The sequence below is a fragment of the Leifsonia sp. KNZ13-11D genome (assembly GCF_056754895.1).
In genome coordinates, this window is sequence record NZ_JBPGWU010000001.1 from 110,127 (window position 1) to 167,797 (window position 57,671).

Annotated in this window: 48 protein-coding genes and 1 pseudogene (2 of these 49 cut by a window edge); 27 read left to right on the top strand and 22 right to left on the bottom strand. The window is 72.6% G+C overall.

Annotated features, from left to right (window positions below):
• The 3 genes from ACR9Y5_RS00610 to ACR9Y5_RS00620 all read right to left on the bottom strand — a co-directional run.
• Positions 1-61, bottom strand: the 5' end (the start) of a protein-coding gene (locus ACR9Y5_RS00610; protein ID WP_481296120.1) for a hypothetical protein. 287 nt of this gene lie to the left of the window's left edge; 61 of the gene's 348 nt are visible here — the first part of the coding sequence; it begins with the start codon at positions 59-61; its stop codon lies off the left edge, out of view.
• Positions 58-357 (bottom strand): hypothetical protein, encoded by a 300-nt coding sequence (locus tag ACR9Y5_RS00615; RefSeq protein ID WP_310132447.1) that lies wholly within the window; start codon positions 355-357, stop codon positions 58-60. The genes ACR9Y5_RS00610 and ACR9Y5_RS00615 overlap by 4 nt, the downstream gene beginning before the upstream one ends.
• 79 nt (positions 358-436) lie before the next feature.
• The gene (locus ACR9Y5_RS00620) at positions 437-1,105 is read right to left on the bottom strand and encodes an HAD family hydrolase (RefSeq protein WP_481296121.1); all 669 of its coding nucleotides are present in this window, start codon (positions 1,103-1,105) and stop codon (positions 437-439) included.
• Between the two features lie 56 nt (positions 1,106-1,161).
• Between ACR9Y5_RS00620 and ACR9Y5_RS00625 the strand changes: the two genes are divergently transcribed.
• From ACR9Y5_RS00625 to ACR9Y5_RS00635, 3 genes are all read left to right on the top strand, one after another.
• Positions 1,162-1,980: an SDR family oxidoreductase gene (locus ACR9Y5_RS00625; protein WP_481296122.1), complete on the top strand. Its 819-nt coding sequence runs from the start codon at positions 1,162-1,164 to the stop codon at positions 1,978-1,980.
• A gap of 249 nt (positions 1,981-2,229) precedes the next feature.
• A complete protein-coding gene (gene lepB, locus ACR9Y5_RS00630; RefSeq protein WP_481296123.1) occupies positions 2,230-3,573 on the top strand; it encodes a signal peptidase I in 1,344 nt (447 codons plus the stop codon).
• Positions 3,570-3,974, top strand: coding sequence for a hypothetical protein (locus ACR9Y5_RS00635; protein ID WP_481296124.1), 405 nt, complete (start codon positions 3,570-3,572; stop codon positions 3,972-3,974). Before lepB ends, ACR9Y5_RS00635 begins: the two co-directional genes overlap by 4 nt.
• Before the next feature lie 24 nt (positions 3,975-3,998).
• Here ACR9Y5_RS00635 and ACR9Y5_RS00640 read toward each other — a convergent pair whose 3' ends face one another.
• The 4 genes from ACR9Y5_RS00640 to ACR9Y5_RS00655 all read right to left on the bottom strand — a co-directional run bounded on the left by ACR9Y5_RS00640 (position 3,999) and on the right by ACR9Y5_RS00655 (position 7,131).
• Complete coding sequence (locus tag ACR9Y5_RS00640; protein ID WP_481296125.1) at positions 3,999-4,700, bottom strand: hypothetical protein; 702 nt, start codon at positions 4,698-4,700, stop codon at positions 3,999-4,001.
• 25 nt (positions 4,701-4,725) lie between these two features.
• Positions 4,726-4,974 (bottom strand): hypothetical protein, encoded by a 249-nt coding sequence (locus ACR9Y5_RS00645; protein ID WP_310132439.1) that lies wholly within the window; start codon positions 4,972-4,974, stop codon positions 4,726-4,728.
• Positions 4,975-5,045: 71 nt separating this feature from the next.
• A complete protein-coding gene (locus tag ACR9Y5_RS00650) occupies positions 5,046-6,083 on the bottom strand; it encodes a Gfo/Idh/MocA family protein (protein ID WP_481296126.1) in 1,038 nt (345 codons plus the stop codon).
• A gap of 43 nt (positions 6,084-6,126) precedes the next feature.
• Complete coding sequence (locus ACR9Y5_RS00655; protein ID WP_481296127.1) at positions 6,127-7,131, bottom strand: Gfo/Idh/MocA family protein; 1,005 nt, start codon at positions 7,129-7,131, stop codon at positions 6,127-6,129.
• 130 nt (positions 7,132-7,261) lie between these two features.
• Here ACR9Y5_RS00655 and ACR9Y5_RS00660 point away from each other — a divergent pair, with 130 nt between their 5' ends.
• Entirely contained in the window at positions 7,262-9,958 is a 2,697-nt protein-coding gene (locus tag ACR9Y5_RS00660; protein WP_481296128.1) for a glycosyl hydrolase 2 galactose-binding domain-containing protein, read from the top strand.
• 111 nt (positions 9,959-10,069) lie between these two features.
• Positions 10,070-10,993, top strand: a complete 924-nt coding sequence (locus ACR9Y5_RS00665) for a phosphodiesterase (protein ID WP_481296129.1) — start codon at positions 10,070-10,072, stop codon at positions 10,991-10,993.
• Positions 10,994-11,260: 267 nt separating this feature from the next.
• On the opposite strand, the gene ACR9Y5_RS00670 is transcribed toward ACR9Y5_RS00665, so the two are convergent.
• From ACR9Y5_RS00670 to ACR9Y5_RS00700, 7 genes are all read right to left on the bottom strand, one after another.
• Positions 11,261-12,853 carry a stealth family protein gene (locus ACR9Y5_RS00670; protein WP_481296130.1) on the bottom strand — a complete coding sequence of 531 codons (1,593 nt, stop codon included), beginning with the start codon at positions 12,851-12,853 and terminating at the stop codon, positions 11,261-11,263.
• A gap of 109 nt (positions 12,854-12,962) precedes the next feature.
• The gene (locus tag ACR9Y5_RS00675; RefSeq protein WP_481296131.1) at positions 12,963-14,855 is read right to left on the bottom strand and encodes a beta-N-acetylglucosaminidase domain-containing protein; all 1,893 of its coding nucleotides are present in this window, start codon (positions 14,853-14,855) and stop codon (positions 12,963-12,965) included.
• Positions 14,852-16,594: an ABC transporter ATP-binding protein gene (locus ACR9Y5_RS00680; RefSeq protein WP_481296132.1), complete on the bottom strand. Its 1,743-nt coding sequence runs from the start codon at positions 16,592-16,594 to the stop codon at positions 14,852-14,854. The genes ACR9Y5_RS00675 and ACR9Y5_RS00680 overlap by 4 nt, the downstream gene beginning before the upstream one ends.
• Positions 16,575-18,701 (bottom strand): ABC transporter ATP-binding protein, encoded by a 2,127-nt coding sequence (locus tag ACR9Y5_RS00685; RefSeq protein ID WP_481296133.1) that lies wholly within the window; start codon positions 18,699-18,701, stop codon positions 16,575-16,577. Before ACR9Y5_RS00685 ends, ACR9Y5_RS00680 begins: the two co-directional genes overlap by 20 nt.
• 58 nt (positions 18,702-18,759) lie before the next feature.
• Entirely contained in the window at positions 18,760-19,398 is a 639-nt protein-coding gene (locus ACR9Y5_RS00690; RefSeq protein WP_481296134.1) for a class II aldolase/adducin family protein, read from the bottom strand.
• Positions 19,395-20,672 (bottom strand): 3-oxo-tetronate kinase, encoded by a 1,278-nt coding sequence (gene otnK / locus ACR9Y5_RS00695; RefSeq protein ID WP_481299501.1) that lies wholly within the window; start codon positions 20,670-20,672, stop codon positions 19,395-19,397. The genes ACR9Y5_RS00690 and otnK overlap by 4 nt, the downstream gene beginning before the upstream one ends.
• Positions 20,672-21,493: a DeoR/GlpR family DNA-binding transcription regulator gene (locus tag ACR9Y5_RS00700; protein ID WP_481296135.1), complete on the bottom strand. Its 822-nt coding sequence runs from the start codon at positions 21,491-21,493 to the stop codon at positions 20,672-20,674. Before ACR9Y5_RS00700 ends, otnK begins: the two co-directional genes overlap by 1 nt.
• Positions 21,494-21,579: 86 nt before the next feature.
• On the opposite strand from ACR9Y5_RS00700, the gene ACR9Y5_RS00705 reads away from it, so the two are divergent.
• The 7 genes from ACR9Y5_RS00705 to ACR9Y5_RS00735 are packed head-to-tail and all read left to right on the top strand — an operon-like array spanning position 21,580 to position 30,825.
• Positions 21,580-23,058, top strand: a complete 1,479-nt coding sequence (locus tag ACR9Y5_RS00705) for an FGGY-family carbohydrate kinase (RefSeq protein ID WP_481296136.1) — start codon at positions 21,580-21,582, stop codon at positions 23,056-23,058.
• Positions 23,055-23,957, top strand: coding sequence for a hypothetical protein (locus ACR9Y5_RS00710; RefSeq protein WP_481296137.1), 903 nt, complete (start codon positions 23,055-23,057; stop codon positions 23,955-23,957). The genes ACR9Y5_RS00705 and ACR9Y5_RS00710 overlap by 4 nt, the downstream gene beginning before the upstream one ends.
• Complete coding sequence (locus ACR9Y5_RS00715; RefSeq protein WP_481296138.1) at positions 23,939-24,778, top strand: aspartate/glutamate racemase family protein; 840 nt, start codon at positions 23,939-23,941, stop codon at positions 24,776-24,778. Before ACR9Y5_RS00710 ends, ACR9Y5_RS00715 begins: the two co-directional genes overlap by 19 nt.
• A complete protein-coding gene (gene gtfA, locus ACR9Y5_RS00720) occupies positions 24,775-26,247 on the top strand; it encodes a sucrose phosphorylase (RefSeq protein ID WP_481296139.1) in 1,473 nt (490 codons plus the stop codon). The genes ACR9Y5_RS00715 and gtfA overlap by 4 nt, the downstream gene beginning before the upstream one ends.
• A 16-nt stretch (positions 26,248-26,263) precedes the next feature.
• Entirely contained in the window at positions 26,264-28,168 is a 1,905-nt protein-coding gene (locus ACR9Y5_RS00725; protein WP_481296140.1) for a hypothetical protein, read from the top strand.
• Complete coding sequence (locus ACR9Y5_RS00730) at positions 28,165-30,054, top strand: MBL fold metallo-hydrolase (protein ID WP_481296141.1); 1,890 nt, start codon at positions 28,165-28,167, stop codon at positions 30,052-30,054. Before ACR9Y5_RS00725 ends, ACR9Y5_RS00730 begins: the two co-directional genes overlap by 4 nt.
• Positions 30,055-30,063: 9 nt before the next feature.
• Positions 30,064-30,825: an alpha/beta fold hydrolase gene (locus ACR9Y5_RS00735; RefSeq protein WP_481296142.1), complete on the top strand. Its 762-nt coding sequence runs from the start codon at positions 30,064-30,066 to the stop codon at positions 30,823-30,825.
• 111 nt (positions 30,826-30,936) lie between these two features.
• Here the strand turns inward: ACR9Y5_RS00735 and ACR9Y5_RS00740 are convergent, their stop codons facing one another.
• Together ACR9Y5_RS00740 and ACR9Y5_RS00745 are read right to left on the bottom strand one after the other, a co-directional pair.
• Positions 30,937-31,419, bottom strand: coding sequence for an SRPBCC family protein (locus tag ACR9Y5_RS00740; RefSeq protein WP_481296143.1), 483 nt, complete (start codon positions 31,417-31,419; stop codon positions 30,937-30,939).
• A gap of 79 nt (positions 31,420-31,498) precedes the next feature.
• A complete protein-coding gene (locus tag ACR9Y5_RS00745; protein ID WP_481296144.1) occupies positions 31,499-31,837 on the bottom strand; it encodes an ArsR/SmtB family transcription factor in 339 nt (112 codons plus the stop codon).
• 140 nt (positions 31,838-31,977) lie between these two features.
• Here ACR9Y5_RS00745 and ACR9Y5_RS00750 point away from each other — a divergent pair, with 140 nt between their 5' ends.
• The 5 genes from ACR9Y5_RS00750 (at position 31,978) to ACR9Y5_RS00770 (ending at position 38,639) form a co-directional block, all read left to right on the top strand.
• Positions 31,978-32,979: an ROK family protein gene (locus ACR9Y5_RS00750; protein ID WP_481296145.1), complete on the top strand. Its 1,002-nt coding sequence runs from the start codon at positions 31,978-31,980 to the stop codon at positions 32,977-32,979.
• Complete coding sequence (locus ACR9Y5_RS00755; protein WP_481296146.1) at positions 32,972-33,556, top strand: D-sedoheptulose-7-phosphate isomerase; 585 nt, start codon at positions 32,972-32,974, stop codon at positions 33,554-33,556. Before ACR9Y5_RS00750 ends, ACR9Y5_RS00755 begins: the two co-directional genes overlap by 8 nt.
• On the top strand, positions 33,553-36,372 hold the full coding sequence (locus ACR9Y5_RS00760) for a glycoside hydrolase family 38 N-terminal domain-containing protein (RefSeq protein WP_481296147.1): 2,820 nt from the start codon (positions 33,553-33,555) through the stop codon (positions 36,370-36,372). The genes ACR9Y5_RS00755 and ACR9Y5_RS00760 overlap by 4 nt, the downstream gene beginning before the upstream one ends.
• Positions 36,369-38,222 carry a hypothetical protein gene (locus tag ACR9Y5_RS00765; protein WP_481296148.1) on the top strand — a complete coding sequence of 618 codons (1,854 nt, stop codon included), beginning with the start codon at positions 36,369-36,371 and terminating at the stop codon, positions 38,220-38,222. The genes ACR9Y5_RS00760 and ACR9Y5_RS00765 overlap by 4 nt, the downstream gene beginning before the upstream one ends.
• Positions 38,223-38,342: 120 nt before the next feature.
• Positions 38,343-38,639 carry a CGNR zinc finger domain-containing protein gene (locus ACR9Y5_RS00770; protein WP_481299502.1) on the top strand — a complete coding sequence of 99 codons (297 nt, stop codon included), beginning with the start codon at positions 38,343-38,345 and terminating at the stop codon, positions 38,637-38,639.
• Here the strand turns inward: ACR9Y5_RS00770 and ACR9Y5_RS00775 are convergent.
• The 3 genes and pseudogenes from ACR9Y5_RS00775 to ACR9Y5_RS00785 all read right to left on the bottom strand — a co-directional run bounded on the left by ACR9Y5_RS00775 (position 38,527) and on the right by ACR9Y5_RS00785 (position 43,457).
• Positions 38,527-40,101 carry a transporter gene (locus tag ACR9Y5_RS00775; RefSeq protein WP_481296149.1) on the bottom strand — a complete coding sequence of 525 codons (1,575 nt, stop codon included), beginning with the start codon at positions 40,099-40,101 and terminating at the stop codon, positions 38,527-38,529. The two genes, ACR9Y5_RS00770 and ACR9Y5_RS00775, sit on opposite strands and share 113 nt — an antisense overlap.
• Positions 40,083-40,857 (bottom strand): annotated as a pseudogene (locus ACR9Y5_RS00780) (ABC transporter ATP-binding protein). Before ACR9Y5_RS00780 ends, ACR9Y5_RS00775 begins: the two are co-directional and overlap by 19 nt.
• Positions 40,858-41,144: 287 nt before the next feature.
• Complete coding sequence (locus ACR9Y5_RS00785; protein ID WP_481296150.1) at positions 41,145-43,457, bottom strand: glycoside hydrolase family 38 N-terminal domain-containing protein; 2,313 nt, start codon at positions 43,455-43,457, stop codon at positions 41,145-41,147.
• 262 nt (positions 43,458-43,719) lie between these two features.
• Between ACR9Y5_RS00785 and ACR9Y5_RS00790 the strand changes: the two genes are divergently transcribed.
• Positions 43,720-45,090, top strand: a complete 1,371-nt coding sequence (locus ACR9Y5_RS00790; protein WP_481296151.1) for an ABC transporter substrate-binding protein — start codon at positions 43,720-43,722, stop codon at positions 45,088-45,090.
• Positions 45,091-45,931: 841 nt separating this feature from the next.
• Here ACR9Y5_RS00790 and ACR9Y5_RS00795 read toward each other — a convergent pair.
• On the bottom strand, positions 45,932-46,909 hold the full coding sequence (locus ACR9Y5_RS00795; protein ID WP_481296152.1) for a carbohydrate ABC transporter permease: 978 nt from the start codon (positions 46,907-46,909) through the stop codon (positions 45,932-45,934).
• On the bottom strand, positions 46,909-47,880 hold the full coding sequence (locus ACR9Y5_RS00800; protein WP_481296153.1) for a carbohydrate ABC transporter permease: 972 nt from the start codon (positions 47,878-47,880) through the stop codon (positions 46,909-46,911). Before ACR9Y5_RS00800 ends, ACR9Y5_RS00795 begins: the two co-directional genes overlap by 1 nt.
• A gap of 604 nt (positions 47,881-48,484) precedes the next feature.
• Between ACR9Y5_RS00800 and ACR9Y5_RS00805 the strand changes: the two genes are divergently transcribed.
• From ACR9Y5_RS00805 to ACR9Y5_RS00845, 9 genes are all read left to right on the top strand, one after another.
• Positions 48,485-49,519: a LacI family DNA-binding transcriptional regulator gene (locus tag ACR9Y5_RS00805; RefSeq protein WP_481296154.1), complete on the top strand. Its 1,035-nt coding sequence runs from the start codon at positions 48,485-48,487 to the stop codon at positions 49,517-49,519.
• A gap of 478 nt (positions 49,520-49,997) precedes the next feature.
• On the top strand, positions 49,998-51,014 hold the full coding sequence (locus ACR9Y5_RS00810) for a BadF/BadG/BcrA/BcrD ATPase family protein (RefSeq protein WP_481296155.1): 1,017 nt from the start codon (positions 49,998-50,000) through the stop codon (positions 51,012-51,014).
• Positions 51,011-52,285, top strand: coding sequence for a 6-phospho-beta-glucosidase (locus ACR9Y5_RS00815; protein WP_481296156.1), 1,275 nt, complete (start codon positions 51,011-51,013; stop codon positions 52,283-52,285). The genes ACR9Y5_RS00810 and ACR9Y5_RS00815 overlap by 4 nt, the downstream gene beginning before the upstream one ends.
• Positions 52,282-53,844 (top strand): FAD-dependent oxidoreductase, encoded by a 1,563-nt coding sequence (locus tag ACR9Y5_RS00820; RefSeq protein ID WP_481296157.1) that lies wholly within the window; start codon positions 52,282-52,284, stop codon positions 53,842-53,844. Before ACR9Y5_RS00815 ends, ACR9Y5_RS00820 begins: the two co-directional genes overlap by 4 nt.
• A 73-nt stretch (positions 53,845-53,917) precedes the next feature.
• Positions 53,918-54,232, top strand: coding sequence for a DUF7882 family protein (locus tag ACR9Y5_RS00825; RefSeq protein ID WP_481296158.1), 315 nt, complete (start codon positions 53,918-53,920; stop codon positions 54,230-54,232).
• 70 nt (positions 54,233-54,302) lie between these two features.
• Positions 54,303-54,794, top strand: a complete 492-nt coding sequence (locus ACR9Y5_RS00830; RefSeq protein ID WP_481296159.1) for a hypothetical protein — start codon at positions 54,303-54,305, stop codon at positions 54,792-54,794.
• Positions 54,775-55,224 (top strand): DUF6098 family protein, encoded by a 450-nt coding sequence (locus ACR9Y5_RS00835; protein WP_481296160.1) that lies wholly within the window; start codon positions 54,775-54,777, stop codon positions 55,222-55,224. Before ACR9Y5_RS00830 ends, ACR9Y5_RS00835 begins: the two co-directional genes overlap by 20 nt.
• 10 nt (positions 55,225-55,234) lie before the next feature.
• A complete protein-coding gene (locus ACR9Y5_RS00840) occupies positions 55,235-55,876 on the top strand; it encodes a hypothetical protein (protein WP_481296161.1) in 642 nt (213 codons plus the stop codon).
• Entirely contained in the window at positions 55,873-56,838 is a 966-nt protein-coding gene (locus tag ACR9Y5_RS00845) for a glycosyltransferase (protein WP_481296162.1), read from the top strand. The genes ACR9Y5_RS00840 and ACR9Y5_RS00845 overlap by 4 nt, the downstream gene beginning before the upstream one ends.
• 24 nt (positions 56,839-56,862) lie before the next feature.
• Here ACR9Y5_RS00845 and ACR9Y5_RS00850 read toward each other — a convergent pair whose 3' ends face one another.
• On the bottom strand, positions 56,863-57,671 hold the 3' portion of the coding sequence (locus ACR9Y5_RS00850; RefSeq protein ID WP_481296163.1) for a hypothetical protein. Its footprint extends 58 nt past the window's final position; only the last 809 of its 867 coding nucleotides appear in the window; the start codon falls outside the window, past its right edge; it ends in the stop codon at positions 56,863-56,865.

The window sequence follows — 57,671 nt, forward strand, 5'->3', positions numbered from 1 at the left end:
CCCCCTGCTCGACCAGCTTCCTGGCGTGCTCGAGGGCCTTCTTGTTGAGGCGGACGCTCATGCCTCGCCCTGGTTCCCGGTGGCCGCGGTCTCCGCGTCGAGCGACTCGTTGATGAGGGAGGCGACCAGCATCCGCCAGTCGGACCCCTCGTGAAGCGTCTCGGCGTACCCGGGAGGCACGGCGCCGAACACCGGCTCATGCTCCTCACCCTCCACGGCGACGCGCACCAGCGTCCCGAGTTCGGCGTGCGACTCGTCCAGGACGACCCACACCCCCGGCGACTTCTTCTCCACGTGGAAGATGCGATCGCGGTAGGGGTACCGCACGCTGGACATCTCGAGCTCGCTCGCCGACATGGCGACTCCTCTCCCTGGGCCGTCGCCCCTATGGAACGCCACAGCGCGGAGCTTGGCAAGAGGGCGTGTCGCGCGGGCTTCAGGCCGAGCGGCGGCCGCCGAGCACGCCGTCGATGCGCTCCAGGAGGTCCGCCGGGTCGTCGAACACCGAGACGGCCCCGGCCTCGAGCAGCTCCGACGGCCCCACGCCGCCGGAGAGCACCGCGGCAGAGCGGACGTGCGCGCGAGCGGCGGCCATCATGTCCCACACCGAGTCGCCGACGAAGAGGGCGTCCGAAGGGTCCGACTCCGCGCGCTGCAGCGCGACCTCGATGATGCCCGGCTCCGGTTTCGCGGTCTCGACGTCGTCGGCGTCGGTGGTCGCGTGGATGGCGTCGCCGGCATCCAGCGCCTTCATCAGCAGTTCCAGCTCGTCCTCCGGCGCCGAGGTGGCGAGCACGACGCGGATCCCCCGGGACGCGAGCTCGCGCAACAGGTCCGCCGCTCGGTCGAACGCGCGCAGCCGGCCCGCCTGCTCGACGTAGTAGCGCGAATGCAGGTCCTTCGCGCGGGCGATCCCGTCCTCGTCCCGCTCGCCGACCAGCTGCTCCAGCAGCCGCGCCGAATCCTGGCCGATGGCCCGGTGGATGCGCCAGGAGTCCACCGGAGAGCCCATTCCGGCGAACGCGCGGCTCCAGGCGTCGACGTGCAGGAAGTTGGAGTCGACCAGGGTCCCGTCGACGTCGAAGAGCACTGCGGAGATCGTCATGGCTCCACGACTACCACCCCTTGCGCGCACCCGGCATGGGGTGCACCGTTCCGGGCATGGCTGATCACTCGTATCCGGAACTCACCGACCCCCGCACCGCCATCGTCACCGGCTCCGACTCCGGCATCGGCCGTGCCACCGCCGTCGCGCTCGCGCAGGCGGGCATGGACGTCGGCATCACCTGGCACTCCGACGAGGACGGCGCGGAGGAGACCGCGCGGCTCGTGCGCGAGGCCGGCCGCCGCGCGGTGGTCGCGCAGCTCGACACCACCGACGCCCCCGCGTGCGGCGACGTCGTCGACCGTATCGCCGACCAGCTCGGCGGCTGCGACGTCTTCGTCAACAACGCCGGCCTCAACGGCGGGACACCCTTCTTCGAGACCGACTGGGAGACGTGGCGCGCGACCGTCTGCGCCGACCTCGACGGCGCGTTCGTGTGCATCCAGCGGATGGCGCGGCGCATGGTGGATGCGGGACGCGGCGGCCGCATCATCGGCGTCACCAGCGTGCACGAGCACCAGCCGCGCGTCGGATCGGCCGCGTACGACGCCGCCAAGCACGGCCTCGGCGGACTGCTGAAGACGCTGGCCCTGGAGCTGGGCGAGTACGGCATCACCGCGAACGCGGTGGCGCCCGGCGAGATCTCGACGCCGATGAACGACGCCGAGGACGAGGATCCGCGCGAGGTGCACCGTCCGGGCGTGCCGCTCGGCCGCCCCGGGGATGCGCGCGAGATCGCCTCGGTGATCGCCTTCCTCGCGTCCCCCGCGGCGTCGTACGTGACGGGCGCCTCCTGGGCGGTGGACGGCGGGATGCTGCAGATGGGCCCGCAGGCGGGCTCGCACCTGACCTCCGACGGCTGGCGCCGCCTGTAGAGAGACGGGAGCCGCCTGTAGACGGGAGCCGCTGACTATCGCGTAGCGCGGGCGGGTGCTGGGATGGCAGCATCACCGCCCCCGCCGATTCCCCTCCGACGCTCCGGGGGCGGTGTGGAGCGTGCGGTTCGGGTTCGCGTCACCCTGCAAATACCTGTATAGGGGTCCCGTTCTCGTCATCTGCCCGCGCATCCGCCGTCTTATCCGGTGAGACCGTGTTCTCGGTGAGCGGACCTGGAGGGAGATGCGATGACGTCGCTGCCGCGCATCCCGCCCAGGACGGCGAAGTCGCGTCGCTCCTCCTTCGTCGCCCCGACGGCGCGCTCCGCCGTCGTTCCGGATGCGCTCGCATGGCGGGCGAGGGCGGACGGCGCCGTCGTCCCGAAGGGGTCCGAGGCCTGGACCGCCGCGACGGTGACGGCGTCCGGGAGGACGCACGTCGACGCCGGGCCGTACGGCCTCATCGACCTGGCAGCGCCATCGCCCGCGGACGAAGCAGCCTTCCGCAGCGAGCAGCTCGGCGTGGTGTGGTGGGACCGGCGCACGCTGCACGACGAGGACGATCGAACGGGAGCGGTCGACGGGGGTTTCGTCCCCACCCCGATCTCCGGTCACATCTCCCTCGCACCGCTTGCACCGCCCACGCGGGAGACCGGCGCGGCCGGCGCGGCCGGCGCGGCCGGCGCGGCCGGCGCGGCCGGCGCGGCGCCGCCCGCAGGGCCCTCGTCGGCCTTCGATCGACTGCTCGTCGACGACCCGCGAACCCCTTCCGTCGCGCCGCAACCGGACGCCCCCGCGTTCGCCTCCCCGCGTGCCGCGGCCGAAGCGTCCGCCCCCGACATCGACGACTCCTCGCGGCGGCAGCCGCGTCGATCCCGCCACGTCGGTCTCGTTCCCGGCGGCCGGCGGGCGCACCGGGAACGCGTCGACGGCCGTCACCCGCGGCGGGACCGGTTGCGCCGGCGCCGGGTCCGGCGGCGGCTGCTCCTCGGAGTGGTGGTCAGCGTCGTCGCGTTCGCCGTGACCGTGCTCGTGCAGACCCTGCTGATCTCCCCGTTCACGGTGCCCTCGGTGTCGATGGAGAACACGTTGCGTCCGGGCGACCACATCGCGGTCGATCGCACCGCCTACACGAACGCAGCTGTCGCCCGCGGCGATGTCGTCGTCTTCCGGGATCCCGGAGGCTGGCTCGAGCCGGACGCGCAGAGCGGAGGAGCGGACGACGACTTCGTCGTCAAACGGGTGATCGGTATCCCGGGCGACCATGTCGCGTGCTGCTCGACGAACGGCCGCGTGACCGTCAACGGGCTGGAGATCGACGAGCAGTACGCCGTGGTGCCGGACGGACGGCCGGCGACCGCCGTGGCGTTCGACGTGACCGTTCCGGGTGGAGACCTGTGGGTGCTCGGCGACAACCGCTATCGCTCCCGGGACTCCAGCCGGACGCAGCAGCTCGCCGGGCGCGGCTTCGTCCCGATCGCAGACGTCGTCGGACGGGCGGTGTTCCGGGTGTGGCCACTGGACAGACTGTCGCCGATCGACCACGCGAGAGCGGTGTTCGCGGCGGTTCCGGCGCAGAGATGTCCGATGTGACGGGTGGCTCCTCCCGGGCCGCCGACGGCGTCGAGCAGGTGCAACGGATCGATCGCGCGCGCCAGGCCGAGCAGGAGGCCGTCGAGTCCGATGGCCTCGACGAGTCGGCGGTCGGCGTTCCGGCGCCTCACACGGCCACCGGCTCCGCGGAGGAGTTCATGCTGCCGACGATGCTTCCGCAGGGCATCCATCCGCTGGCGGTGCTCTCCCTCGTGCTCGCCGTGCTCGTCCCGCCGGTGGCGATCCCGATAGCCTCCCGGGTCGGTCGCCGTCTGCGGCACGACGGCGTCCGCGGCGCAGCGCTCGCTCAGACCGCCGTCGTGATCGGTTACGTGATGTGCCTCGTTCTGGCCCTCCTCGTCCTCAATGTGGTCGTCGCCCTGGTGCTGCGTCACGGGTGACGGAGGTACGCGGATCGCGCCGGGTCAGCCGATGAGCGACACCGCGCGCGCGATCACGAGGGCCAGCAGGAGGAAGCCCGCGAACGACTCCAGCGCCATCAGCAGCTTCGCCCGGTGCGTGAGGGGCATCGTGTCCGTCGGGCTGAACGCCATCGAGTTCGACAGCGAGAAGTAGAAGTAGTCGATGTAGTTCGGTACCCAGTCGGCCCGCTTGCTGGAGCCGCGGGCCACCTCGTCGACGGCGTCGTGGTCCTCGTCCTGGGGGAAGCGGAAGTCCGCCAGGGTCAGTTTCGGGCGCGGGACGCTCGCGCGGGCCACCGGGCCGCCCCGGTCGAGCACCCAGAACACCAGCGCGAACGCGATCACGTTCGTGAGCCACACCTGCAGCGACGCGAGCAGCAGTTCGTAGCCGTTGCCGTTCTTGTTGAGCAGCCGGATGACGGTCTCCGCGAACGCGATCTGGTTCGCCACCAGGATGAACAGCGACAACGCGATCTCGGCCCGGCGCGACCACACGGATTCGCGGGTGAGGTGGTGCGGGTTGTAGATGACCAGCGCGACGATCATCAGCAGGCAGATCCCCACGACGGCGTATCGTTCGATGAGCGGCACGACACTGGGAAGGAGCGCGTACGCGGCCAGCGCCACCACCGTGGCGATCACCGCGGGCCAGCGGTGTTCCGGCCGGGCGCGCCGCGCTTCCTTCTCGGTCTCGGTGTCGCTCACACCGGGAACAGTACAGCGGTATCCGTCAGTTGAAGATCGCCCACTCCGAGCGGTCGAGTCTGGCGCGATTGCCGTTGATCACGAGGTACCACGAGTTCTCGTCGCGGTGCAGGTACTCCGCGAGGATGGTCGTGTACTTCCACTCGCCGGACACCAGCGACCAGCGGATCAGCGAGATGAGCTGGCCCTGGCGCAGGTACGGTACGGCGACGAAGTCGTCTTGACGATGGGGCTCCGGCACCGCGTGCCGAGCACCCGCCCGCTGCGTGCTCATGCTGCACTGTAACTCCGCCGCAGGGCCGCCGGATATACCCCGTTCCCCGTCAGTCCGGAGCGGCCCCGGCCTCAGTCGGCCGGCGCGGTCGTCACCAGCTCCCGCACCGAGCGGACGGGCGCGATCGTGCGGTTCTCCGCCGACTCGTACGCGGCCAGGATGATGCCGAGCACCTCGATCCCCTCCTTCTGCGTGTGGAGCGGCCGCGTGCCGTTCAGGATGCTGTGCGCGAAGTGGGCGATCTCCTCGCCGAACTCGTGCACCGGCTCCAGTTTGTAGACCGTCGGCTCGCTCTCGCCGCGGGCGCGGAACGTGAGCGTGGTGCCGTCGCTGGTGAGGCTGCCGAGCTCGCCGACGGCCGAGAACTTCTCGGTCCCGTCCGCCGGCTGGTACGCCCAGCTGGTGACCAGGCTGCCGAGGACGCCGTTGTCGAAGCGCACGAGGACCTGAGCCGAGTCCTCGCCCTCCATGAACGTCAGGCGGTGCGTCGCCAGCATCGCGGTGACGTCCACCGGCGATCCGCCCGCGAGGTGCAGCAGCAGATAGGTCGGGTGGTAGCCGGTGTCGATGAGCTCGCCGCCGCCGCTGGTGGAGGCGTGCGCACGCCAGCCCATGGTGGACGGGTCGAAGTCGTTGAAGAAGCTGTCCGTGGTGCGCACCTCGTAGAGCCGCCCGAGCGCGCCCTCCTCGATGAGCTTCTTCGCCTGGGCGACGGCCGGGAGGAACAGCTGGTTGTGCGCGCACATCAGTGTGACGCCGGCCTCGGCGACCGCGGCATCCACCTCGGCGGCCTCCTCCGGGGTGAGGCACAGCGGCTTCTCGCACAGGATGTGCTTGCCGGCGCGGGCGGCGGCGACGATGGCGTCCTTGTGCAGGTGGTGCGGGAGGCAGATGTCGACGGCGTCGATCTCGGCCTCCGCGAGCATGGTGGTGTAGTCGGCGTAGACGGCCGCGCCGCTCTCGCCGGCGCGGCGCTCGGCGGCCTCGCGGACGGGGTCCGCGACCGCGGCGAACGTGACGGTCTCGGGGTTGCGCAGGTACCCCGCGACGTGTGCGCCGGCGATGCCGCCGGCTCCGATGAGGCCGATGCGGACGGTGCTGGTGGGCATGACGATGTGCTCCTTGAGGGAAGAAGAGAAGAGTGGGGACGGGTCAGGCGACCGGTACAGGGGTGGGGGCGACGGCGCGGCCGCTCGCCGCGGAGTTGTTGGCGGCGACGACCATCCGGGTCAGTTCGACGGCGTGACGCAGGTTTTCATCGGCGGTGGTGCCGTCGTGGATGTGCTGCACCCACTGTGCGAACGGGCCCGGTCGCCCGTCGGGCAGCGGGAGCTCCTGCCATCCCTCGCCGAACGCACCGCCTTTCGCGAGCAGGCGCTCCCCGCCGAAGCCGAACATCAGGCTGGCCGAGGTGCCACGCAGCTCGACGGTGAAGGCACCCGGGGTCGTGACCACGCTCGCTTCGAAGACGCCGAGGCGACCGCCGGGGAACTCCGCCGTGACCACGGCGTTGTCCTCCACCGGCCGTCCGGTGACCCTGCCGTAGGTCGCGGAGATGCTCAGCGGCTCCGCGCGGTGGAACAGGCGCGTGAGGTAGGCCGGGTGGCAGCCGAGGTCCGTCAGCGCTCCGCCGATCGCGGCCGCCGGGTCGCCGAACCGGTCGGGCAGCCAGCCGGCCACCCATCCGTCGTGCGCGAGCCGCACCCGCGAGTAGGTCAGTTCGCCCAGCGTCCCCTCGTCGAGGATGCGCTCGATCGCGACCGTGTAGTCGTCGGAGAGCCGGGGCAGCGACACCACGAGGGCGACGCCGGCCTTCCGGGCCAGCTCCACGAGCTCCTCGGACTCGGCCACGGTGGGGGCGAGGATCTTCTCGGTGAAGACGTGCTTTCCGGCGGCGATGGCGCGGCCGATGACGTCGCGGTGCTGGTCGGTGGCGGTGGTGACGGTCACAGCGTCGAGCTGCGGACGGGCGAGCAGTTCGTGGAGGTCGGCGACGAACTCCACGCCGAACTCGTCGGCGGCCGCACGGCCGCGCTGCTCGTCGTCGTCCCAGACGGCGACCAGGGTGGTGTCGGGATGCTGCTGGACGCTGCGCGCGTAGTCGCCCGCGTGTACGTGCCAGAAACCGATCGCTGCGACAGCGAGTGGGTGGGACATGCCTGTCGAGGCCTCCTTGCCAGGGTTACGGTGCGCGCGAACTTCGAAAGCGTACCTTCTGCTCCGGAGCAGTCGAAAGACCTTCGGGGCAAATTTCTGCAATCGTTCCCAGATTGGGCATGATCGTGGTGTGAGCAGTGCGACGATCCGCCTCGACGGCGACGACTGGACCATCCGCGAAGCGCTCGGCGACACCGCCGAGTGGTACCTGGGCGCACCGCTTCCGGAGGCGGGCAACAACGTGGCCGAAGCGTCGGCGGCGATCGCCGCGGCGCCCGGCTGGCTGCCCGCGCGGGTTCCGGGAGCCGTGGTCGACGACCTGCACCGGGCGGGCGAGGTGCCGGACCCGCGGGCCGGGCGCAACAGCCGCGCCTCCGAGTGGGTGGCGGAGCGCTCCTGGGTGTACCGGCGCGCCGTCGACCTCGATGCGCCCGCCGGCGAGGGAGTCGGTGTGCTCGAGTTCGACGGCGTCGACCCCGGAGCCGACGTCTACTGGGACGGCGAAGCGCTCGGTTCCGTGGATGGGCTCTACCACCGCGCCCGGTTCGCGCTGGCGCCGGAGCAGCGCTCGGCGGGACGGCACAAACTGGCTCTGCGCGTGCATCCCGCGCCGGTCTCCGAGCCGCAGGTCGGCCGCACGGACCGCGTCCGTGTCCACACGCCGCGGCTGGGCTACGGCTGGGACTTCTCCCCGCGCCTCCGCCACCAGGGCGTCTGGAAGAGCGCACGCCTGCGCATCGGCCGCGCGCTCCTCGGCGACGTGACCGTGAGCGCGCGTCTCGCCGCCGCCCCTGCGCCGGGATCGAGCGGCGAGTGGATGCGCGAACCCCGTTCGAGCGGCGACGGAATGCCACCGGTCGATGCGGGCGAGGGCGGCGCGACGTCGGCCGGGCGCGACGGCGTGGTCGACGTCTCCTGGGAGGCGCCGCTCGCCGCGACGGCGGATGCCGACCTCGGCGTGACGGTCGCGGTCGTCCGCGGCGCGCACACCGTCGCCGAGCAGCGGGTGGATGCGGCGGCGGGGGCGGCGAGCCTGCGCATCCCGCAGCCCGAGCTCTGGTGGCCCGATACGCTCGGCTCGCAGCCGCTCTACACCGTGTCCGTAGCGCTGTCGGACGCATCGGGCGAGACCGACCGCACCGAGCGGGAGGTCGGCTTCCGCACGGCGGAGCTCGTCGCGAACGAGGGCGCACCGGCGGGCGCGCTCGGCTACACGGCCGTCGTCAACGGTGTCGTCGTGCCCCTGCTCGGCTGGAACTGGACTCCGGCCGACACCCTGTTCGGCTCGATCGACCCGGCGAAGGTCGAACACCTGCTCTCGCTCGCCGCCTCCTCGGGCGCCCGGCTCATCCGCGTCTGGGGCGGCGGCCTGATCGAGTCGGAGCACTTCTACGCCACTTGCGACCGCCTCGGGCTGCTCGTCTGGCAGGAGTTCTCGCAGTCGAGCTCGGGGATGCAGAGCGCGCCCCGCACGGATCCGGCATTCGTGGCGCTCATGCGCGCCGAAGCGGAGGCGCTGGTGCCCACGCGCATCCACCACCCCTCGCTGCTGCTGTGGGGTGGCGGCAACGAGCTCGACGACGGCGGCGTCCCGCTCAGCGACGACCGGTCGCCGGTGCTCGCTGTGCTCTCCGAGGCGGTCGCCGCGCTCGACCCCGGGCGCGGCTGGCTGCCCACGTCGCCGACGGGACCGGAGTTCCACAACCGGCTGGACCGCATCCATGCGAACCCGGAGGGCCAGCACGACGTGCACGGGCCCTGGGAGCACCAGGGGCTGGTGGGTCAGTACACGCTGGCGAACGCCGGCGCGAGCCTCGCGCACACCGAGTTCGGCGTCGAAGGGATGACGAACCTGCGGTCGCTGGAGGCGCTCGTCCCCGAGGCCGACCGCTGGCCCGCCGACCGCACCAACCCGGTGTACCGGCACCTCGGCGAGTGGTGGAACAACGCCGACCAGGTGGTCGAGCTGTTCGGCGGGCGACCGACCGACCTCGTCACGCTCAACCGGGCGTCCCAGCTGCTCCAGTCGACCGGGCTGCAGTACGCGGTGGAGGCGGACCGCCGCCGGTTCCCGCGCTGCAGCATGGTGCTGCCGTGGCAGCTGAACGAGAGCTTCCCGAACGCGTGGTGCACGACCGCTGTGGACTTCCGCGGCGACCCCAAGCCGGCGTTCTTCGCCGTGGCGCGGGCGTTCGAGCGGCGCCGGGCGACCCTGCGGGTGGAGCGGGCCGTCTGGGGCGGCGAGTCGGTCGCCGCGGCCGAGGTCTGGCTGTGGGCGGAGGATCCTGTTGCCGCCGGCTCGACGGTCGCCGTGCGCGCGCTCGCTCTCGCCGGAACGGTGATCGCCGAGCAGGGGTTCGCCGCGCCGACGGTCGGCCGCCCGGCGGCCGCCGGCAGGCTCGAGGTGCCCGTGGAGGCGCTGCCCGCGGTCTTCCTGTGGGAGGCGGAGTGGCGGGATGCCGAGGGCGGCGTCATCGACCGCGAACGCATGGTCGCGACCACGACGGAGGACTTCGCGGCGCTGCTCGACGTCCCGGCGCCGCGGCTGGCGGTGAGTCGGGATGCGGACGGTGCGGTGCGCATCCGGAACGAGGGGGACGTGGCGGCGCTGACCGTGCGGGTCGTGGACGCGCGGCGCGTGGAGGCCGGGCCCGCGGGGGCGAGGCCCGCGGTCGCGCAGCGCGTCGGAGAGCCGGCCGTGCCCATCCTGAACGTCTCCGGCGACCCGCGCCCCCTGCTGCCCGGGGAGGAGCGGTGCCTAGCGGCGACCCCCGGTGTGCCGGTAAGGCTGGAATCGTGGAACGCGGAGCCGGTCGACCTGCCGTGACGAGCGATGCCGTGACGCGCGTCCGCGTCCCCCGCTCTGGTGTCGCCGTCATTGAGACGCCACACCGGGAGCGTTCACGGTCCGTTCAGACCGGGATGATGGGATAGCCCCGTGAAGACGCGAATCGCGGAGTACCCGCGGCCGGACCACTTCCTGCTCCACATCAGCGACACCCATCTGCTGGCGGGGGGCGAGCGGCTCTACGGCACCGTCGACAGCGAGCAGCACCTCCGGGCGCTGCTGCAGGAGGTGGAATCCTCCGGCGGGCGTCCCGACGCCATCGTGTTCACGGGCGATCTCGCCGATCGCGGACAGCCGGACGCGTACGCGCGGCTCCGCGCCCTGGTCGATCCGGCGGCGGAGCGGATGGGCGCCCGCGTGATCTGGGTGATGGGCAACCACGACGACCGGGCGGCGTTCCGGCAGGGGCTGCGCGACGAGAGGGCGGCGACCGCGCCGGTCGACGACGTCGTGTGGATCGGCGGGCTGCGAGTCATCGTGCTCGACTCGACCGTCCCCGGCCACCACTACGGCGACGTGAGCGAGTCGCAGCTCGACTGGCTCGCCGCGGAACTCGCCATGCCGGCGCCCGAGGGGACCATCCTCGCGATGCACCACCCGCCCATCCCGAGCGTGCTCGACCTGGCCGTGTCGGTGGAGCTGCGGGACCAGTCCCAGCTGCGCGAGGTGCTCGAGGGCAGCGACGTGCGCAGCATCATCGCGGGGCACCTGCACTACTCGTCGACCGCGATGTTCGCCGGGATCCCGGTGTCGGTCGCGTCCGCCAGCTGCTACACGCAGGACCTCAACGTGCCGGTCGGCGGCACCCGCGGTCGCGACGGCGCGCTGGCGTTCAACCTCGTGCACGTCTACCCGAACACGGTGCTGCACTCGGTCGTGCCGCTCGGCCACTACCCGACGCTCGACTACGTGGACGCCGAGGAGTCCGCGCGCCGCCTGGCCGCCGACGGCATCCGCATCCCCCCGGCCGCCGGCCGCGAGGCGCCCACGGAACCCATCCGCATCCTGGCCTGACCCCGCGCTGGCGCGCTGGCGCACATTCGTGACGAATGTGGCCTCCGCGCGCCCCAGTCACGACATTCGTGACGAATGTGGCCTCCGCGCGCCCTAGTCACGACATTCGTGACGAATGTGGCCTCCGCGCGCCCCAGTCACGACATTCGTGACGAATGTTGCTCCTTCCCGCGGGATAACGTGGGCGACATTCGTGCCGAATGTCGCCTTCAGGGGCGCTGAGCACGACATTCGTCACGAATGTCGACACCGGCGGGCGGACCCAGGTCAAGGGAGCGGGCGCTCCCACGGGGCGGGGAAGGGGAAGTAGCGCTCCAGGAAGTCGATGACCGCGCGCGTGCGCTCGGCCGCGTCGATCTCGGGCTTCGAGCCGTCGTTCAGGCAGAACATGTCCTGGTCGCGCTTCTTCAGCAGGCGGCGCATCTTGTCGGGCGCCTGCCGCAGCGTCGTCTCGATGTAGAGCACCTTCGCCTGGGTCTGCGTCACCGCGCGGCCGGTCATCAGCGCGTAGTAGTGGTACAGCGAGTTCGTGACCGAGATGTCCGTCGCCGAGCGGAACGGGCTGCCCGCGGTGCGACGGAAGTCCTCCGGGAACTCGCGCTCCATCTCCTGCAGCACGCTCACCCGCAGCGGCGCGGCGCAGTGCTCGAGGTGCCGCGTGGTGACCGCTCCGAAGCGCTCCCACAGCAGCCGCCGGTTGACGCGCGCCGCGTTCTCGAAGCCGCTGCGCGCCGGGTCCGTCTCGCCGAGACCGATGCGCGTTCCGGCCTCCACGAACTTCGTCACACCGCCGGGCGAGAAGAAGATGTCGGGCGAGAGCGGCCGGCCGATGAACATGTCGTCGTTCGAGTACAGGAAGTGCTCGGACAGGCCCGGGATGTGGTGCAGCTGGCTCTCGACGGCGTGCGAGTTGTGGGTCGGCAGGGTGGACGTGTCGGCGAAGAAGTCCTCGCTGCGCATGATGTGGATGCGCGGATGCTCGGCATCCAGCCAGGGCGGAACCGGCGAGTCGGTGGCGATGTAGATGTTGCGGATCCACGGGGCGAACATGTGGACGCTGCGCAGCGCGTACTTGAGCTCGTCGATCTGCCGGAAGCGCGCCTCGTTGTCGTCGCCCTCGCCGACGACGTACGCCGCCATCCGTGCGGCCCGCTGCCGCTGGTACTCGGTGTCGGAGCCGTCCACCCACGAGAAGACGATGTCGATGTCGAAGGCGATGTCGCTCGCCAGCGGGTCGAACATGTGCTGGAGGGTGCGCCAGCGCCGTCCGTAGAGCTCCACCTCGGCCTCGACCGCTTCACTCCGCGGCAGGCGCGGCCGCATCAGCGCGTTCTCGCGCGGTGCGGTGATCTCGTCGTCTCCGAACCGCCAGAACTCGAGCTGGAACGCGGTGTCGGCGCCGTACCGCAGCCGCCCGATGGGCTCGAGCCGCGGGCGGTAGAGGCGCAGGATGTCGGCCTTGCGGCGGGAGAGGCGGCCGTCGGCGATCAGCAGGTCGTCGCCGGCCGTGTCGCCCTCCGGGTCGATGCTGCGAGCGTAGAACGGCTCGTCGGCGAAGGCCGCCGCGAGCACTGCGGCGACCTCCGTGCGCCTGCGGCGGTCGAGGGCGACGACCAGGCGGTTGTCGTCGTCGCGCACGAGCAGGTATTCGAGGCCGGCCTCGTCGAGCGCATCCCGCACGGCGAGCAGATCCTCGATCATCGACTCCCGCGGGGTGAACGGTCCGGACACCAGGGTGTACAGCCCTTTGCGCTGCACGATGTCGTCGCGGGTGAACCGGCGCACGCCGATGCCGGGGTCGCTGGTGACGACGACGGGCTCGGGCTGGTCGGACAGGGATGCGGGAGGAAGCTCAGCCATACACGCATAACTCTAGGCTGCTTCTCCGTGCGCGCCGCCCCCCGGAGGGGGCTGGCCCCGCGGGCGCCGCGGCTCCCCACGACGCCGCGCAAAGCGGAGGAGGCGCCGCTCAGCCGAGCAGTTCGCGCACGGTGGCGAGCAGCAGCGCCCGGGTCTCCGGGGTGACCAGCCACGGCGCGAAACCGTCCGCCGCCAGGAAGAACGTCGCCCGCGCGGCGGGCGCGACGCTCCCGTCGGCCAGCCGCGCACCGGCAGGAGTGACACTGATGACGGAGCGGCCCGACTCGGGGTCGTTCGCGATCACCGCGGCGTCGTCCGGCGGGTCGGCGACGGTCAGCTTCGACCTGCCCCGGTACACGACGACGTCGCCGGCGAGGCCGGCCGCGGCGGGATGGTCGGCGCGGGCGATCCGGATGCGGTCCAGCGAGAGTGGGACGGCTACCGCGCCGGCGAGCCCCAGCGGCACCAGGTGACCCCACGCGAGCAGGGGGACGGGTCGTGACGCGACTGCCCGGGCCGTCTCCTCGGGAGCGCTGCGTGTCACGATGAGGAGGTCGGCATCGGGGTCGTCGCCGAGGTGGGCGTGCATCCCGGACCTGCCCAGGAACTCGACCAGCTCGCGGTCGCCGGGCGCCGGGTTGACGCCGGTCAGCACGGCGACCGTGGCGCCGGAGCCGTGGCTGCGCTGCGGAGTGACGCCGAGGCGTTCGAGCGCGCGATCGACCAGCGCGAGCACGGCGGCACGCGCGACGTCCGCGTACTCGGCCTCGAGGAGACGGCGCGCGGTGGCCAGTTCCGCGATGGCGTCGGCGTGGTCCGGGCCGGCGCGGTCGGCATCGGCGCGGTCGGCATCGGCACGCTCCGCGCGGGCACTGTCGCCGCCCAGCACCCGGCACGCGACCACGCCGGCAGCACCGGCCGCGCGAGCGGCGGCGATCCACGGCCCCAGCTGCGCCGCCAGGTCGGCGGGGGTGGATGCGGTGGGCGCCGTCTCCGCCAGGCCGCGGAGCAGCGCTTCTGCGTCGTCCCACCGCTCCGCGGCGACCGCGGCGTCGAGCTGCGGCCAGCGTGGGGCGCTGGGCGGCCACGAGCTGCACGCATCCACCAGGGTCCGCAGCCCGGCCGCGTCCCCACGCCGACCGCCGGCGACGGCCTCGTACGCCCGATCGGCGGCAGCAACCGGCTCGTACGCCGACGGGTCGGCCGCCCACTCCGCCACCGTGTGCAGCGCGAAGCGCGAGGGCGCCGCCTCCACCATCGGGTTGGCGACGATGCCCACGAGGCCCGGTCCGGCCTCGCGCCCGGTCAGCGGCCCGAGGAACACCCGCGACCGGTCGAAGTCGTTCACCGGGAAGTTGTCCCACAGCACCAGGTCGCGACCGAACGCCGCCGCCGCGCGGGCGATGTCGTCCGCCGTCACCCGGGCCACGACGATGTCGGCGCCCGTCCACAGCACGCGCGCATCCCGGGGCAGTGTCTCGTCCAGGCCGATCCGGTAGGGCGTGCGTTCGAGGCCGGCGTAGTCGGTCGGGCAGAACAGCACCGGCTCATCGATCCCGGCAGGGCGCAGGAACGACCGCTCGAACCGGGCCGCCGCCTCGCCGTGCTGCCGGCCGAGGAGCTCCGGCTCGTCCATCGGCACATCGTCGAAGAGCAGGGCGAAGGATCGGATGCCGGCGTCGAGGAGCTGCCGGCACTTCGCCGCCAGCGCCTCGTGGTCCGCGTCGTCGCCGAAGCGCATGTCGAGGCCGGGGGAGACGGAGTAGACGAAGCGGACGCCCCGCTCGGCCGCAGCGCGCTCGAGGCGGGCGAGGCCGGCCAGCCGGTCGGCGGGGTACGGCTCACGCCACTGTTCCCGGTGCCACGGGTCGTCCTTGGGCGCGTACAGGTAGTGGTCGAGCCCGAGGGCTCCTGCGCGGTCGAACCAGGCGAGCCGGTCGGCGTGCGACCACGGTTCGCCGTAGAAGCCCTCGACCACCCCGCGCCAGGCGAGGCCGCTCACCGGCCGCCCCCGTGCCACGACGACCACAGTTCGGCGTACGCGCCGCCGGCGGCCACGAGTTCGTCGTGACTGCCCAGCTCCTCGATCCCGCCGTCGCGCACGACCGCGATGCGGTCGGCGTCGTGCGCCGTGTGGAGCCGGTGCGCGATCGCGACCACGGTGCGCCCGTGGAGCACGCGGTTCATCGCGCGCTCCAGGTCGCGGGCGGCGGTCGGGTCGAGAAGGGAGGTCGCCTCGTCCAGGATGAGCGTGTGCGGGTCGAGCAGCACCAGCCGGGCGAGGGCGAGCTGCTGGGCCTGCGCAGGGGTGAGCACGACGCCGCCCGAGCCCACCACCGTGTCGAGGCCCATCGGCATAGCGGCGACCCAGCGGAGCGCATCCACCACCCGCAGGGCGCGCGCGAGCTCGTCGCGGCCGGCGCCGGGCTTGGCGAGGGACAGGTTCTCGGCGATCGTGCCCACGAAGACGTGGTGCTCCTGGGTGACGAGCGCGACGTGGCCGCGCAGGTCGTCCAGCGGGAGGTCGACCAGCCGCACGCCGCCGACGGTGATCCGGCCGCCGGTCGGCTCGGTGATCCCGGCCATCAAGCGGCCGAGCGTCGACTTGCCCGAGCCCGACGGCCCGACGATCGCCAGCCGCTCGCCCACGGCCAGGTCGAGGCTGACCCCGTGCAGCACCTCCGTGCCCGCGCGGTACGCGAAGCGCACATCCTGCGCGACCACGTGCTCGTCCGCGGGCTGCTCGCCCGTCGCGTGCCGGTCCTCCGGCACGTCGGCGACGCCGATGATGCGCGACAGCGCGGTCGTGCCGACCTGGATCTCGTCGAGCCAGCTGATCAGCTCGTCGACCGGCGACACGAGCTGCATGGCGTAGAGGGCGACGGCCGTGACCGCGCCGATGCCGGCGACTCCTTGGCCGACCAGGAACGCGCCCCAGGCGAGCACCGCGATCACCGGCAGCAGGAACGCGATGTCGGTGCCCGGGAAGAACCAGGACCGCAGCCACAGCGTGTACCACTCGGAGTCGCGGCGCTCGCGGAGGGCGGCGTCGATCTTGGCCCGCTGCGCCGGCGCCAGGCTGAGCGCCTCGATGGTGCGGACCCCGTCCACCGTCTCGCTGATGGTCCCGCCGAGCGTGGCATAAGAGGCGAGCTGCCGCTGGTAGCCCGGCCCCGACCGCTTGAGGTACCAGCGGGCGGCGACGATCAGGATCGGGACGCCCGCGAACATCGCGACAGCGACGGCCGGGTTGACCACGAACGCGGCGACCACGGTGAGCACCGCCGTCACCCCGGCGACGAGGATGCGCGGCACCCCGAAGCGCACGGTCTGGGCGACCGACTGGATGTCGTTGGTGGTCCGCGCGAGCAGGTCGCCGGTCCCCGCCGCTTCGACCGTCGAGAGCGGGAGGCGCGCGACCGTGGCGAGGAACTCCTCGCGCAACTGCGCGAACACGCCCTCGCCGAGCACCATGGACTGCCGCTGGGCGAAGCGGATCAGGACGGCCTGGCAGACGATCGCGCCCAGCAGGATCAGCGCGATCGTGTCGATCCCGGTGCTGGTGAGCGTATGCCCGGTGATCCCGTCGATGATGAGGCCGATCAGCGCGGGGCCTGCGAGGCCGGCGACGGCCGCGAGGGTGTGCAGGATCAGCACGACGGAGAGTCCGCCGCGGTGCTGGCGGATCAGCCGCGCGCCGGTGGCCCGGACGGTCGCGGTGCTAGCGATCGGAAGCAGCATCGTCGGTCCCCTTCGTGCGTGCGTCGCCGGGGTTCCGGGTGGCATCGGGCGCCGTCCGCTTCTTCGCGGCCCGCTTCGCCCTGGTGTCCCGCTTGTCCCTCTTGGCGTTCTTGTCCTGCTTCTTCGTTCCCGCACGCGTGCCGCCGTCCGGCCGCTGGGCGGTGACGGGATGCGTCGCCGTCCAGAGGGCGTCGATGGAGCCGGTCCATGCGGCATCCAGCGCTTCGCCGTCCGCGGGCTCGGCCGCGCTGATCGTGCGCGAGACGATCGCGCGGTAGAGGTCGCCGAGGTCGTCCTCCTGGCGCAGCAGCGTCTGGTGGTCCCCTGTCCCCACGACGCGTCCCCGACGGACGACCGCGATGGTGTCCATCCGGTCGAGGAGGAGCGGGCTGGCGGTCACGACGACGGTGGTCCGTCCGTCCCGCGCCTGGCGCAGCCGCTCGGCGATCTGCGACTCGGTGTGCGCATCCACCGCGCTGGTGGGCTCGATCAGCACGAGTACCTCCGCGTCGGTGAGCAGGGCTCGGGCGAGGCTGAGCCGCTGGCGCTGACCGCCCGAGAACGTGCGGCCGCGCTCGGCGACGCGCTCGTGGACGCCGTCCGGGAGGGCCTCGACGGTCTCGGTCGCCGCGGCCGTGTCGAGGGCGGCGGACACGCGGCGGATGCGGCCCGTCTGCGTGTCGGTGTACTCGCGGTCCCGGATGGGCAGCGTGTCGAGCCCGTCGAGCAGCCGTCCGCCGAAGAGGTGCGGGTTGGCGTCGTTGACCACGATGCGTTCGCGCACCTCCTTCACCGGCACGCGGGTGTGGTCGACGCCGCCCCACAGCACCGGCGCCTCGCGGTGCACCGTGTCGTCGAAGCGGCCGAGCCGGGTCGCGATGGCCGCCGCCTCGTCGGGGTCGGCGTCCACGATCGCGGTGAAGCGGCCCGGCTCCACCACGACCCCGGACGCCAGGTCTTCGATGGTGGACCCCCAGGCCGGGGCCTCGGCGGTCTCGTCCCGGTCGCGGGCCGCGGGCTGCGTGCGCAGCACGGCCAGCACCCGGCGGGCCGAGACGACGCCGGCGGTGAACGTCTGGGCGGCCTCGACCGCCGTCCGCAGCGGGAGCACCAGGAACGTCGCGTAGCCGTAGAAGGCGGTCAGCTGCCCGGGCGTGATGCTGCCCGCGACGGCGAGGTGCGCCCCGAACCAGACGATGAACACGAGGAAGGCCCCCGGGAGCAGCACCTGCAGACCGTCCAGCCAGCTCTGGGTCTTGGCGACGCCGACGCCGGCCGCGCGCACGCGCTGCGACTTGCGGGCGTACCGGTCGACGAACTCGTGCTCGCCGCCGATCCCGCGCAGCACCCGCAGGCCCACGACGGTGTCGGCGCCGAGCGTGGTGAGCCCGCCGGACTCCTCGCGCCAGACGGCCTGGCGGGCGCGCAGCGGGCGCAGGAGCAGCGCGAGCACCAGCGCGACGGCGGGCACGCCGATGACCACCGCGAGCCCGAGCGGCAGGGATGCGTCGAGCATGATGATCGACACCGCGACGAACGCGACGACCCCGCCGCCGAGCCGCGCCGTCACGTCGAACATGGCGCCGAGCCGCAGCGAGTCGGTGCTGACGGTCGCAACGATCTCGCCGGACGACGTGGTGGCCGTGATCGCCGATCCCGTCTCCGCCGAGTGGTACCCGATCAGCCGCGCGACGCCGAGGGAGGAGCGGAGCCAGTTCGAGACGGACATCCGGTGCCGCAGCATGCCGGTCACCGCCTGCACCACGGCGACGCCGAGGAGCGCGGCGCACCACAGCCACAGCCGGGCGGCGTCGCCCGAGACGCCCTCGTCGACCGCCCGGCCGAGCAGGTAGGGCCAGATCGCCTGGCACAGCATCCAGACGACGCCGAAGAGCACGCCCCCACCCAGTGTGAACGGCTGCCGGGCGGCCTGCCAGAGCAGGAAGCGCGGCACCGACGACAGGTGCCGCTCGCTCGGCCGGGCCGCGGGGATGCGCGCCCCGCGCGACGGGCGCGACGGAGGTGCCGGGTGCGGCGGACGTGGCGGGCGCGACGCATCCGACGGGGGCCGGGACGGGGACGGGCGGGCAGCGCGCGCGCTGGACACGGAATGCTCCTGGGGGGATCGAGCGGGAGGGGAAGGGAAGGGTCCGGCGGGCCGGAGCTCAGCGTCCCGGCGGGGTCAGCGCCGCGACCGTTGCGGCATCGAGGGCGACCGCGGGGGCCTGCTTCAGCAGAAGGGTGAGCTGCGCCGCCGTCTCGAGCTCTTCGGCGAGGTCGATCGCCGCGTCGAGCGTGGCCGCCGCGACCACCGGTCCGTGGTTCGCGAGCAGGAGGACGGGATGCCCGGGAGCGGCGGCGGCCACGCCCGCGGCGAGCTCGGCGCTTCCCGGCGGCGCGTAGGGGATGAGGGGCACGTCGCCCAGCCGCATCACCCGGTAGGGCGTCAGCGGCGGGAGCGGCGCGAAGCCGTCGGGGGTCGGCGGCAGGCAGGCGATCGCCGTGGCGTGCGGCGAGTGGAGGTGGACGACCGCCGTCGCCCCGGGATGCGCGGCGTACATGGCCGCGTGGAGGGGCAGCTCCTTGGTGGGCCGCGGGGTCCCCTCCTGTTCGGCGGGCGTCGCGGCGAGCTGCTCCTCGGTGACGGAGCGGAGCGACGATCCGGTCGGGGTTGCGATGATGCGGGACCCGACGCGGACGCTCACGTTCCCGGAGCTCCCGGGCGACAGGCCGGCGGCCGACAGGTGGCGGCAGGCGCGCACGACGGCGGCGCGGGCCTCGGACTCGGTGGTGATGCCGGTCACGGCGCGACCTCCCAGGCGTCGTCGAAGAGTGTCGGACCGCCGAAGTTGCCCGACTTCAGCAGCACCGCGATCGTGCGGTCCTCCCCGCCGGGGGATGTGCTCGCGGCCACGGCCCACGGCACGCCCGGAGCCGCCTGGGCGCCGATCCGGAGGCGGGCGATGCCCAGCCGCGCGGTCACGGCGCCGGACGTCTCGCCGCCCGCGATGAGCAGGTGGCTGTACCCGAACTCGTGGACCGCGACGGCGGCCACCTCGGCGAGTGCGTCCTCCAGCAGCGCCGCGGCGCGGGCGGCGCCCAGCGCCTCCTGCGCGGCCGCCACCTCGGGCGAAGCGTGGATGAGGAGCGGCGATCGCCGGTCGTCGTGGGCGGAGAGCGCATCCCGGAGCCGGCTCAGCGCTCCGTCCGCGTCGCGGTCGAGCTCCCGCGGATCGAGCACGTGGCGCTCGCCGCGGAACGCCGCGAGCTGCGCGCGGGTGGCGGAGGACGCGCTTCCGGCGAGGACGAGCCGGCCGGTGACCGGGACCGGCGGGAGCCCTGTGGCTTCGCCGCTGCGGCCGCCCTCGCGCACCTCGGCCCGGGCCAGCGCGGTCGCGACCCCGGCCCCGCCGCCCGCGAGGATCGGCGCATCGGCCGCCCGCTCGCGCACGGCCGCCGCGATCAGGTCGAGATCCTGCTCGGTGAGCGCATCCACCAGGGTGTGACCATCGGCGATCCGGGACGCGACCGCGCCGGTGCCCCGCTGGACGTCCTCCCAGCGCACGAGCCCGACCGGCGCGCCGGTCTGCGGTGCGAGGAGGCGGGCGAGGTCCGAATCGCGCATCGGGGTGAGCGGGTGGTTCCGCATGGGCGACTCGGCGAGCGGGACGCCGTCGACGAACAGGACGCCCTGGTACTGGGTGCGCCCGGCTCCGGGCGTGGCCGGTGTGCCCACCGATGCCGTCGCGCCGGCGACGCCGAGGAGCGCGTCCGCGATCGGCCCGATGTTGCCGGACGGCGTCGAGTCGAAGGTCGAGCAGTACTTCTGGTAGAGCTGCGTGGCGCCGGCGGAGAGGAGCAGCCGGGCGGCGGCGGTGGATGCGTCGACCGCGTCCGCCACCGGCGCCGTGCGGACTTTGAGCGCGACGACCGCGCATCCTGGGCCCTCGTCGGGGAACACCTCCGAAGCGTCCGCGGACGCCGTGAGCACCACGCTCGCGGGGAGCCCGGCCTCGACGACGCGGCCCGCCAGATCGCAGGCTCCCGTGACGTCGTCGGCGACCGCGCCGAGTCGCATCACGGGACGTCGACCCCCGGCTCGCCGGTGCGGGCGGCGGAGAGGGCGGTGTCGGCCGGCTCGCCCGCGACGACGACCGTCGCCCCGATGTCGCGCAGCACGCGCAGGTCGTCCGGGTCCGCCCCGGCGTCGGTCACGATGATGTCGACCAGGTCGAATCCGCCGACGCGGATGGGCGCACGCGCGCCGAGCTTGGAGTGGTCCACGAGCAGGACCGTGGTGCGGGCGGCGCGCGCGAGCTCCTGCTTCAGCTCGGCGTCGAGCGCGTTGGCGCAGAGGATGCCGCTGCGGTCGACGGCGGTCGCGGACAGCACGGCCACATCCACCGAGTAGTCCGCGATCGTGCGCCGCGCGGCCGCCCCCGCGAAGCTGCGCGTCTCGTTCTGGTACACGCCGCCGACGGCGACGAGTTCGACATCGTCCCGCGCGATGGCCGCCTGGATGACGGGGACGGAGTGGCTGATGATCGTGGAACCGGCGGGCAGCATCCCGGCGAGGGGTGCGACCGTCGTGCCCGCGTCGAGGGCGACGGTCACGGCGCCGTCGAGCAGCTGCAGGCACGCCGCGGCGATGGAGCGCTTCTCGCCGCTCCCGGTGACCGCGCGCTCGTCGAAGGGTCGGCCGTGGCCGAGGTTCGGCAGGCTCGCGCCACCGACGACGCGCCGGGCCAGGCCCTCCGATTCGAGCTGGCGCAGGTCGCGCCGGATGGTCATCTCCGAGACGCCGAGCTCGTCCGCGACGCGCGACGACGAGACGTAGCCTTCGGCCGAGAGCCGGCGGAGGAGCTCGTCGCGGCGGGCGGGGGCGTCGGTGTAGCGCACGCGTCCATCCAACCGGCTGCTCCCGGCGCTTGTCAACAAACGGACAAATCTTGACGTGAATGTTCGGAAGTGAACAGAATGGAGGCGTGACCCCCGCTCCGATCGCCGCCCTCGGCGTCGATGTCGGCACCACCAACACCAAGGTGGCGCTGGCCGTGTTCGGCGACGACGTGCGCGAGGAGCGGACGGTCAGCGTGCCGACCCCGCGCACCGGGGATGCGCTGCAGGCGGTGGTGCTCGGCGCCCTCCGCGAGGTCGCGGTCGACAGCCAGCACCCGATCGCGGCGATCGGCGTCGCGTCCATGGGCGAGACCGGTTCGCTGACCGGTCCCGGCGGCATCCCGCGCGGCGACCTCCTCCGCTGGGCGGACGGCGACACCACGACGGCCGGCCGGCTCGTCGCGACCGTCGGGGCGCAGACCCTGTACGACGCGACCGGCGTGCCCGCCCCGCACAAGTCGCCCCTGACGCACTGGCTCCGGCTGGCTGCGGAGGGTGACGCCCGGCTCGACGACGCCCACTGGCTCGGGGCCGACGGGCTCGTGGTGTCGGCGCTGACCGGCGAGGCGGTGACCGACCACACTCTGGCCGCCCGCACGATGGCGTATCGCCTCCCGGAGGCCGGCGCTCCGCTCCCGGCGACCTTCGATCACGACCTCCTCGGACTGGCCGGCCTCACGCCCGACCGCTTCCCGCGCGTGGTCCTTCCGGGCGAGACCGCCGGCACCCTCACCGCGACCGCGGCGTCCGCCCTGGGGCTCGCGGACGGCATCCCCGTCGTCGTCGCGGGGCACGACCACGCGGTCGGCGCCTGGGCGGCCGGCGCCCGCGAGCCGGGAGATGCGGCCGACTCGGTCGGCACTGCCGAGGCGCTGCTCCGGATCGCCCACGACGTCCCGCGTGGCGACGCCCTCCGCCAGGGGATGTCCCTCGCGCGCAGCGTCGACGGCCGCTGCGAGACCCTCCTGGCCGGCAACCCGACCGCCGGGGCGCTGGTGGAGTGGGCGTTCGCGGAGCTGATCCCGGGGGCCGACCGGCACGACGCGCTGCAGCAGGCCCGCATGCTGGCCGACGGACCCCTCGACGCCTTCGTGCTGCCCTACCTGCGCGGCCGCCAGTCACCCGCCCCCGATCCGGCCGCGGCGATGCGGCTCGTGCACGCCCGTCGAACCGGAACCGGAGTCTCGGACGTCGCCTCGGCCGACCCGGCCGCCGCCCTGACCGCCGTGCTCACCGGTCTCGCCCTCCAGCTCGCCTGGATGGATGCGGCGCAGACCCGCCTCGCCGGCCCACGGCGTGACGAGCTCGCCGTCCTCGGCGGACCCGGAGCGGGCAACAGCGCCTGGTGGCGGCTCAAGCAACGCCTCGTGCCCGGCATCCTGCGCCGCGCCGACGTCGCCGAGCCGGTCGCCACGGGCGCCGCCATGCTGGCCGTCCACCGCGTCGCCGGCCTCACCACCTCGCTGCCGCTGCGCAGCGCCGACAGCGTCGCCTCCGCGGGCGATCCGGCCTTGCTGGACGCCTTCACGGAAGCGGCGAGACCCGAACAGAAGGAAACCGCATGACCGACACCGCGTCCCGCCCGGCGCTCGACCTCGACGCCATCGCCCGCCCCGGCGGCTCCCTCGCGATGGTCGCGATGGACCAGCGCGAGAGCCTCCGGCACATGTTCGACCTCGCAGGCGCCGGCCGTCCGGCCGACGACGTGCTCGTCCGCTTCAAGCTGGACGTCGCCGAGGCGCTCGGCCCGCTCGCCTCCGGCTTCCTCATCGACCGCCACTTCGGCTTCGACGAGGTCCGCGACACGCTGCCGTCGGGCACGGGCCTCATCCTGGCCGCCGACGATCTCACCCAGGAGGACGGCGGCCCCGTCGAGGAGACCGCGCTCGACGAGGTCGTGCTCGAGGATCTCGACCTCGCCGGCGTCTCGGCGCTCAAGCTGCTCGTGATCTGGCGGCGCGACGCCCTGCGCGAGCAGCGCGTCCGTCTCGTGGAGCGGTTCGTCGCCGAGTGCCGGGCCCGCGGCGTGCTGTCCGTGCTGGAGCCGGTCGTCCGTGCGACGCCGGCCGAGCTGTCCGACGGCACCTGGGATCTCGACGTCGCGATCCGGGAGGCCGCCGCCGAGCTCTCGCCATCGGGCCAGAGCCTCTACAAGGTGCAGGTGCCGCTGTCGGGCACCGGCGACGCGCGCGCCCAGCGCGAGGAGAGCGAGCGGCTGAACGCCGCCATCACCGGTCCGTGGGTCGTGCTGTCGCAGGGCGTCGACCGCCCGGCGTTCCTGCCGGCCGTCGAGGCGGCCTGCCGTGCCGGGGCCAGCGGGTTCCTCGCCGGTCGCGCCCTGTGGAGCGACGTGGTCGGCCGCGACGACGTCCCCTCCGCGCTGCGCGAGCTCTCGGTACCGCGCCTGGAGGCGCTGATCGAGGTCGTCGACCGCGAGGCCCGGCCGTGGCGGGAGGCCCGATGATCGCCGGGCTGCTGCACACCGTCCCCGCCCTCGCGCCGTCCTTCGACGCTCTCGTCGCCGACGCCGTCCCGGGCGCAGCCCGCGAGCACGTCGTGGACGCGTGGATGCTCGAGACGGCCATCGCCGAGGGGGTCACTCCCGCGGTGCGCGAGCGGGTCGCGTCGCATCTGCGTCACCTCGCGGAGTCGGGCGCGGACGCCGTGCTGGTCACCTGCTCGTCCATCGGCGAGGCGGCCGAGGAGGCCGCCGCGGCCCTGCGCATCCCCGTCGTCCGGGTGGATGCGGACATGGCCGCCGAGGCCGCCCGGATCGCCGGAGCGAGCACGCATCCGAGGGTCGCGGTGCTCGCGACGAACACCGCGACCCTCGGGCCGACCACCCGGCTGATCGAGCGCGAGGCCGGGGCTCAGGGCGTGCAGGCGGAGGTCACCGCGACGGTCGTCGAGGGCGCCGCGGCCGCACGGGCCGCCGGCGACCAGGCGACGCACGATCGGTTGATCGCCGAGGCGGTGCGCAGCCAGGCCGCGCCCGCGGACGGCTCGGAGCCCGCGGCCGTGCTCGTGCTCGCGCAGGCGTCGATGGCGGCGGCCGCAGCCTCCGCGGGTGTCGACCTCCCCGTGCTCACCTCCCCGGCGGGCGGCGTCGCCCGCCTGGTGGAGGCATTGACCCCGTCGGACCCGGGATCGCCGGACGCCAGCGCGAACCGGCCGGCGCCTCCCGGGTCCGGCGGAACCCCCGCATCCGTTCTCGACGGCGCGGAGCCCCGCACCGCCGAGCGCCGCACCCCCGAGCCCCGCACCGCGGGGAGGCCGACCGCATGACCGGTGTCGACCTCCTCGTCTACGCCGACCGGCTCGGCGGCGACCTCGCGCGGCTGCGTGCGCTCCTCGACGGCCCTCTGCGCGACTTCGCCGGGGTGCACATCCTGCCGTTCTTCGTGCCGTTCGACGGCGCGGACGCGGGGTTCGACCCGATCGACCACGGCACCGTCGACCCGCGCCTGGGCACCTGGGACGACGTCCGCGCCATCGCGGCGAACCGCGAGGTGACCGCCGACCTGATCGTCAATCACGTCTCGAGCGAGTCGGCCGAGTTCGTGGACTGGCTGGCGCTCGGCGAGGAGTCGGCCCACGACGGCATGTTCCTCACCTTCGACACCGTGTTCCCCGACGGTGCGAGCGAGCACGACATCACCGCCTTCTACCGGCCGCGGCCGGGACTGCCGTTCACCGCGTACCGGATGGCCGACGGCCGCCGGCGACTGGTCTGGACCACGTTCATGCCCAGCCAGGTCGACCTCGATGTGGCGAACGACCGCGCCCGTGCCTACCTGCGCCGCATCCTGGCAACGCTGCGCGCCGGAGGCGTCACGACCGTCCGGCTCGACGCGGTCGGCTACGCGGTCAAGACCCCCGGCTCCGACAGCTTCATGACGGAGGAGACGCTGGAGTTCGTGCGCGAGATCGTCGGGATCGCACGCGAGGAGGGCCTGCGTGTGCTCGTCGAGGTGCACGCGCACTACAGCCAGCAGCTGGCCATCGCCCCGCTGGTCGACCTGGTCTACGACTTCGCGCTCGCGCCGCTGCTGCTCCACAGCCTCGGCACCGGGACCTCGGACCGCCTGGCCGAGTGGTTGCGCATCCGCCCCGAGAACGCCATCACAGTGCTGGACACGCACGACGGCATCGGCATCATCGACGCCGGTCCCTCCGGCGATCGGCCCGGCCTCATCGACCAGGACGAGATGGCCGCGATCTTCGCCCGCGCCGCAGAAGCGACGCACGGGAACTCGACCGTCGCGTCCGTCATCCCCGCGTGGATGAGCCTCCCGCACCAGATCAACGCGACGTTCTTCTCCGCGCTGGGCGCGGACGCGGAGAGCTACCTGCTGGCCCGCGCGGTGCAGCTGTGGCTGCCCGGACGGCCGCAGTTCTACTACGTCGGCCTGCTCGGCGGTCTGGATGACGTGGCGCTGTTCGAGCGCACCGGCCAGGGCCGCGACGTCAACCGCCACGTCTACACACCCCGGGAGCTCGACGCTGCCCTCGGCAGCGAGGTCACCCGCGCCCAGCTCGCGCTCGTGCGATTGCGGTCGGCCCATGCGGCATTCGAAGGCTCGTTCCGCTACCGTGTGGAGGCGGACCGCGACCTCGCGCTGGAATGGGAGCTCGGTGACGAGCGCGCCACCCTCGAAGTCTCGTTCGCCCCCCGCCCCCGCTTCCGCCTCCGGCTCACCGGCCCCGACGGCGGTCTCACCGCCGACTCCGCCGCCGCGCTCGCGGCACTCTGACCCCCCACAGAGGACCATGCAGACCACCCAGGACATCACCGTCACCCGCAGCGCGACCGAGGTCGTGCTGGTCGCGCCCGGCTACACGCTGGGCGTCGCCCTGACGCGCCCGCGCGCCACGATCGCCGGCCCCGACGGGGAGCTGTGGAGCGACCTCTCGCTGCTCGCGAGCGTCGACCGCGTCGGAATGCCCGACGAGTCGTGCGGCCCGACCGCCGTCACGGTCGAGGAGGACCCGGACGGCTCGGTGCGGGTCACCGTGCTGACCGACTCCAGCGCGTGGGCGACGAAGGCTGTGGTGCTGCACTGCACGCCGCGCGAGGTGCGGGCGCGGGTCGAGGTGACCACCGAGGAGGACGACGCCCGGATCGCCGACCTCACCATGTTCGGCGGCCAGGCGGCCCTCCCCACGGGTGCGGCGGGCACGTTCCGCTCGGGCATCCGCTTCCCGTCGGTGTTCGTGCCGACGCCGACCGAGCCGATCCAGGTGGTGCGCCTCTCCAACACGCAGGCGCAGCTGGGCGTCGTCGGCGACGCCGAGCCGGGACGCCTGCACGGCATCTTCTCGCCGCCACCGCTGGTGTTCGGGCTGGGGCGGCCCTCCATCGCCACCGACGCGCCGCACGGCCCCACCGACATGCCGGTCGGGGACTGGCTGGGCGTCTCGGTGATCGCGCCCGTCGAGGAGCTCGGCTTCACCACCTTCCGCTACGACGCCCTCGACGGCGGCTTCCTGTTCCGCCTCACCTACGAGGGCCACACGCGCGTCCGCGCCGGCGGCTGGGTCTCGCCGGAGTTCGTGCTGCGGCCGGCCGGCGCCCCGCTCTCGCTGATCCGCGACTACCGCGACGACCTCGCGGCCCGCGGCTGGGCGCAGCCGGCGCCGGAACCGGCGTCGTGGTGGCACGAGCCGATCTTCTGCGGCTGGGGCGCGCAGTGCGCCCTCGCCGTGCGGATGAGCCACGAAGGGGAGGCGCTGGCCACGGACAACGCGGACGGCTTCGTGCTGCCCGCGGGCGCGGCGTTCGCAGCGGACCTGGCGCGCCAGTACCTCTACGACCGCTGGCTGCGCCGGCTCGCCGAGCGCGACATCCACCCGGGCACCGTCGTCATCGACGACCGCTGGCAGGCGGACTACGGCACCAACACCGTCGACACGGAGAAGTGGCCCGACCTGCGCGCCTGGATCGACGAGCGTCACGCCGCCGGTCAGCGCGTGCTCCTCTGGTTCAAGGCGTGGGATCCGACCGGCCTGCCTCCCGAGCTGACGGTGCGGGATGCGCACGGTCGGCCGGTCGCGGTCGACCCCTCGAACCCCGCCTACCTCGAGGCGCTGGCGGAGCAGGTCACGCGGATGGTCTCCCCCGACGGCCTCGACGCGGACGGCTTCAAGGTCGACTTCACGCAGCGCGCCCCGTCGGGGGTCACCCTTCGCACGCACGGCGACGGTGAGCCCGACGGCGGCGCGTGGGGCATCAGCGCGCTGCACGCGATCATCTCGACCATCCACGCAGCGGCCAAGGCGGCCAAGCCGGATGCGCTGGTCGTCACGCACACGGTGCATCCCTCGTTCTCCGGCGTCACCGACATGGTGCGCCTCAACGACGTGCTCGAGGACTCGGTGCACGGCGACCCGGTGCCCGTCGGCGACCAGCTGCGCTACCGCCACGACATCGCCGCCGCGGCGCTGCCCGGGCACCCGATCGACACCGACCAGTGGCCGATGCCCAGCCGCGAGGAGTGGCTCGCCTACTCGCGCATCCAGCCGGAGCTCGGCGTCCCCGCGCTGTACTACGTGGAATCCATCGACAACAGCCGCGAGGCGGTGACCGACGCCGACCTCGACGAGATCGCCGAGCTGTGGCGCGGCTACCGCGCCGCCCGCGGCGAGCGGGCCGAGAAGGAGCCGACCAGGGTATGAGCGCGTTCACCGAGGTCGCTCCGGGCGTCCACCGGTTCGCGGACACCTGCAACGTCTACATCGTCACCGCGGGCGATGGGCACGACGACGGCCGCCGCGGGGCGATCGCGATCGACTTCGGGTCCGGAGACGTGCTCGATCACCTCGACGAGCTCGGCCTCGACACCCTGGACGCGATCCTGATGACCCACCACCATCGCGACCAGGGGCAGGGGCTGCCGCGCGCGGTGGCCGCGGGCATCCCCATCCACGTGCCGCCGGTGGAGCAGGACCTGTTCGCCCGCGTCGACGAGATGTGGTCGGCGCGTGCGCTCTACAACGACTACAACCTCCGGCAGGACCGCTTCTCGCTGCTCGACCCCGTGCCGATCGCCGGCACCGTGCCCGAATACCGCACGGCACGCTTCGGCGGCATCGACGTGAAGACCGTCCCCGCACCCGGTCACACCATGGGGTCGGTCGTCTACCTCGTCGACCGGGGGGATGCGCGGATCGCATTCACCGGCGACCTCATCTACGCGCCGGGCAAGGTCTGGTCGCTCGCCGCCACCCAGTGGTCGTACACCGAGAACGAGGGCCCCGCCATGACGGTGCTCTCGTGCCTGCTGCTGCAGGAGGAGGAGCCGACCATCCTGCTCCCGTCGCACGGGGATCCGATGCCGCAGGCGATCGAGGCGCTCGAGAGCCTCGCCGTGCGGATGGGCGAGTACGTCGACTCACGGCGCACCAACCCGTGGGACCTGCGCGACTGGCTGGAGCGCCCGTTCGTGCGGCTCACCGACCACCTGCTGCTCAACCGCACGGCCAACTCGTGCGTGTACGTGCTGCTCAGCGACTCGGGCGCCGCCCTGTTCATCGACTACGGCTACGACATGTCGACCGGCTGGCCGGCCGGCACCGACCGGGCCGCCCGGCGGCCGTGGCTCGCGTCGCTGCCCGCGCTGAAGCGCGACTTCGGGGTGACCTCGATCGAGGTCGTGCTCGGCACCCACTACCACGACGACCACATCGCCGGACTCAACCTGCTCCGCGATGTGGAGGGCACCGAGGTGTGGCTGCCCGAGAACGTGGCGCCGATCATGGCCGACCCGATGCGCACCGACCTCCCGTGCCAGTGGTTCGAGCCCATCCCGGCCGACCGGGTGCTCCCGCTGGGCGGCACCGTCCGCTGGCAGGAGTACGAGATCGTCACGCACGAACTGCCCGGGCACACGCTGTACGCGGCGGCCTTCGAGTTCGAGGTCGACGGCGTCCGCGTGCTGGCGACCGGCGACCAGCAGACCGCGGAGGGGCGGCTCGGCGTGCAGCGCGAGATCCTCAACTACCAGTACCGCAACCGGTTCCGCCGCGACGACTTCATCCAGAGCGCAGCGCTCTACCGGCGCGTGGCGCCCGGTCTGATGATCACCGGCCACTGGCAGGGCCGCGAGGTGGACGAGGACTACCTCCAGCTGCTGACGGAGCAGGGCGACGAGCTCGCCGCCCTGCACGACGGGCTGCTCCCCGACGACGGGCAACGGCCTCCGGCGGACGGCAACCTGGTGCTGGTCGAACCGTTCTACCAGCGCATTCCGGCCGGTGCCGACCTCACGTACGAGGTCGTCGTGGTCAACCCGTACGACGAGCCCCACGAGGTCGTGGCGGAGCTCGTGACCCCGCCCGGCTGGAGCCGTCCGGAGCCCGCGGCAGTCGTCGCGGGCGCCGGCGAGACGGTGCGGCTGCGGTTCGCCGTGCGAGCGGGCCGCGAGGCGCGGAAGCGCCAGCGCCTGGCCGCCGACGTGCGCGTCGGCGGGGTCCGGCTGGGGCAAGCGGGCGACGCGGTGGTCGACACGGCGGTCGCGCCGGAGTCCGACGCGGTGGTCGACACCGCGGTGGCACTCGGCTAGCCTGCGGGCGTGGACCGCATCCCGCTCTACCATGCCTGGTTCGGCGACCCCGACTCGCCGTACCCGCCGCTGCTGCTCATCCACGGCGGCGGTTCGACCATCGAGACGAACTGGGGGCTGCTGCTCCCGCTCGTCGCTCCGACCCGCTCGGTGCTGGCCGTCGAGCTGCAGGGGCACGGGCGCTCGCCGTCCGGCGACCGGCCCGCGAGCTTCGAGGGCTCGGCGGACGACGTCGCAGCGGTGCTCGAGTCGCTCGGCGTCGGACCGGTGGATGTGCTGGGCTTCAGCAACGGCGGGCAGGTCGCCCTCCAGCTGGCCGCGCGCCATCCCGGGCTGGTCCGCCGGCTGATCGCGGCCTCGGCCCCCGTCCGGCGCTCCGGAATGGTGGACGGCTTCTGGGACGGCCTCGCCGCGGGAACGTTCGACGATCTCCCCGCGCCGTACCGCGAGGCGGACTTCGCCGTCAGCGGCGACCCGGAGCACGCCCGCCGGATGTTCGAGCTCGACCGCGAGCTCATGCTCGGCTTCGAGGACTTCCCGGATGCGCTGCTCGCCGCGGTCGCCGCCCCGACGCTCGTCGTCGGCGCCGACCGCGACGTGGTCCGCGCCTCCCACTTCGTGGAGCTGGCCGCCCTCCTGCCGGACGCCCGCCTCCTCATCGTGCCCGGCATCCACGGCGACTACCTCGGCGAACGCCTCGCCGCCGCCGCGGATTCAGCCTCCCTCCGCCGAACGCTCCCCCACCTCCTAGCCTTCCTCGACGCCCCCTAGCCGCGCCCCCGTCGAGTACACGAAAAGTGCACGCTCTGAGGCGAAAAGCGTGCACCTTTTGTGTACTCGATGAGGGGCGCGCGGGCGGGCGAGGGCGTGGGCGGGGCGGGGTCAGGCGGCCAGGAGGGGGTCGATTTGGGTGAGGGCCTGGCGCATACCCTCCTCCATGTCGATTGCGAGCATCTCCTCCAGCTGGGTGGGGGAGGCGAAGCGGACCAGCTGTGTCATTCGCGTGCGGCCGTCGCGCTCCTCGAGCGTGGTGACCATGCGCACCGGCTCGCCGGGCATCGGGTTGCCGTTCTCGTCGGCGAAGCCGTCGTCCAGCTCGATCCGTGCGGGCGCGTCGATCTCGGCGAACCGCCACCAGCCGTGCGCCTTCGTGCCGTCCGGCCCGGTCATGTAGTACGCCGCGCGTCCCGCCGGCTCGAACTCGAACACGTCGAACGTGGCCGGCCACTCCGGAGGCCCCCACCAGCGCTCCAGCTGCCGCGGATCGGACCACAGCTGCCAGACGCGCTCCCGCGGGGCGTCGTACTCGGTGACGAACGTGAGCGTCAGTGCGTCCACATCCTTGGTCGACTCGATGAAGGTCATCGGCCGCTCCTCTCTGGTCGGTGGTGCGGTTCGTACGGGTGTTGCCGGTAGCGGTGGATGGATGCGGAGACCCGCGCGGTCAGCGACCGTCCGCGGCGAGGATCCCCTCGATCGCCGCATCCCGCCGCCGCCAGATCGCCTCGTACTCGTCGAGCAGCCGTGACGCGCGGCGGATGGTCTCCGGGTCGCCGGAGACGACGCGCTCCCGTCCGCGCGCCCGCTTGCGCACGAGTCCGGCGCGCTCGAGCACCGCGACGTGCTTCTGCACGGCCGCGAAGCTCATGTCGTACCGTTCCGCGAGCTCGCTCACCGAGTGCTCGCCCTCCAGCGACCGCGCGACGATGTCCCGCCGCGTCGCGTCCGCCAGGGCGTGGAAGAGGCGATCGACCTCTGCGTCCGTCATCTCATCTACAACCATTTGGTTGTACGTTAGCCCCTCGCGCCGGTCCGCACAACCCCCTCGTGTTGACCCGCCTGCCCGCGGCGGCCTAGTATCTGTGGGAACGATCCCACACGATCCGCCGACGAAGGCCGGGTCGTGCACCCCGGAAGGACATGATGGCAAACGGCCTCCGCGCCGTCCTCTCGCTCGACATCGGCGGCACCAAGCTCGCCGTCGCTGTCGTCACGGAGGATGGACGAACCCACGCACTCACCGTCGAACCCACCCGTCGCGAAGAGGGTCCGGGTGTAATCGTTCCCAGACTGTTCGCCATGGGGCAGCGCGCCATCGCCGAATCGGGCCTCGCGGTCGAGGCCGTCGGCATCTCGTGCGGCGGTCCCCTCGACGCGAAGGCCGGCGTGCTGACCGGTCCGCTGCACCTGCCGGGATGGATCGACCTCCCGATCGTCGAGCTCGCCGAGCGCGAGTTCGGCGTCCCCGCCGTGCTGGAGAACGACGCGACGGCCGGCGCTCTCGGCGAGTTCCGCTACGGCGCCGCACGCGACGCCGACACGATGGTGTACCTGACGATCTCGACCGGTATCGGCGGCGGAGCAGTGATCGACGGTCGCCTGCACCGCGGCGCAGCCGGCAACGGCGGAGAGTTCGGTCACGTCATGGTCCGCACCGACGGCCGGCCCTGCCTGTGCGGCCGGCGCGGCTGCCTGGAGGGCTACGCCTCCGGGACCTCGATCGCGCTCCGTGCCCGCGAGGCCGTGGCCGAGCGCGGCCAGGACTCGTCGCTCGCGCAGCTGCCCGTCATCCGCGCCGAGGATGTCGTCGCGGCCGCGGCCGACGGCGACCCGCTCGCCTCCGAGCTGTGGGAGGAGACGATCGACGTGCTCGCCACGGCCCTGACCGACCTCGTCAACGTCTTCGAGCCCGACCTCGTCGTGCTCGGCGGCGGAGTGACACGCTCCGGCGACGCCCTGTTGGTGCCGGTGCGCGAGCGCGTCGCGGCCGCCGCCATGCCGCCGGCGGCCGCCGCATCCACCGTGGTGCTGGCCGCGCTCGGCGACGTCGTCTGCGTCGTCGGCGCCGGTGCGGTCGCGTTCGACCGTCTGGATCAGCTCGAGGGCGCCATCACCGGTGGATCGAAGGGAGGCCCCCGTGGCTGAGTGGATGCGACAGCAGCTGGAGGCGCACATCGAGGTCGCCGAGAAGGGCGAGGCCCTGCTGCCCGCGCTGCGGGAGGTCGGGAAGGTGCTCTGCGACGCGTTCGCCGGGCGCGGCATCCTGTACACCTTCGGCAACGGCGGAAGCGCGGCGGACGCCCAGCACTTCACCGGCGAGATCATCGGCCACTACAAGCGCGATCGTCGCCCCCTCGGCGCGGTCACGCTGAGCACCGACCCGACCACGATGACGTGCATCGCCAACGACTACTCCTACGACGACGTGTTCGCCCGGCAGGTCGCCGGCCTCGCGCGCCCGGGCGATGTGGTCGCGGCCTTCACCACGAGCGGGCGAAGTGCGAACATCGTCTCAGCGCTCGAAGCCGCGAAGGCGGCCGGCGCGACGACCGTGCTGTTCGGCGGGGGCGACGGCGGTCCCGCGCGGGAGTTCGCCGATTACGCGCTGCTGAGCCCGTCCACGACCACCCCGAGGATCCAGGAATTCCACACGTTCATGCTCCACGTGCTCTCCGAGATCGTGGATGCATGGGCCGACGGCGACGAGGAGTACGCACTGTGACCAGCCCCCACACGCCGGACACGCAGACGCCCGACGCGGAGGTCGGAGCGGACGCCGAAGCGCGCACCGGGACGGACGACACGGCACGAGCGGTCGACGCCGTGCGGGTCGGCCCCGAGACGCCCGAGAAGTTCGCGGTGGATGCGGCGCAGGAGCAGCGCGAGAGCGCACCCGGCGCCGAGGTGGCCGGCGTGGCCGGCGAGACCGGCGAGGCCGGCGCGGCGGACACGAGCAGCAAGGCGCCCGTCGCCAACGCCCCCGCCGGCGCTCAGCCCCGCGACCTCCCGCCCGCGAAGCGCCCGACGGCGACGCCGCAGCGCACCCTCCACATGGTCGGCAACGCGCACCTCGACCCGGTGTGGCTGTGGCCGTGGCAGGAGGGATACCAGGAGGCCCGCGCGACCTTCTGGTCGGCCATCCACCGCATGGAGGAGTACCCCGACTTCGTCTTCACCTGCGACCAGATCGTGCTGCTCAGCTGGGTGGAGGAGTCCGACCCCGAGCTGTTCGAGCAGATCAAGCGCCGCGTCGCCGAGGGTCGGTGGGTCAACGTCGGCGGCTGGTGGGTCGAGCCCGACAACAACATGCCGATGGGCGAGAGCTTCGTGCGCCAGGGTCTGTACGGCCAGCGCTACCTCGAGTCGCGCTTCGGGAAGCCGTCGACCGTCGGGATGAATGTGGACCCGTTCGGCCACAACGCGATGCTCCCGCAGATCCTGCGCGGCCAGGGGATGGACTCGTACACGTTCCTGCGGCCCGGCCCGCACGAGTCCGACCTGGCGCCGAGCCTGTTCTGGTGGGAGGCGCCCGACGGCTCACGCGTGCTCGCGTACCGCATACCGTTCGAGTACTGCAGCCCGCCCGGGTCGGTGGACGGCCAGACCGAGAAGGCTCTCGCCTCCCTCGACCGCACGGTCGGCTTCGGCGAGAACGCGACCGCGATGGTCTTCTACGGCGTGGGCAACCACGGCGGCGGCCCGACGATCGCGAACATCGAGTCGATCCACCGCTACGACCGCATGGGCTCTTTCGGAAGGATGACGATGTCCTCACCGCGCACGTACTTCGACGAGGTGCTCGGCCGGGGCGAGGCGTTCCTCGACGCCCTCCCGGTGCGCCGCGACGACCTGCAGCACCACGCGCCCGGCTGCTATTCGGCGCACTCCGGCATCAAGGCGTGGCAGCGCCGCGCGCAGTTCGCCGTGCTGAACGCCGAGCGCTGGGCGGCCGTCGTCGCTGCGACCGACGGCGTCGACTACCCGCGCGAGCAGCTGGAGACCGCCTGGAAGCAGGTGCTCTTCAACCAGTTCCACGACATCCTGCCCGGCTCCGCGATCGAGCCGTCGTACGACGACGCTCGCGACCAGCTCGGCGAGGCCGTCGCGATCTCGAAGCGCATCGTCACGCGGGCGCACAACATCATCGCCCGCCAGGTGCAGGTCGACCGCGAGGACGGCACGCAGCCGGTCCTCGTGTTCAACCCCCACCCCTGGCCGGTGTCGGTGGATGTGGACTTCCAGTACGGTGCGCAGCGCGCCGGCGTCCACGTGGTCGACGAGAACGGCGAAGCGGTCGTCTTCCAGAACTCGCAGTCGACCGCGACGACGGACGACGTCTCGCGCGGTGCGGTCGTGTTCCGCGCGGACGTGCCCGCCCTCGGCTACCGCCTCTACCGCCTGCGCCCCGGCGCCGGACCGGGGGCAGCATCCGGCGCCCTGACGGTGACCGCCGACACGCTCGAGAACGAGCACGTCCGCATCCGCATCGACCAGGAGACCGGCTGGATCTCGTCGTACCTGGTCAAGGCGACCGGTGTGGATGTGATGGCCGGCGTCGACGGAGCGCAGCACACTCAGATCAACGACGACCCGACCGACACCTGGGGCCACCGGGTCATCTCGTACGCCTGGCCGGGCGCGACGATGGCGCTGAAGCGCATCGTGGTCCGCGAGACCGGCCCCCTGCGATCGCGGGTGCGGGTGGAGCGCGAGTGGGGAGCATCCACCCTGGTGGAGGAGCTCATCCTCGACCACGACTCGCCCGTCCTCCGCGTGAACGTCACGCTCGACTGGCGCGAGCAGGCGCACCTGCTGAAGCTGCGCTTCCCGACGGTCCTGGAGGACCCGACGGCGACCTACGAGATCCCGTTCGGCCACCTGGAGCGTCCGGTCGACGGCGCCGAGGAGCCTGCGCAGTCCTGGGTCGACCTGACCGGGACGGTCGACGGCGCGGCGGCGGGGCTGACCGTCATCACGACGAACAAGCACGCCTACGACGTCTCACCCGGCACCGCCGACAACGGCGAGCAGCCCAGCATCGGCGTCACCGCCGTCCGCAGCCCCGTTTACTCGTGGCACGACCCGCGTCTCCTCGACCCCGAGGGCATCTACTCGTTCCAGGACCAGGGTGTGCAGAGGTTCGGCTACGAGCTGGTGCCGCACGCGGGCGACTGGCGCGAGGCCGACCCGATCCGCCGGGCGCTCGTGCTCGGCAACCCGGTGCGCGCCATGCAGGAGTCGTTCCACGACGGCGACCTCCCGCCGGTGAACTCGTTCGCGGGCGACGGCGGCGACGCCGTCATGGTGACCGCGCTCAAGGGCACGGAGGACGAGACGGATGCACCCGGCGGCGCGGATGTCGTCGTGCGGGCCGTCGAGACGCGCGGCGAGGGCGGCCGGTCGCGCATCCAGCTGCCCCTGCTCGGGCGGACGATCGAGGAGGACTTCGGGCCCTCGCAGCTGCGCACCTTCGTCGTCCCGGCCGACCCGTCCCAGCCCGTTCGGGAGGTCGACCTGATCGAGCGCCCGCTGCCGTGAGCGCACGGCCGGAGGTGCGGGCGACGGTCGTCGGCGCCGCGGCGGCGTCGGCCGAGATCGCCGTCGACTGGGCGGAGGCCGAACCGGGCTGGCGCCTCACCGTGAGCGTCCGGTACACCGGCGATGCGCCGGCCGACGGCTCGGTGCTGGTGGAGGCCCCAGTCCACGGCGCCGACGACCCGTGGTGGCTGATCCCCGGCGCCTTCTACGGCGAGAACCGGCCTGCGGAGAACGCGCGCGCCTTCCCCCGCTTCGAAGTGGGCGCCGACACGCCCGAGCAGCACGACGCCCTGGTGAGCGACACGTGGGAGTTCCGCGCCGACCGTGCGGCGACGCCCGCCGTGTTCGCCTGGGCGGGTGAGGGCCGCGGGGGCGTGGCGCTCGCCGCCGACGAGACGTCGGCGCTCGGCCTCACCGGGCTGGGTCTGACCCACGACGCCGCCTGGGGCGACGCGACGGTGAGCCTCCGCTTCCCGTACCGCGAGTACCCGGTCACCTACTACGGTGACGCGCGCCCGCGCCCGGCCGACGTGGCCACCTATCGCTTCTCGCCCGGGGAGTCCGTGGAACTGCCGCTGCGTGTCTTCGCGCTCGACGCATCCCGTCACGCCTACGCCCCGATCCTGCGCGCACTGCACGCAGAGGCGGCCGCGGCCGCACCTCTGGAGCCGTGGGTGGACGTGGCGACCGCGGCGGACCTGACCGCCGAGGGCCTGCTGACCTGGCACTACGACCCCGACCCCGGGGTGCTGCTGGAGACGGTCGGCTTCGACCGCGAGGTGAGCGGCCGCGACGGCCTCACCGTCGACCGGCAGGCCATGCATGTCGGCTGGGTCAGCGGCATCCCCTGGGCGTACGCCCTGCTCGCGCACGGACTGCGCGCCGACCGCGCCGACGAAGCCGATGCGGCCCGTCGTGTGATCGACTTCATCAGCGCCAACCTCTCGCCGTCCGGCACGTTCTGGGGCGTCTGGTACCGCGACCACGGCTGGACGCAGAGCTGGACGGAGCTGAAGCGCGGCCTGCACGCCCGCACGCTCGGCGAGGCGACGCTGTTCCTCCTCCGCGCGCAGGCGCTCGACGCGCACCCGCAGTGGGAGCACGCCCTCCGCTCGAACCTGGACGTGATGGTCGGCCGTCAGCGCGCCGACGGCAACCTCGGCTCCGTCCATCACGCCGAGACCGGCGAGGTGCTGTCGTGGTCGGGCGCCTCCGGGCTCACCTGGATCGCCGCACTGGTCGAGGCCGCCGACCGGGACGACCGGTACCTCCCCGCCGCGCTCGCCGCCGGCCGCTACTACGAGCAGTTCGTCGACCGTGAGTTCGTCCACGGCGCCCCCGAGGACGTCGACCTCGCTCCGACCTCCGAGGACGGCTACGCCGCGGTGATGGCGTACGTCGCGCTGCACCGGGCGACCGGCGACGCGCACTGGCTCGACGTGGCGCGGCGCGCGGCCGACTGGATGCTGACCTTCCGCTACACCTACGACGTGCGCTTCCCGGAGCACACCCTGCTCGGCGCGTACGGCTTCCGCACCCGCGGGGCCGACAACGCCTCGCCGTCGAACCAGCACCTCCACGCCTACGGTCTCGTCTGCACCGCCGAACTGCGTGAGCTGTCCGCCGCCCTCGGCGACCCGCACTACGCGGGGCGGGCCGACGAGGCCCTGGCCTGTTTCCGTCAGTTCATCGCGAGGGAGGACGGCGACTTCAACGCCTACCGCGGCATGGTCAGCGAGCGGTACTACCAGACCGCGTGCTTCCAGCCTAAGGGGATGCTGCTCACCCTGTCGCACGCGTGGAGCGTCGGCGTGACGCTGCTCGCCTGCGAGCAGACGCTGGCAGGCTGAGGCGGCCGCCGCAGCCTCAGCGGCGCAGTCCCCAGAACGCCCACAGCGACACCCGGTCGAGCCAGGGATCGCGTTCGGCCCGCCGGGAACCGCGCTGCGCTCGCAGCGGTGCTGGATGCGGTGCGCGCCTCGCCTGAGGACGGCAGCTCGCGCCTCGAGGTCTGCGACCGCGCGACGTGCCGCTGGGCCTACGACGACTACTCGAAGAACCGCTCGAGCCGGTGGTGCACCATGGCGTGCTGCGGGAACGCGGTCAAGATGCGGATGGCGCACGCGCGCCGCGCATCCACCCGGCCCGACCTCCTCAGGCGTCCTTGCGCAACTGCAGCAGCAGCTCGGGAGCGCGGGCGTCGAGCACGCGGCCGCCCAGCCGCACGCCGACCACGAGCAGCACCGAGCCGAGCACGATCGCGGTGAGCAGTGCCAGCCAGCCCCACACCGCCTCCCGGGTGACCAGGCTGACCACGAACAGCACGATCTCGGGGAGCGTGAGCACCGCGATCACGCCCCAGGCGGCGAACGTCGGGCCGAGCAGCGAGATGTTGGAGCCCGGCCGGGAGCGGAACGGGTTGTCGCCCGGCTCCGGCACCGGGAAGACGAAGCGCGCCGAGGTGACGGAGCAGACGGCGACACCGCTCAGCAGTATCCCGAGGGACAGCCCGAGCAGTCCGGGTGCCGGAAGCCAGTCGCCCTTGACGGCGGCCGATCCCAGCGCCAGCACCACGACGGCGGGAACCGCGAACGTGAGAAGGGCCGAGGCGCGGCCCCACCGATCCGCGCGGCCCGGGACCGCCTTGGAGACGTGGAGCGCGAAAGCAGTCGAGTCGTACGACACGTCGGCGATCATCCCGATACCCAGCGCGAACGCGGCGATCGGGGCCGCAGCGTAGAGGTAGCCGGATCCCGAGTGGTTGAGGCCGGAGTAGAACCACATCAGCGCGGGCAGCAGCGGGATCACGAGCAGCTGTCGCAGGTAGCGCGGGTCGCGGAACCAGTACGTGAGGCAGCGGGCGGCGATCGCCCCGGCCGGGGTGCCCGGCAGGACGCCGAAGAGCCCCGACTTCCCGGGCGCCCGGCTCCGCGACGAGGCGCGCGCCGGCGTCACCAGCGACCGCGCGAGTCCCCAGCGCCAGACCGCCCACAGCACGGCGAGGGTCGCCAGTGCGATCAGCAACCGCAGCAGCGCGCCGAGCGGGTCGCCCGCTGCGACGGCCCCCGGAACGGCCCACACCGCGCCGAGCGGCGACCAGCCGAGACCCTCGGCGATCGACGGCAGGGCATCCGCCGACCGGCGCAGTCCGCTCGTGATGCCGATGACGATCGGCCCGGCGAGGATGAGCGGGATCAGGATGAGCAGCCCGCTCGCCTCCCGGAACCGCCGTCCCGACGCCAGCCCGCTCGCCACGGACGTCACCGCGCGCGACACCACGATGCAGGTCGCCGCGCCCAGCACCCCGGTCAGCAGGGCGATCAGCGCGACGCCGGGGGAGCGCAGCCACGAGAGCGACGTGCCGACCGCCGCGATCGTCGTCGCGGCGCCCGCCACCCCGACGGCGCCGCTCAGCAGCATCCCGATCATGAGCGGCCGCAGGGCGATCGGGTACACGGCGAGGTGCCCGGGATCGAGCGTCTGCTCGACACCCGACAGCAGCAGCGGGAACACGGCCCAGCCGATCACGGCGGCGGAGCCGCCCAGCACGACGGCGGTCGTGGTGACCTCCGCCGGGGCGAACGACAGCGCCACCAGGGCGCCCAGCACGATGACCAGCCCGAGGAGGCCGTACAGCGCGCCGATGACGACGGCGACCAGCTGGCTGGTGCTCCTCCGGAACGAGTTGCGGAGGACGAGCAGCCGCAGCCTTACGAGTGTCGCAACCACTCCGGCCCCTCCCCGACACGGCGCCCGCCGACGAGTTCGACGAACCGGTCCTTCGAGCGTCGAGCCGGCACGCACGTCGTCCACCGACCCCGCGGCCACCACCCGGCCGGCGGTGATGACGGCGACGTGGTCGCACATCCGCTCGACCAGGTCCATCACGTGCGACGAGACCACCACGGTCCCGCCACCCTGCACGTACGTGCGGAGGATGTCACGGATGTTCGCGGCCGACACCGGGTCCACCGACTCGAACGGCTCGTCGAGCACCAGCACTCGCGGCGCGTGCACCATCGCGGCGGCGAGGGCGATCTTCTTCGTCATACCGGCCGAGTAGTCGACCACCAGCGTGCCGCCGGCCGCCTGCAGATCCAGCAGCTGCAGCAGGTCGGCCGTGCGCTGCTGCGCGGTCGGGCGGTCCATGCCGCTGAGCAGGCCCGCGTACTCGACGAGCTGCTGGCCGGTCAGCCGGTCGAACAACCGCACGCCGTCGGAGAGCACGCCGACCATCGCCTTGGCCACGAGCGGCTGACGCCACATGTCGACGCCGTGGATGAGCACCTCACCTGCGTCCGGCCGGAGCAGCCCCGTCGCCATGCTCAGCGTGGTGGTCTTGCCGGCCCCGTTCGGTCCGACCAGCCCGTAGAAGCTGCCCGACGGCACATCCAGATCGATCCCATCGACCGCGACCTTCTCCCCGAACCGCTTGCGCAGGCCGCGGATCCTGATCGCGAGTCCGTCGTCACCGGTCACGCGCACCCCTCACGTCGTCCGGCCGCTCGCACCTCGAGCGACCCGCGCGGCCAGCCTAGCGGCGTGTCCGGCGAAGAGGGCGCCGGCGTACGGCCGGTCGACAGGTGGACGGGATGCGGCACGCCGCGCGCCCCTGGTCGCGTTCCGGCGTGCCGCACCCGTCGTTCAGCGGGGGAGGGAACGCCCGCCGTTGGTGTCATCCGGAGCGGGGGTGCGGGATGGATGTGCGGATGCTCCCCTTGAGAGGGGTTTCCCAGGTTCGCGGCTTGCCAGGATTGCGCCTGACGCAGCGCTCACCGTCCGAGCGGTCCCGTGTACGCGCGCGCCTGGAGCGGCAGTGCCAGGTCGTCGCCGAAGCGGGCGACGGTGTCGCGGAGGTCCGCGGCCGGCGTGGGACGGAAGCGATAGTGCAGCGTGCCGGTGAACTCCTGGCCGGCCGGGAAGTTCGTGAAGTGCAGGGTGTTCATCACCCAGCTGTTCACGTGACCCGCGGGAGCGTCCAGCGTCCGGGCCCAGTCCCCGGTGTGGAACCCGCCGAGCTGGACGAGCGGCGCATCCACGGTGCCCCAGAGGATGGCGTCGTCGTCGCCGTTCCGATCGGCACTGCGTGCGCGCACGCCGACGGCGTGCTGGATGGAGTACCAGTCCTTCGAGGTGTCCGGCAGCTGCTCCGTCTCGGCCGCGAACACCGCACCGGCGGTCTCCAGAAGGAACTCGGGCTCCGCGACCGCGAACGGAAAGGCCACGAAGACGCTCTCCGGACCGGAACGCTCCGGTTTCGCGAGGTGCACGGCGAGGTCGATGTCGTCCAGGTCGCGGTACAGGGTCAGCATGTGCATCGCGGTGAGGACGCCCGGCAGCTCGGACGTCCACCGGATGCGCGCGAAGGCGGCCGTCTCCGCCACCCCGGGCTCGGCGTCCGAGCGGGCGGCCACGCGCTCGAATGCCGGGCCGGGGAAAGCTGGATTGAAGTTCTTCGGGTTGTCGAAGATCGGATGGGAGCGACCCTCCTCGGTCACCTCCTCGACGACGACCGTGCCGAGCCCATGGGGCACGCCCGGGTCGACGAGCTCGCGTCCCGAGCGCCGGTCCAGCAGGGAGACCACCCCGCCGCGGGACGGGTCGACCTCCGCCCGGTAGCGTCCGGACTCGATGACGCGCCCGGCGGCCGGCGACGGCTCGGAGCCGGGGGCGTCGACCACGACCACCGAGCGCGCGGGGACCTCGGCCACCACGGTCACGCGGCGCGTGCCGTCGACCTCCGCCTCCACGGCTTCGCGCCGGGGGCGGTCGCCGAGGTTGGCGAGGAGCACACCGGACGCGTGCACGGGTGTGGATGCGGGAGCGGCGCCCGAGGCGGCGCCGGCGCCGGACGCGGCCAGCCGGTACAGCGCCTCCACGTTCAGGTCGCGGGCCAGGTCCAACGCGCCGAAGGCGAAGCCCGCCTTGGCGTTGTGGTGCGAGGCGGTGAAGTGCGAGTGCGGCTTGGAGTACGTCTCCCACGAGCCCCAGGTGTGCTCGCCGTAGAGCAGCAGCTCCTCGTCCACCCGGTCGAAGGCCTCAGCCAGTTCGGCGTCATCGCGCAGGCGGACCGGCCCGCGGCGGTAGCCGAGCACGGTCGCCAGGGCGGGCTTGCCTTCCCCGCGCTCCGCGGCCAGGCGGAAGGCCTGCCGCGCCGACTGGGCGAAGCGCCGCGCCTCGCGGTACACCGCGACATCGCGCGCGGTGGAGCCGTGACCGTGCGCCCACCAGTCCGCCCACTCGCCACGCAGCACAGGCAGGTCGTCCGTCGCCTGGGTGGCCAGCGCATCCATCGCCGTGTCGATCGTCGCGGTCTCCATCGGCCGGTCCGGGTGGCGCTCGTTCCAGTGGCGCACGACGCGGGTGAAGAGCGCGGTCGGCCAGCGGTTGTCGTTGCCGGCGTGCACCACCGCGGTGTCGAACGGGTAGTCGTCGCGCGCCTCCAGACCGTCGAGGAAGGCCAGGATGCGCAGCTCCGCGAGTTCGGTGTCGCCGTCGACGATCCCCCACTCCTCCCCGAAGCCGTAGTGCGTCGACAGCAGGGTGAGCACGCGGCGGCCCGACGGCGCCTCCCACCAGAACACGCTCGGCTGCGTCAGCGGAGCGCGGCCGTGATCGGGGTTGAGCGCCATCACCAACCGGTCGAGGCCGGCGTCGAGCATGGCGTCGGAGACGCCCCAGGAGATGCCGTTCACGTCGCCGTGCTGCTCGGTCCGCACCGGGATGCCCGCGTCGCGGATGCGGTGCAGCGCCCGGTAGGCCGCCTCGAACTCCGGGAGGTCGGGAAGCTGGGTCATGTTGAGGTAGCCGCCCGTGACCGCGATCGTGCCGTCGGCGGTGGCTGTGCGGAGCGCATCCACCTCGTCGGGCGCCGCCGATCTCAGGAAGTTCAGCACCGGGCGGGCGACCTCGAACGTCCAGCGGAAGCGGTCGGGATCGCCCGGCGCGGCGGTGTCCCCGGCGGCGAGCCGCAACACCTCGCGCACGATGCTGGCGTGCATCCCGTCGATGATCCGCGGGCTGTTCGTGTAGCCGACGTCGTGGTGGGTGTGTCCGAGCAGCAGTGCGCGGCGGATGCGGGGCATCGGGCCTTCTTCCGGTGTCGATCTGGCATCGTTGCCATACGACCCTAGGACTTGAGAAGCGCGTCGGACAAGCGTAAGAAACGATCAAGTAACGAAAACCGGGTCCATGGACCTGGTCCCCTTGTGAAGAGCCTCGCTGCTGCATTACCGTGCGATGTGGGAAGGTTTCCACACTGCCGCCATCGAACCCCGGCGGTCGGGGATCCCGTACCTCTTCGCTCGGGCGAGGACGCCCGCTGCGACACCACTGAAGGGAAATCAGATGAACAAGAGGCACACCGCCCTCGCCGCTGTGGCACTCACCGCGTCGGTGGCGCTCCTCGCCGGGTGCAGCTCCAGCGGCGGCAGCTCCTCCGGCGGCAACTTCTCCAAGGACGTCAAAGGCACCCTGAACGCCTGGGGCTTCGACAACGCCGACGAGGTCGGCACCTCGCGTCTCGCCTACGCGAAGGACCAGCTCAAGGGCGTCACCATCAAGATCGACCAGACCCCGTTCGACGCGCAGAAGTTCACCACGCGCGTGGCCGGCGGCAACGTCCCCGACGTCGTGCAGATGGACCGTCAGTTCGTGGCGACGTACGCGGCGCAGGGCCTCATCCAGCCGCTCGACCAGTGCTACTCGGTGCACAACGTCGACCCCAAGAAGTCGTACTACGGCTCGGTGGTCGACGACATCACCTATGGCGGCAAGATCTACGCGGTGCCGCAGTTCTACCAGCCGCCGGCGATCATCACCAACGAGCGCGTGATGAAGGCCGCGGGGGTCACCGACTCCGAGATCGACACCTCCAAGCCGGACACCCTCGTCGCGGCGATCAAGAAGATGTACAAGGCGTCCGGCGGCAACCCGTCGACCCTCGGCTTCGACCCGCAGGCCAGCGGCCAGGCGGGTCTGTGGCTGCTCGCCTACGGCGGGCAGCTGATCGGCAGCGACGGCAAGCCCACCCTCGACGACTCCAAGAACGAGAAGGGCCTGGAGGTCCTGAAGCAGATCACGGACGCCCAGGGCGGCTACGCGAAGATGAAGAGCTTCACGGACTCGTTCGACTTCTTCGGCGAGAACAACCAGTACGTGAAGGACCAGGTCGGCGCTGAGGTCAACGCCCAGTGGTACGTCAACGTGCTGACCCCGTTCGTCGACAAGGTCGACATCGGCGCCGTGCCGTTCAAGGACAGCGAGGGCAAGCCCTTCACCGTCGCCTCGGGCACGTCGTTCGTCATCCCGACCGGCGCCAAGAACAAGGACGCCGCCTGCGCCTGGGCGCTCGACCTGACCAACCTGCAGGCCTGGGAGGCCGCCGGCGCGGCCCGCGCCAAGACGATCGAGAAGACCCCCGGTGCGATCAACACCGGCCTGTTCACCGGTTCGCCGGAGGCCGACAAGACGCTCCGTGACAAGTACGTGAAGCCGTCCGGCAACGCGGGCTTCGACAAGGCGATCTCGACCTACTACGACGTGGTCGGCAGCGGCAAGTCGTTCGGTGCGTCCCCGGCCGGCCAGCAGATCCAGACGGAACTGCAGAACGCCATCCAGTCGTACCTCCTCGGCAACAAGTCGGCCAGCCAGGCCCTCAAGGACGCGCAGGCCGCGGCCATGAAGGCCTACCAGCAGTCCACCAAGAGCAGCAAGTAACGCCGCTCGCCCCAGGGGCGGTCTCCCACCGGGAGGCCGCCCCTTCTGCGTGCGCCTCCTTCGCCGAGGTGCACGTAGTTGCGCACTCCCACGGCGTGTCGACCCCAATGACGTGCACCTCACCGCTGCGCGGCTCCCGGCGCCGTCGAGTGGTGAGTGGATGTCGCAGCTCGCATGCGATTCGCGCACCTCCCACGCGACTCGATCGCGCCGTCGGGCGGCCGGCCGCACGCGGCGCATCCCCTTTCGCCGAGGTGCACGTTGTTGTGGACCCGGGCGGCGTGTCGACCCCAACGACGTGCACCTCGGCGCTGTGCGGCTCCCGCGCCGTCGAGCGGTGAGTGGATGTCGCAGCTCGCATGCGATGCGCGCACCTCCCACGCGGCTCGATCGCCCCGTCGGGCGGCGGCCGCACGCGGCGCATCCCCTTTCGCTGAGGTGCACGTTGTTGTGGACCCGGGCGGCGTGTCGACCCCAACAACGTGCACCTCGGCAGCGGTAGGGCGGCCGCGGCCGTCGAGCGGTGAGTGGATGTTGCTACTCGCCTGCGATTCGCGCACGTACTCCCGACTCGTGCCCGGGGCCCACGCGGCGCATCCCTCTTCGCCGAGGTGCACGTTGTTGTGGAGCCGGGCGGCGTGTCGACCCCAACAACGTGCACTTCGTGCCGCGGCCCGGGGGCGACCGGACGCGGAGCGACCGCGGTCCACCCGCGGGCGCCGCGCATCCACCCGCGGGCGCCGCGCATCCACCCGCGTGCCGCGCCTGACCGTGCCGTCGGCTTAAACGCCAGCGGGCGCGGCGGACCATGTCCGACCGCGCCCGGTGACAGGGGCCGGGATCAGCCCTTGCGGCCCTGCGTCGCCACGCCTTCGATGAAGTAGCGCTGGCCGAAGCCGAACAGCAGCAGCATCGGCAGCGTCACGATCAGCGCGGCCACCATGACGTACTGGTAGTCGCCGTGGCCGCCGTTGGTGGGGCTGAACGTCGTCATCGCATACGAGATGCCGAGCGGGACCGTGAAGCCGTCGACGCCTCCCGCGTTCAGGTAGATCAGGGCTGCCTGCAGGTTGTTCCAGCTGGCCTGGAACTCGAACAGGAAGATGATGATGAACGAGGGGATGCTGAGCGGCATCGCGATCCGGGTGAACAGCCTCCAGTAGCTGGCGCCGTCGAGGCGCGCCGCCTCGAAGAGCTCGCGCGGGAGACCCATGAAGAACTGGCGCTGCAGGAAGATGTAGAACGCCGAGCCGAACAGGTTCATCCCGAACAGGGGGATCCACGTGCCGACCAGGCCCAGGTTCTTCCAGATCAGGTACTGCGGCACCATCGTCACGGCGCCCGGGAGCATCATCGTCGCCAGCACCAGGCCGAACAGCAGCGTCCGGCCGGGGAACTTGAAGTACGCGAACCCGAACGCGACGATCGAGCTCGAGATCGCGACCAGGCCGGCGGCCAGGATCGCGATGACGATGCTGTTGCCGATCCACGAGAGGAGGGGCAGCTGGTTCCACACCTCGACGTAGTTCTGCGGCGTGAACGTCTTCGGCCACAGCGAGTTGTCGAAGACCTCCTCCCGCGGCTTCAGGCTGGCCGCGAGCAGCCAGGCGAACGGGTACAGGAACAGCAGCGTGAAGCCGATGGCGATGATCCACAGCAGGGTCTTGCCGATGATCGACTTGGGCTTGTACCAGCGGTTGCCGACCGGCTTGTCGCCGCGGCGGTTGGGGGTGTTGCCGCCTTCGAGCTGTGCGGCCTCCAGTTCGGAGGCGAGCGGGGCGAGGGCCGCGGCAGCAGTGGACTGGGTCGCGGACGACATCACTTGTCTCCTTCGTAGTAGACGAGCCGGTTGCTGACCTTCACCTGCACCAGGGTGATGAGGAGGATGATCACGAACAGCAGCCAGGCCATGGCGGCGGCGAAGCCGAAGTTGAACTGACGGAACGCCTGCTGGAACAGGTAGACGCCGTAGAACAGCGAGGAGTCCGGCGACGCGTTCGTCTGATCTCGCCAGAACAGCAGATACGCCTGGTCGAACACCTGCAGCGCCGCGATCGTCAGCACCACCACGTTGAAGAAGATCGCCGGGGAGATCATCGGGATGGTGATGGTGAAGAACTTCCGGATCGGGCCGGCGCCGTCGAGGGACGCGACCTCGTAAAGGTCCTGGGGAACGTTCTTCAGCGCCGCGAGGAAGATCACCATCGTGCCGCTGACGCCCCACAGGGTCATCAGGACGATGGACGGCTTCACCCAGTTCGGGTCGATCAGCCACTGCGGGCCCTCGATGCCGAACAGCGCGAGGAAACGGTTGATCGCACCGGTGTTGCCGTTGAGCAGCAGCAGGAAGATGGATGCGGTCGCAACGGCCGGCGTCATCTTCGGCAGGTAGTAGATGGTGCGGAACACGCCGGCCCCTCGTCCCACCCAGTTGAGCAGGAGGGCGAGCAGCAGCGCGAAGATGATCTCGAGCGGCACCGCCATGACGGCGTAGAACAGCGTGTTGCCGAGCGACAGCGCGACCTTGGGGTCGTTGAACAGCTCGGAGTAGTTGTCGAACCCGGCCGGGCTCGCGCTGTTGGTGGCCAGGTTGTAGTTGCTGAACGAGATGAAGAGGCTGTACAGCATCGCGCCCAGGGTGAACACCAGGAATCCGATGATCCAGGGGCTGATGAAGAGGTATCCCGCGATGGCCTCGCGCTTGTTGTACTTCTTCGCCCGCGCCTTCTTCTCCGGCTTGCGGTCACCCGTTCGGGTCTTGCTGCGCGACGCGTCGGTCAGGACGGCCATCAGCGGCCTCCTCGCGTCGCGTCATCGAGCTCGGTGATCCTCATCGCCACCCTTTCGATCCGTCCCCCGCCCCTTTTGGCGTGGTGTGGCATCGTTACCACATAGCTGCGACTATAAGTCCTCACGCGCAGGGCTGCAACCGAACCCGGCCCATTCCCGGGTTGCGCGGCCGTGCGCGCCGGACCCGTCCCGGCTGTGTGGGCGGTGCCGACGGGGGAACTGCCTGTGTGACGCGAACGGTACACCGGTGCGGCGGAGGAGTCAGGGGGATCGGCGCCGCCCCGCAGGCTCGCGTCCTGCAACGCTGGCTCGCGTCCTGCAACGCTGGCTCGCGTCCTGCAACGCGGTCTCGCGTCCCGGCAACGCGGTCTCGCGTCCCGGCCCGGATCTGGCCGGCATCCCGCGCCGCCGCCCCGCATCCCGGCGCTGACACCGGTGCGACGCGATGCGGCACCGTCGCACATCCCGGCCAAGGTCTCGGCCGGACCGGTCGCGGCGCCGCGAGGCGGCCCCGGGAGGCGCGGGCGCGCGGCGACCGTTATGGTGGATTGGGCCGGGGGTCCGGCGCTCCGGCGCGGGACCGTCCCGCGCGAGAAGGGTGCCCATGATCGAGAACGACGCGGAGGGGGCTCCGCGCCGCGCGACGCTGAAGGATGTCGCGCTGGCGGCGGGGGTGTCGCAGTCCACGACCTCCCGTGCCCTGAGCGGTGAAGGCTACGTCGCGGCCGGCGTGCGCGAGCGCGTGGTGGCGGCCGCGGAATCCCTCGGGTACGTCCCGCACGCGATGGCCCGCAGCTTGCGCAAGCAGGACAGCCGCACGATCGGCGTGCTGATCTCGGACCTGCGGAACGCCTTCTACGCGGACCTCGCCGCCGGCATCGCCGCGCGCGCGCGGCGTGAGGGTTACACGATGATGCTGGTCGACGACCAGGGCTCGACCGAGGCCGAGATGGATGCTGCGCGCGCCTTCGTCGCGACCCGCGTCGCCGGTGTGATCGTCACGCCGCTCTCGGGTGACGTGTCCGACTACCTGATGCGGCAGCACATCCCGGTCATCGAGGCGGACCGCCAGTTCTCTGCCGGACGCTGCGACGCGGTCATCATCGACAACTCCGGCGTCGCCAAGCGGATGACGGACCACCTGATCGACCTCGGCCACCGCCGCATCGCGCTCTTCATCGACGAGACCACCTGGACCACGGGTGGGGAGCGCGCCGCCGGCTACCGCAGCTCGCTCGAGGGCTCGGGCATCGCCGCCGACCCGTCGCTCGTGATCTCGACGGGATGGGACGCCGACGGCGCCCGCAAGTCGGCCATCGACATCCTGGCCCGCCGCGACCATCCGACCGCGATCTTCGCGGCCAACAACCTGCTGGCCGAAGGCGTCTGGCGGGCCACCAACGACCTCGGCCTGCGCATCCCGGAGGACGTCAGCGTGGTTTCGTTCGACGACTCCGAGTGGATGAGCATGGTGAGCCCCGGCATCACCGCGGTCGCGCAGGACGCCGTCGCCCTCGGCGAGACGGCCCTCGACCGCCTGCTGGAGCGCCTGCGAGACCCGGCCGCCGAGCCGCAGACGATCGTCCTGGAGGCGCAGGTGCTGCCCCGCGGGTCCACAGCGGCGCCCCGGGCGCTGTAGCGCGGGGGCGCCGCCTCAAGGATCCCGCTGGCGCGATGCGTCCCGACATTCGGCACGAATGTCGGGACAGGGCCCCCGGGGACGACATTCGGCACGAATCGCGACCCACGTGGTCGTGAGGCGTTCGTCTCGCAACATTTGGCACAAATCGTGGTTATGGCGCCCGCTTTCCCACGATTCGGCACAAATCGTGCGCGGCGGGGGCGAGAGCATTCGGCACGAATGTCGCGAGTGCGGCTCGCCGAGGCGATGTTCGGCACGAATGTCGCGAGAGCGGCTCGCCGCGGCGATGTTCGGCACGAATGTCGCGAGAGCGGCTCGCCGCGGCGACGTTCGGCACGAATCGCGGGCGGCGGAACGGGAGCCGTACGTACGACCAGCGCCCCGACAGCGCCCCAGCGCAGCACTCCGCGCGAAGAGGTGGAATCGATCCCATATTTGCGGCAGGATGGGCGCGGCGAAAGGACCGACGCTGACCATGCCCACGAACCGTGCCCCTGAGCCGGCCTTGGCCGTCGCGATCGACGGCGGCAACTCGAAGACCGAGGTCGTCGTGCTGGAGCGCGTCCGCGGAGACGCGGGCGGGCTGGTCGAGCGGATGCGCGCGATCGGCGCGGGCAGCGGTTCCGGACCGCAGGCGGTCGTCGCGGCGGTCCGGCAGGTTCTGGCCGGTGAGCGCATCCGCCCGGAGGACGTCGCCTGGGTGTCCGCCGCGATCGCGGGGCTGGACTTCCCGGGCGACGAGGCGGCGCACCGCTCCGCTCTCGCCGGGCTGTTCCCGGGAGCCGTGATCGAGGTCGCGGGTGATGCGGTCGCGGTCCTGGACGTCGCCGGCGGGGCGGGCGACGCGCTCGCCATCGTGTGCGGCGCCGGGCTGAACGCGGTCGCGCGCGGGCCGCTCGGCGTCGCGACGGTGCCGGCGCTCGGCTGGGTGAGCGGCGATTGGGGCGGCGGCGACGAGCTGGGGCGCGAGGCGGTGCGCGCGGCCGCCCGCGCCGAGGACGGCCGGGGGCCGGAGACCGCGCTGCTCGCCCTCGTTCTCGCCGAGACCGGTGCGCCCGACACGGTGACCCTCGCCCGCAGCATCCGGGACGGACGCATCGGCATGAAGCACGTCGGCGCGCTGGCGACGACGGTCGCGCGGGCGGCCGCCGACGGCGATCCTGTCGCGACGGAGCTCCTGGGTCGCGCCGCACGCGAGGCCGTGCTGCTCGCCGGTGTGGTGACGCGCAATGCCTGGGGCGCGGAGGGGCGCGTCCCGCCGGGCACGCCGGCAGCGCTGGCCGGCGGTCTGTTCGCGGACGCGGGCTTCCGCACCGCCGTCTCCGCGGGGGTGCACGCGCTCGGTTTCGATCCGCAGCCGCTCCCCTTCCGCCCGGTCGACGGTCTGGTCCGTGCGCTGCGCGACCGCCTCGCCGACCTTCCCATGCACACTCCCGACCGAACCCCCGACCGAACCCCCGACCGAACCCCCGAACGAAAGGACCCCCGATGAAGGTCACGGTCATCGGCGCCGGCTCCACCTACACGCCCGAGCTGGTCTCCGGCCTGTGGAACGAGCGCGAGCGCCTCACCGTCGACGAACTCTGGCTCATGGATGTCGACGGCCCGCGACTGGAGATCGTGGGAGGCATGGTCCGCCGGATGCTGGCGCGGCAGGGCGCGGACGTCCCCGTGACGCTGACGACCGACCGCACCGCCGCCATCGCGGGGGCGGATGCGGTGCTCATCCAGCTGCGGGTGGGCGGGCAGCGGGCGCGGCTTCAGGACGAGTCGTTCCCGCTCGCGTGCGGCTGCGTCGGGCAGGAGACCACCGGCGCCGGTGGACTCGCCAAGGCGCTGCGCACCGTCCCGGTGGTGCTGGACATCGCGCGGGAGGCCCGCGAGCGGGCGAACCCGGGCGCCTGGGTCGTCGACTTCACGAACCCGGTCGGCATCAACACGCGCGCGCTGCTCGACGACGGTCACAAGGCCATCGGGCTGTGCAACTTCGCGATCGGCGTGCAGCGCTGGATCGCGCGCGAGCACGGCGTGGAGCCGCACCGGGTCGAGGTGGACCCGGTCGGCCTGAACCACCTGTCGTGGGTGCGCCACATCCGCGTGGACGGTGAGGATGTGCTTCCGCCCATGATCGCCGAGCGGTCCGACGAGCTGGGCCGCCGCGGCGGCGTGGCGGGCGAGCTGATCCGCGACCTCGGGGTGCTGCCGTCGTACTACCTGAAGTACTACTACGCGCACGACGCAACCGTGGCGGAGCTGAAGGCGGGCACGCCCCGCGCGACCGTCGTCGCCGACGTCGAGCGCGAGCTTCTGCAGCTGTACGCGGACCCGCGCGTCGACACCAAGCCGCCGCAGCTGGAGGCCCGTGGCGGCGCCTTCTACAGCGAGGCGGCGACCGCGCTGCTCGCCTCGCTCGTCGCGGGCACGGGCGACACCCACGTCGTGAACGTCCGCAACAACGGCCTGATCGCCGGGCTCGCCGACGATGACGTGGTGGAGACGCTGTGCCGGGTGGATGCGTCGGGCGCGGCGCCGCTGCCGCAGGAGCCGGTCGCGCCGGAACTGCTCGGCCTCATCCAGCATGTCAGCGCCTACGAGCGGCTGGCCGCGCGGGCCGCGGTGACCGGTGACCGACGCCTGCTCCGGATGGCGCTGCTCGCGCATCCCCTCGTCGGGCAGTGGGACCTCGTCACCGCGCTGGAGCGCGGGCTGTTCGAGACCGGCGGCGACCTGCTGCCGCAGTTCGCGGAGCGCGCGGGAGCATGACCCGCGCCGCGGACGTGGTCGTGTACGGCGCCACCTCGGCGGGCGTCGCCGCAGCGGTCGCGGCAGCGGAGGGGGGCGCGAGCGTCCTGCTGCTCGAGCCGGGCCGGCACCTGGGCGGGATGACGTCGGGCGGACTCGGCTACACGGACGTCGGCGACGTGCGGGCGCTCGGCGGCGCCGCCGCGCGGCTGCGCGCGGACATCGCGGAGCACTACGGAACCGCGCCCGGACGGTTCGCGGGTCCCGAGCCGCACGTGGCCGAGGGGATCTTCCGCCGCTGGCTGGAGCGCGCCGGGGTCGAGGTGGAGTTCGACGCCCGCCTGCTCGCAGTCGAGACGGCGGAGACGGGCGGCGGACGCGGCGGCCGCGAGCTCCGGGCGGTCACGGTCGAGGGCGCCGGCCGGGTCGAGGGCGCCGTGTTCGTCGACGCGAGCTACGAGGGCGACCTGCTGGCGGCCGCGGGCGTGCCCTACCGGGTGGGTCGCGAGGACCGGTCGCTGTACGGCGAACGGTTCGCCGGGCGGCAGGAGCTGCTGCCTGGGATGCACACCATGCCCCCGTGGGTCTCGCCGTTCGCCGGCGACCCCACGGGCCGGACGGAGGGGCGCATCGTGCCGCAGCTGCACGACCGTCCGCTCGCCGGTATCGGGGAGGGAGACGGCGGCGTGATGTCGTACGGCTACCGGGTGTGCCTGACGACGGCGGCCGACCGCATCCCGTTCGAGCGGCCGGACGACTACGACGAGGCGTACTGGGAGCTCGGTCGGCGGTTGTTCGCCCGCGACCGTCGTGAGGGCGTCGAGCGCTCGGCGGGGGCCATGCTCGGCCTCGAACCGAACCTGCCCGGCGGGATGGCCGACGGCAATTCGCTGGGCCCGGTGTCGCTGAGCGTGCTGGACGGGTCGGCGTGGGAGTACCCGGACGCCTCGCCCCAGCGGCGGGAGGAGCTGCGGTTGCACCACCTGGCGCACACGCGCGGTTTCCTCTACTTCCTGTCGCACGACCCCGCGGTGCCCGCGGGCATCCGCCGGGAGCTGTCGCGGTGGGGGCTGCCGCGCGGCGAGTTCGCCGACACCGGGCACCTGCCGCATCAGCTGTACGTGCGGGAGGCCCGGCGGATGCTCGGCGAGCGCGTCCTCACCGAGCACGACCTCCTGGCCGGAGCGATCCCGCCCGACACGGTCGCTCTCGGCTCGTATCACATCGACGTCCGGGAGGTTCAGCGGATCTGGCGCTGGGTGTACGAGCATCCCGAGCCGATCGGCGCAATCTTCACCGAGGGGTACCTCTCCGTGCCCGTGCCGCTGTACGGCATCCCGTACCCGTCGCTCCTCCCCCGCCGGGAGGATGCGGCCAACCTGCTGGTACCGGTCTGCCTGTCGGCATCGGCGGTGGCGTTCGCGTCCGTGCGGATGGAGCCGCAGTACATGATGCTGGGGCAGGCCGCGGGGTCGGCGGCCGCGCTCGCCGCAGCGGGAGGGCGCGCCGTCCAGGACGTCGCGATCGATGTGCTGCGCGACCGCCTCGTGGCGGCCGGGCAGCGCGTCGCATTGTCATAACCACGGTCTGGGACCGGTGTCAATCCCCCTGACACGAAAGGATTTCAGTGCCGTGTTAAGGCACTATGAGGTTATGGGAAAACTCGTCTACGGCGCCGGACAGGAGTACGACCTCGATGACCGCGTACTCAGCCACGTCAAGCTCGCGATCGTCGCGAAGCTCCGGCGTCACGAGAGCTTCCTGCTGAACTGGGACGTGCCGGTGGAGCAGGGCTCCGGGCGAGTGTCGCTCTGGATCAGCCGCGAGGTGCCGCTGGCGTTCCAGTTCAGCGGGAGCCGCCCTCCGGCGATCAACCCGCAGTGGCTGGAAGCGCTGATGCACACGTCGCAGCGCACCGGCGGAATGGTGATCATGTCCGAGGACGAGATCGCTCACCACATGCCCTGATCGGGCCGCACGGTTCGGCCGCTTCGTCAATCCCCTGCTTTTCGGGAGGGTCCGCTTTAGCTTTGCTTGCATGGGCGATATGACGGCGAGCGCAGTGCTGATGATGCTGCCGCGACGCGCCCGGACCCCCGTCGCGGTTCTGACCGAAGGGCCGGTCCCCTCGTCGCTCCGCCTGGATGTGTTCGGCGGGCGCGATCTGTTCGTGCGCATGCGACGAGGACCGGGCGTGCACGGCCTGAGCGAGCCGTACCGGGAGCAGCCGCGCGACGAGTACCCGGCGGAGTCCGATCCCGCCGTGGTGGTCTCCTCGGACAGTCACGCCCCGGCGCGTTTCGCCTGCTCGGCCTCGGTGTTCGGGGCGACCGACGTCATCGTCTTCGTCCCCCTGGACGCCGACGGCGATGCGCCCACGCAGGTCAGGGTGCCCATCCCGTCGCTCGACCGGCCGTCCTGGCATGTCTTCGAGCTGGTCTCGCGCACCCGGATGGAGTGCCGCTACCGCGTCGCCCGCCGGGACGACGCCGTCCCCGTTGGAGGTTTCCGTGCTGTATCAGCTCTCTGAGGTCGAGCGGCTGCTCGACGAGACGCCGGGGCTGTTCGTCCGCTACTCCGCCGGCTACGCGGCCGACCTGGAGGACGGGTCGGTCGACGCCGAGAGCGGACTCCCGCTTCCCGGCCTCAGCGCGCATCCGCTCGACGCCGAGCCGTGGTGGACGCTGCCCCGCGTCGAGTGGATCGCCCGCCAGATCAGCCGCCTGCCCGCGCCGCGCCACGCCCCGCAGGACGGCTCCCGGCCCGACCGCTTCGCCTGGCTGCTGCGCGGCAGCGTGGCCGGGCACGGCCCCGACGGCGAGGCCCTGATCGGCGAGGTCGAGGTCGTCGGCCGGCTGGCCGAGTGCCTCATCGAGCAGGCGGACCGCGTCTGGGGCGCCCGCTTCGACGCGGAGCTCGGGCGCCGGGAGGCGGAGCTCGTCTCGGTGGCGCATGCCTGAGGCGGTCGGTGTGGAGCCAGGAACCCAGACCACCGTCGCCGCGAGCGCCGTGCTGCAGCTGATCTCGGACAGCCCGTCCGGTGGGACCGCCGTCGTGCTGCGCCGGCCCGAGGCGCCCCCGTTCGTCGTGATGGGCGATGATACCGAGGAGGGCTTCGCCCGCCTGCGGCGTGGGACCATCGCGTACGGCATCCCGGAGACGTATCAGGCCCTCCCCCGCGACATGATCCGCGCCGGCCACATCCTCCATGTCCGCGATGACCACCGGCCCGGGCGGGTGGACAAGGCGGGCTCGATCTTCGGTCCGGCGCCCGACAAGCTCTGGGTGCCGCTGGACGACGACAGGCGGCCCTTCGCCCGGATGCGGGTGCCCATCCCGTCGCTGGAGCGGCCGGCCTTCGTCGAGTTCGTGCTGGTCGGCGAAGACGACGTGCTCGACTACCGCCTGGACGGCGAGGCGCGCCTCGGCGACGGGTACATCTGCCCGTACTGCGGCAAACTGTGCGCGCAGAAGGAGCCGCACACGGCCGCGCACGGGGTCGCCGGTCACACCCACGCGGGCGTCCCGGCCGGTCAGGATCAGGACGGCCCCGCGCCGGAGACCGGCCCGCTCGAGGTCCGGGGGCACCCCGGCCCCGGGTCGCAGCTGTGAGCCGCGCGCTGCGGCTGCTGGTCTGGCAGGTCCACGGCGGGTGGATGGACGCGTTCGTCCGCGGCAGGCACACCTACCTGCTGCCGCTGGATGCGGAGGGCGGCGGCGGTGTCGGCGACCGCGACTGGCCGGCCACCGTGGTCGACGTCCCCGAGGCGGAGCTCGCGTCGACGCCGTTCGACGCGGTGATCCTGCAGCGGCTGGAGGAGTTCGAGCTGGTGCAGCGTCTCACCGGCCGCACTCCCGGTGTCGACGTGCCGGTGATCTTCGTGGAGCACAACACCCCGCAGGACAGCGTTCCGAACTCGCGGCATCCGCTCGCCGATCGCGACGATGTGATGATCGCGCACGTCACCCACTTCAACGCGCTGTTCTGGGACGCCGGGTCGACGCGGACGACCGTGATCGAGCACGGTGTGGTCGACTACGGCAACCACTTCACCGGCGAGCTTCCGCGTGCGGCGGCCGTCATCAACGAGCCGGTTCGGCGGTGGCGCGTGACCGGCTCCGATCTGCTCGGCGGGTTCGCCGCGGTCGCGCCGGTGGACGTGTTCGGCATGCAGGTGGACGGGCTCGCCCGGGCGCTGGGCGTCGGGGACGACCGGGTGGTCGCCGCGGGTGACATCGAGGCTCCCCGCCTGTTCGCCGAGGTGGGCCGCCGCCGCGTCTACGTGCACCCCAACCGGTGGACCTCGCTCGGGCTGTCGCTGCTGGAGTCGATGACGGCCGGCGTCCCGGTGGTCGCCCTGGATGCGACGGATGCGCGCCGCGCCGTCGTCCCGGGCGTCGGCGTGGTCTCCACCGACCCGGCCGAACTGCATGCCGCGGTGCGGGCGTTCGTCGACGACCCCGGTCGCGGGGCCGAGGCCGGGGAGCGGGCGAGGGAGTGGGCGCTGGAGCGCTTCGGGCTCGGCCGCTACCAGGCGGACTGGGACGAGCTGCTCGCCCGCTGGGTCGGCTGAACGTCGCGAACCAGCGGTCACGGGTCAGTCGTCGCGGGCGTCGCGCAGCACCTTCTCGGCATCCCGGACCGCGTGCTGCGCCTCCGACAGCCGGCCGCGCAGCTCGCGCTCTGCTGCGCGCACCTCGTTGAGGTCGTCCAGGATGCGCTGCAGGCGCCGCTGCAGCCGCTCGCGTTCCCCTTCGAGGTCGCCGCGGCGGTCGACCGTCTCGTCGAGCTCGTCGTCGATCGCCTCCGCGTCCGCCCGGGCGCGCTCGACCGCCTTCTCGCCTGCGCGGATGCGGCGCTGCCGTTCGCGGCGCTCGCTGGCGGACTCGTCCGGCTCGGCGCGCGCCTCGTCGTCCTGCCGATCGTCGCCGGAGGCCGCGGAACGTCCGGAGCCGGACCGCTTCGACCGGGGCGACGGCGCCGGGAAGTCCTCGATCTCGATCGGGAGCGCCACCGCGTCCGAGACGTCGACCTGCTCCAGACCGGTCGATTCGAGGGCGCGGACGAGCATCCCGCTGCGCACCGCCGCTGCGGCCGCCGGGTCGATGACCGCGGCCTGCAGGGTCTCCTCCACCTCGCGCTGGACCGCCGGGCTGAGCCCCAGCCCCTCGGTCGCGCGCTGCAGCATCCGCTGGCGCTCCTGGGTGAGGGATCTGATCTCCGCACGGTCGCGCGCGGCGAAGGCGTCGCGCATCCGTGCTCCGATGTCGAGCACATCGCCGACCAGGTCGGGATGCTCGCGCATCAGGGCGTTCACCGCCGCGGCCGAGGCCGACGGCTTGCGCAGCGCCTTGATCTCCTTGGCGGTGGGCCGGTCGGCTTGCGCCGCGGCCGCGTTGCGCCGCG

Bases quoted from the DNA above. Each gene is read 5' to 3' on its own strand.
- ACR9Y5_RS00615 (WP_310132447.1), bottom strand. From the start codon at position 357: ATGTCGGCGAGCGAGCTCGAGATGTCCAGCGTGCGGTACCCCTACCGC.
- ACR9Y5_RS00620 (WP_481296121.1), bottom strand. From the start codon at position 1,105: ATGACGATCTCCGCAGTGCTCTTCGACGTCGACGGGACCCTGGTCGAC.
- ACR9Y5_RS00625 (WP_481296122.1), top strand. From the start codon at position 1,162: ATGGCTGATCACTCGTATCCGGAACTCACCGACCCCCGCACCGCCATC.
- lepB (WP_481296123.1), top strand. From the start codon at position 2,230: ATGACGTCGCTGCCGCGCATCCCGCCCAGGACGGCGAAGTCGCGTCGC.
- ACR9Y5_RS00645 (WP_310132439.1), bottom strand. From the start codon at position 4,974: ATGAGCACGCAGCGGGCGGGTGCTCGGCACGCGGTGCCGGAGCCCCAT.
- ACR9Y5_RS00650 (WP_481296126.1), bottom strand. From the start codon at position 6,083: ATGCCCACCAGCACCGTCCGCATCGGCCTCATCGGAGCCGGCGGCATC.
- ACR9Y5_RS00655 (WP_481296127.1), bottom strand. From the start codon at position 7,131: ATGTCCCACCCACTCGCTGTCGCAGCGATCGGTTTCTGGCACGTACAC.
- ACR9Y5_RS00670 (WP_481296130.1), bottom strand. From the start codon at position 12,853: ATGGCTGAGCTTCCTCCCGCATCCCTGTCCGACCAGCCCGAGCCCGTC.
- ACR9Y5_RS00680 (WP_481296132.1), bottom strand. From the start codon at position 16,594: ATGCTGCTTCCGATCGCTAGCACCGCGACCGTCCGGGCCACCGGCGCG.
- otnK (WP_481299501.1), bottom strand. From the start codon at position 20,672: ATGCGACTCGGCGCGGTCGCCGACGACGTCACGGGAGCCTGCGATCTG.
- ACR9Y5_RS00710 (WP_481296137.1), top strand. From the start codon at position 23,055: ATGACCGACACCGCGTCCCGCCCGGCGCTCGACCTCGACGCCATCGCC.
- gtfA (WP_481296139.1), top strand. From the start codon at position 24,775: ATGACCGGTGTCGACCTCCTCGTCTACGCCGACCGGCTCGGCGGCGAC.
- ACR9Y5_RS00725 (WP_481296140.1), top strand. From the start codon at position 26,264: ATGCAGACCACCCAGGACATCACCGTCACCCGCAGCGCGACCGAGGTC.
- ACR9Y5_RS00730 (WP_481296141.1), top strand. From the start codon at position 28,165: ATGAGCGCGTTCACCGAGGTCGCTCCGGGCGTCCACCGGTTCGCGGAC.
- ACR9Y5_RS00740 (WP_481296143.1), bottom strand. From the start codon at position 31,419: ATGACCTTCATCGAGTCGACCAAGGATGTGGACGCACTGACGCTCACG.
- ACR9Y5_RS00745 (WP_481296144.1), bottom strand. From the start codon at position 31,837: ATGGTTGTAGATGAGATGACGGACGCAGAGGTCGATCGCCTCTTCCAC.
- ACR9Y5_RS00750 (WP_481296145.1), top strand. From the start codon at position 31,978: ATGGCAAACGGCCTCCGCGCCGTCCTCTCGCTCGACATCGGCGGCACC.
- ACR9Y5_RS00785 (WP_481296150.1), bottom strand. From the start codon at position 43,457: ATGCCCCGCATCCGCCGCGCACTGCTGCTCGGACACACCCACCACGAC.
- ACR9Y5_RS00790 (WP_481296151.1), top strand. From the start codon at position 43,720: ATGAACAAGAGGCACACCGCCCTCGCCGCTGTGGCACTCACCGCGTCG.
- ACR9Y5_RS00795 (WP_481296152.1), bottom strand. From the start codon at position 46,909: ATGTCGTCCGCGACCCAGTCCACTGCTGCCGCGGCCCTCGCCCCGCTC.
- ACR9Y5_RS00800 (WP_481296153.1), bottom strand. From the start codon at position 47,880: ATGGCCGTCCTGACCGACGCGTCGCGCAGCAAGACCCGAACGGGTGAC.
- ACR9Y5_RS00805 (WP_481296154.1), top strand. From the start codon at position 48,485: ATGATCGAGAACGACGCGGAGGGGGCTCCGCGCCGCGCGACGCTGAAG.
- ACR9Y5_RS00810 (WP_481296155.1), top strand. From the start codon at position 49,998: ATGCCCACGAACCGTGCCCCTGAGCCGGCCTTGGCCGTCGCGATCGAC.
- ACR9Y5_RS00815 (WP_481296156.1), top strand. From the start codon at position 51,011: ATGAAGGTCACGGTCATCGGCGCCGGCTCCACCTACACGCCCGAGCTG.
- ACR9Y5_RS00820 (WP_481296157.1), top strand. From the start codon at position 52,282: ATGACCCGCGCCGCGGACGTGGTCGTGTACGGCGCCACCTCGGCGGGC.
- ACR9Y5_RS00825 (WP_481296158.1), top strand. From the start codon at position 53,918: ATGGGAAAACTCGTCTACGGCGCCGGACAGGAGTACGACCTCGATGAC.
- ACR9Y5_RS00830 (WP_481296159.1), top strand. From the start codon at position 54,303: ATGGGCGATATGACGGCGAGCGCAGTGCTGATGATGCTGCCGCGACGC.